Origin of the sequence: Nocardia sp. NPDC050630 (genome assembly GCF_044457245.1) — a bacterium.
GTDB lineage: Bacteria > Actinomycetota > Actinomycetes > Mycobacteriales > Mycobacteriaceae > Nocardia.
Map to the genome: position 1 here is coordinate 80194 of NZ_JBITGN010000003.1, position 57671 is coordinate 137864.

33 protein-coding genes (1 of these 33 running past the window's edge) are annotated in these 57671 nt (G+C 66.0%); 24 read left to right on the forward strand and 9 right to left on the reverse strand.

The annotated features are described in order from the left end of the window. Nucleotides 1-401: 401 nt before the first annotated feature. A complete protein-coding gene (locus ACIBG0_RS10675) occupies nucleotides 402-803 on the reverse strand; it encodes a DUF397 domain-containing protein (protein ID WP_397031365.1) in 402 nt (133 codons plus the stop codon). Nucleotides 804-892: 89 nt separating this feature from the next. On the opposite strand from ACIBG0_RS10675, the gene ACIBG0_RS10680 reads away from it, so the two are divergent. The 6 genes from ACIBG0_RS10680 to ACIBG0_RS10705 all read left to right on the forward strand — a co-directional run bounded on the left by ACIBG0_RS10680 (nucleotide 893) and on the right by ACIBG0_RS10705 (nucleotide 37785). After that, nucleotides 893-1054, forward strand: a complete 162-nt coding sequence (locus ACIBG0_RS10680; protein ID WP_397031367.1) for a hypothetical protein — start codon at nucleotides 893-895, stop codon at nucleotides 1052-1054. A gap of 234 nt (nucleotides 1055-1288) precedes the next feature. Further along, nucleotides 1289-8635 carry an amino acid adenylation domain-containing protein gene (locus ACIBG0_RS10685; RefSeq protein WP_397031369.1) on the forward strand — a complete coding sequence of 2449 codons (7347 nt, stop codon included), beginning with the start codon at nucleotides 1289-1291 and terminating at the stop codon, nucleotides 8633-8635. A 164-nt stretch (nucleotides 8636-8799) separates the two neighbouring features. After that, on the forward strand, nucleotides 8800-24375 hold the full coding sequence (locus ACIBG0_RS10690; protein ID WP_397031371.1) for an amino acid adenylation domain-containing protein: 15576 nt from the start codon (nucleotides 8800-8802) through the stop codon (nucleotides 24373-24375). A 211-nt stretch (nucleotides 24376-24586) separates the two neighbouring features. Further along, the gene (locus tag ACIBG0_RS10695; protein WP_397031373.1) at nucleotides 24587-35194 is read left to right on the forward strand and encodes an amino acid adenylation domain-containing protein; all 10608 of its coding nucleotides are present in this window, start codon (nucleotides 24587-24589) and stop codon (nucleotides 35192-35194) included. A gap of 230 nt (nucleotides 35195-35424) precedes the next feature. Next, nucleotides 35425-36414 (forward strand): alpha/beta hydrolase, encoded by a 990-nt coding sequence (locus ACIBG0_RS10700; RefSeq protein WP_397031975.1) that lies wholly within the window; start codon nucleotides 35425-35427, stop codon nucleotides 36412-36414. Nucleotides 36415-36459: 45 nt separating this feature from the next. Next, nucleotides 36460-37785 (forward strand): Nramp family divalent metal transporter, encoded by a 1326-nt coding sequence (locus tag ACIBG0_RS10705; protein ID WP_397031375.1) that lies wholly within the window; start codon nucleotides 36460-36462, stop codon nucleotides 37783-37785. On the opposite strand, the gene ACIBG0_RS10710 is transcribed toward ACIBG0_RS10705, so the two are convergent. Together ACIBG0_RS10710 and ACIBG0_RS10715 are read right to left on the reverse strand one after the other, a co-directional pair. Beyond that, a complete protein-coding gene (locus ACIBG0_RS10710; RefSeq protein ID WP_397031377.1) occupies nucleotides 37782-38189 on the reverse strand; it encodes a nuclear transport factor 2 family protein in 408 nt (135 codons plus the stop codon). The two genes, ACIBG0_RS10705 and ACIBG0_RS10710, sit on opposite strands and share 4 nt — an antisense overlap. Nucleotides 38190-38199: 10 nt before the next feature. Further along, on the reverse strand, nucleotides 38200-39129 hold the full coding sequence (locus ACIBG0_RS10715) for a zinc-binding dehydrogenase (RefSeq protein WP_397031379.1): 930 nt from the start codon (nucleotides 39127-39129) through the stop codon (nucleotides 38200-38202). A gap of 108 nt (nucleotides 39130-39237) precedes the next feature. Between ACIBG0_RS10715 and ACIBG0_RS10720 the strand changes: the two genes are divergently transcribed. Then, a complete protein-coding gene (locus ACIBG0_RS10720) occupies nucleotides 39238-39594 on the forward strand; it encodes a winged helix-turn-helix transcriptional regulator (protein ID WP_397031381.1) in 357 nt (118 codons plus the stop codon). Here ACIBG0_RS10720 and ACIBG0_RS10725 read toward each other — a convergent pair whose 3' ends face one another. Both ACIBG0_RS10725 and ACIBG0_RS10730 read right to left on the reverse strand, forming a co-directional pair. Continuing rightward, nucleotides 39595-40620 (reverse strand): SDR family oxidoreductase, encoded by a 1026-nt coding sequence (locus ACIBG0_RS10725; protein ID WP_397031383.1) that lies wholly within the window; start codon nucleotides 40618-40620, stop codon nucleotides 39595-39597. It abuts the gene before it with no gap. Between the two features lie 158 nt (nucleotides 40621-40778). Beyond that, entirely contained in the window at nucleotides 40779-41582 is an 804-nt protein-coding gene (locus tag ACIBG0_RS10730; protein WP_397031385.1) for an enoyl-CoA hydratase-related protein, read from the reverse strand. Nucleotides 41583-41712: 130 nt separating this feature from the next. Between ACIBG0_RS10730 and ACIBG0_RS10735 the strand changes: the two genes are divergently transcribed. After that, nucleotides 41713-42960 (forward strand): TetR/AcrR family transcriptional regulator, encoded by a 1248-nt coding sequence (locus tag ACIBG0_RS10735; RefSeq protein WP_397031386.1) that lies wholly within the window; start codon nucleotides 41713-41715, stop codon nucleotides 42958-42960. Nucleotides 42961-43272: 312 nt separating this feature from the next. Here the strand turns inward: ACIBG0_RS10735 and ACIBG0_RS10740 are convergent, their stop codons facing one another. Continuing rightward, nucleotides 43273-44793, reverse strand: a complete 1521-nt coding sequence (locus ACIBG0_RS10740; protein ID WP_397031977.1) for an aldehyde dehydrogenase family protein — start codon at nucleotides 44791-44793, stop codon at nucleotides 43273-43275. A 398-nt stretch (nucleotides 44794-45191) separates the two neighbouring features. Between ACIBG0_RS10740 and ACIBG0_RS10745 the strand changes: the two genes are divergently transcribed. From ACIBG0_RS10745 to ACIBG0_RS10760, 4 genes are all read left to right on the forward strand, one after another. Continuing rightward, nucleotides 45192-46196 carry an ATP-binding cassette domain-containing protein gene (locus tag ACIBG0_RS10745; protein ID WP_397031388.1) on the forward strand — a complete coding sequence of 335 codons (1005 nt, stop codon included), beginning with the start codon at nucleotides 45192-45194 and terminating at the stop codon, nucleotides 46194-46196. A 35-nt stretch (nucleotides 46197-46231) separates the two neighbouring features. Beyond that, the gene (locus ACIBG0_RS10750; RefSeq protein WP_397031978.1) at nucleotides 46232-47014 is read left to right on the forward strand and encodes an ABC transporter permease; all 783 of its coding nucleotides are present in this window, start codon (nucleotides 46232-46234) and stop codon (nucleotides 47012-47014) included. Then, nucleotides 47011-47865, forward strand: coding sequence for an ABC transporter permease (locus ACIBG0_RS10755; RefSeq protein WP_397031980.1), 855 nt, complete (start codon nucleotides 47011-47013; stop codon nucleotides 47863-47865). Before ACIBG0_RS10750 ends, ACIBG0_RS10755 begins: the two co-directional genes overlap by 4 nt. Nucleotides 47866-48002: 137 nt before the next feature. Next, nucleotides 48003-48209 (forward strand): hypothetical protein, encoded by a 207-nt coding sequence (locus ACIBG0_RS10760; RefSeq protein ID WP_397031389.1) that lies wholly within the window; start codon nucleotides 48003-48005, stop codon nucleotides 48207-48209. Between the two features lie 75 nt (nucleotides 48210-48284). Here ACIBG0_RS10760 and ACIBG0_RS10765 read toward each other — a convergent pair whose 3' ends face one another. Both ACIBG0_RS10765 and ACIBG0_RS10770 read right to left on the reverse strand, forming a co-directional pair. Next, entirely contained in the window at nucleotides 48285-49481 is a 1197-nt protein-coding gene (locus tag ACIBG0_RS10765; protein ID WP_397031391.1) for a lycopene cyclase family protein, read from the reverse strand. Between the two features lie 170 nt (nucleotides 49482-49651). Then, nucleotides 49652-50128 carry a hotdog fold domain-containing protein gene (locus tag ACIBG0_RS10770; RefSeq protein WP_397031393.1) on the reverse strand — a complete coding sequence of 159 codons (477 nt, stop codon included), beginning with the start codon at nucleotides 50126-50128 and terminating at the stop codon, nucleotides 49652-49654. A gap of 649 nt (nucleotides 50129-50777) precedes the next feature. On the opposite strand from ACIBG0_RS10770, the gene rpsJ reads away from it, so the two are divergent. From rpsJ to rpsQ, 11 genes are read left to right on the forward strand one after another with little or no spacing between them, the layout of a single operon-like run. Further along, nucleotides 50778-51083 (forward strand): 30S ribosomal protein S10, encoded by a 306-nt coding sequence (gene rpsJ, locus ACIBG0_RS10775; protein WP_003938093.1) that lies wholly within the window; start codon nucleotides 50778-50780, stop codon nucleotides 51081-51083. Nucleotides 51084-51097: 14 nt separating this feature from the next. After that, nucleotides 51098-51763, forward strand: coding sequence for a 50S ribosomal protein L3 (rplC, locus tag ACIBG0_RS10780; RefSeq protein WP_397031395.1), 666 nt, complete (start codon nucleotides 51098-51100; stop codon nucleotides 51761-51763). After that, a complete protein-coding gene (gene rplD / locus ACIBG0_RS10785) occupies nucleotides 51760-52434 on the forward strand; it encodes a 50S ribosomal protein L4 (RefSeq protein ID WP_397031397.1) in 675 nt (224 codons plus the stop codon). The genes rplC and rplD overlap by 4 nt, the downstream gene beginning before the upstream one ends. Continuing rightward, nucleotides 52431-52736 carry a 50S ribosomal protein L23 gene (rplW, locus tag ACIBG0_RS10790; protein ID WP_040686547.1) on the forward strand — a complete coding sequence of 102 codons (306 nt, stop codon included), beginning with the start codon at nucleotides 52431-52433 and terminating at the stop codon, nucleotides 52734-52736. Before rplD ends, rplW begins: the two co-directional genes overlap by 4 nt. Before the next feature lie 33 nt (nucleotides 52737-52769). Continuing rightward, nucleotides 52770-53606, forward strand: a complete 837-nt coding sequence (gene rplB / locus ACIBG0_RS10795; protein ID WP_397031399.1) for a 50S ribosomal protein L2 — start codon at nucleotides 52770-52772, stop codon at nucleotides 53604-53606. Between the two features lie 15 nt (nucleotides 53607-53621). After that, nucleotides 53622-53903, forward strand: a complete 282-nt coding sequence (gene rpsS, locus ACIBG0_RS10800; protein WP_040686549.1) for a 30S ribosomal protein S19 — start codon at nucleotides 53622-53624, stop codon at nucleotides 53901-53903. Continuing rightward, nucleotides 53900-54301: a 50S ribosomal protein L22 gene (rplV, locus tag ACIBG0_RS10805; RefSeq protein ID WP_364355561.1), complete on the forward strand. Its 402-nt coding sequence runs from the start codon at nucleotides 53900-53902 to the stop codon at nucleotides 54299-54301. Before rpsS ends, rplV begins: the two co-directional genes overlap by 4 nt. Beyond that, complete coding sequence (gene rpsC, locus ACIBG0_RS10810) at nucleotides 54302-55111, forward strand: 30S ribosomal protein S3 (RefSeq protein ID WP_040686551.1); 810 nt, start codon at nucleotides 54302-54304, stop codon at nucleotides 55109-55111. It begins immediately after the preceding gene. Nucleotides 55112-55114: 3 nt separating this feature from the next. After that, nucleotides 55115-55531 carry a 50S ribosomal protein L16 gene (rplP, locus tag ACIBG0_RS10815; RefSeq protein ID WP_014349059.1) on the forward strand — a complete coding sequence of 139 codons (417 nt, stop codon included), beginning with the start codon at nucleotides 55115-55117 and terminating at the stop codon, nucleotides 55529-55531. Further along, nucleotides 55531-55770 carry a 50S ribosomal protein L29 gene (gene rpmC / locus ACIBG0_RS10820; RefSeq protein ID WP_040686552.1) on the forward strand — a complete coding sequence of 80 codons (240 nt, stop codon included), beginning with the start codon at nucleotides 55531-55533 and terminating at the stop codon, nucleotides 55768-55770. The genes rplP and rpmC overlap by 1 nt, the downstream gene beginning before the upstream one ends. Then, nucleotides 55767-56048 (forward strand): 30S ribosomal protein S17, encoded by a 282-nt coding sequence (rpsQ, locus tag ACIBG0_RS10825; protein ID WP_040686553.1) that lies wholly within the window; start codon nucleotides 55767-55769, stop codon nucleotides 56046-56048. Before rpmC ends, rpsQ begins: the two co-directional genes overlap by 4 nt. An 84-nt stretch (nucleotides 56049-56132) precedes the next feature. On the opposite strand, the gene ACIBG0_RS10830 is transcribed toward rpsQ, so the two are convergent. After that, complete coding sequence (locus tag ACIBG0_RS10830) at nucleotides 56133-56648, reverse strand: hypothetical protein (protein WP_397031401.1); 516 nt, start codon at nucleotides 56646-56648, stop codon at nucleotides 56133-56135. An 87-nt stretch (nucleotides 56649-56735) separates the two neighbouring features. Here ACIBG0_RS10830 and ACIBG0_RS10835 point away from each other — a divergent pair, with 87 nt between their 5' ends. Beyond that, a protein-coding gene (locus ACIBG0_RS10835; protein WP_397031982.1) for a helix-turn-helix domain-containing protein crosses the window boundary here: on the forward strand, nucleotides 56736-57671 show its 5' portion. The gene runs 276 nt beyond the window's last position; only the first 936 of its 1212 coding nucleotides appear in the window; its start codon is at nucleotides 56736-56738; the stop codon falls past the right edge of the window.

The window sequence follows — 57671 nt, forward strand, 5'->3', positions numbered from 1 at the left end:
ATGGCCGCTGATGGGCTCGCCGAAATCGGCAATTGCTGACCGAGCTGTGGTGGAATCCGCGTCCGACTCATGACCGGAAGTCCCTGATGCACTGAACCCTGTACCGCGCAGGTGTTTTCACGCCACGCACGAAATCGTGGGCAAAAACGTGCGTGGCGTGCGAACTGATGCGCGGGAGACGGTAGTCGAGCGGGGGTGGGGGTGGTGTCGTGCAGGTTGGCGGTGAAGGTGTTCGATTCGGGGGAAGGTCAGTGGGGCCCGAGGGTTGGTTGGGCTGCGGTGGGTCCTGTTGTTCTGCAGTGACTTTCGGGGAGCGCCGGACCGAGAGGGTTTGGCGTTCGGTGGTTTTGCCGTTGCAGTGCTGGGCGCGTCGTGTGCCGTACCCGACTTACCTTCCGCAGTCAGATGGGCTCCTTCGGCTTCCAGCGGGGTCGACTGGCTGTGGTTGCGTGCTCGAGAAGGTATTGGTGGAGGGGATTCTCGGGGTTGCGTGCATGGATGCGTGGTGATCGGTTGTCCAGGAGGCTGTGAGGGCGGGTTGGATTCGCCAGCCTTTGTGTCAGGGATGAAGGTGTCCCATTCCGTGGGGACAGGTTGCGCGGACCTCGCCGTGAGGTTTCCGAGGGCGGCGGCGAGGAGCCCGCCACCGCATCGGCGCCGACGATGGGCGCCAGCGCGGCCTGGTGATGATTAGTACGGGGTGGTTGGGTTTTGGAGTCGCGGATTCCGACGTGGCCGGTTTCGAGCCAGGCGACTTCGACGCAGTCGTTGCCCGGACCCCGCTGCGCGAGGACTTGAACCACTGCGCGTCGGTCAGGTTGATGGTCACGAGTCGTATCTCCTTGCGTCGGCTAGGCGGAAACGACTATGCAGGCGGCTCGAACCCACGGCGGTGCGGATTCGGCAACTCACGGCCCGAGCGGCACGGGCGGGGTATCGGCTCGAACGCGCGTCGAGGGTGCCCTACGACTGGATGCTCCTCGACGCCGAAGACGGTACGAACATCTACTCGGGCGCGGACCTCGATCAGATCGAGCGGTGGCTCGACGAATGAGCTGGAATAGTCCGACCAGTATGTGATGTAGGTCACCCTGGTCTGATGGGTCCGCAACATCGGTCATCAGAGACCGATACACAGCTGTGCCGTCTGCGCCCTTCGGGCGGAGACATAACCGCGCGTGTTTCAGGCTTATATGATGACTCGGACTGGTTTGGCCCCCGGCGCACGACGCCCTGCAGCGGGGTCGGGGGCAGGTCTCAGCTCGACCCGAGAGGTGATTACACCCGAATGGAAACTGCTCGTCGTTCCGCCCGAGGTAGTCGCCGACGCAGGTCGGGCAGCCCGCTGTTCGCTCAGCTGCTCACGGCCGCGGTGGAGTCCGCGGCCACCTCGATCGCACTGCGTTTCAACCCGACCGGTGATCCCGCGGACCAGCGCGAACTCACCTATCGCGAACTCGATGCCCGCTCTTCACGGGTCGCGCGCGAGCTGATCGACCGCGGGATCGGCGCGGGCGATTACGTGGCGATGGGCATTACCCGTTCGGTCGAATCGATCGTCGCGCTGTGGGCGATCGCGAAGACGGGTGCGGCCTATGTGCCGGTCGATCCGAATTATCCGGCGGAGCGGATTCAGCACATCGTCACCGATTCGGGTGCCGCACACGGTCTGACCACCTCGGCGCATCGGGCCAAGCTCGGCACCTCGGCCTATTGGATCGAATTGGACGATCCGGTGGTGTCCGAGCGCATCGCCGCCCGGCCCGATCACCCGGTCTCCTATGCCGATCGGGTGCGGGCGGTCAATGAAAACCATCCGGCCTACGTCATCTATACCTCTGGTTCCACCGGTAAGCCGAAGGGCGTCGCGGTCACTCATACCGGTCTGGCGGGGCTGGCGGCGATCGGCGAACACTATCTGATCGACGCGGACTCCTGCGTCTCGCATCTGAGCTCGCCCAGTTTCGACTTCTCGATAATGGAGACGCTGTTCACCTTCTCGGTGGGCGCGACGCTGGTCATCGCGCCGCCGACGGTATTCGGCGGGGTCGAACTCGCGGATCTGCTGCGCCGCCAACAGGTCACCCATCTGCTGATCACCCCGGGTGCGCTGGAATCGCTGGATCCCGCCGGTCTCGATGACGTGCAGGTCGTGGTGGCGGGCGGGGACCGGCTGCCCGCGGAATTGGTGGCGCGCTGGGTGGATAGCGGGCGCGCGGTATTCAATGCGTACGGGCCGAGCGAGGCGACCGTCATGGTCACCACCACCGAGGCCATCGCGCCCGGAGAGCCCGTCACTATCGGCTCGGCCATCGCGGGCGTTGGCGCCTTCATCCTCGACGCGCGGTTGCGACCGGTGCCCGCGGGAGTCGTCGGTGAGCTCTACGTCTCGGGCGCGGTGCTCGCACAGGGTTATCTCGGTCGACCGGCGCTGACCGCGGAACGCTTCGTGGCCAGCCCGTTCGGCGCGGACGTCGATAACCCGGGTGCACGCCTGTACCGCACCGGAGATCTGGTGCGGCGCAACGAAACCGGCACTCTGGAGTACCTCGGCCGATCCGATTTCCAGGTCAAGATCCGCGGGCTGCGCATCGAACTCGGCGAGATCGATAACGCGCTCAGCACACATCCGGATGTCGACTTCGCGGCCACGCTCGGCAAGACGCTGCCCTCGGGTACGACCTCGCTGATCGCGTATGTGCTGCCGCGTGCGGGGGCCACCCTCGACACCGGCCAGCTGGTCGCGCATCTCGGAGAATCGTTGCCGGACTATATGATTCCGGCCGCCATCATGGTGTTGGACGAGATCCCGCTGACCCCGGTCGGCAAGTTGGACCGGGCGGCACTGCCAGAACCGGTCTTCGCCGCACGTCAGTTCCGTGCTCCGGCAACGCCGGTCGAGGAAATCATCGCCGATGTATTCGCGGCGCTGCTGCTCGGTCCCACGACGGATGCGCGCGTCGGCGTGGATGACGACTTCTTCGACCTTGGCGGCAACTCACTGCTGGCCACCCAAGCCGCCGCGCGCATCGGTTTCGCACTCGGTCTCCGGGTGCCGGTGCAGCTGCTCTTCGAGGCGTCGAAGGTTTCGGTACTGGCCCAACGTGTCGAGCAGCACGCGGGTTCGGCGGACGGCCGGGCGCTGACCGCGCAGACCCGACCCGATCGGATTCCGCTGTCGTATGCGCAGCAGCGGATGTGGTTCCTGAACCGTTTCGATACGGCGAGTGCGGTCAATAACATTCCGCTTGCGGTGCGACTGTCCGGGCGACTGGATGTCGATGCGCTGCTCGCGGCGACGCGCGATCTGATCGGGCGGCACGAGGTGCTGCGCACTATCTATCCGGATATCGATGGCGAGGGTTTCCAGGTCATTCTGCCCGTCACCGATGCCCGCGCGGTGCCCGAACTGCCGGTGACCGCCGCTGTAGCACAAGAACTTTCGGAACTGATCCGGGCCGAGGTGCTGGACGGATTCGATGTGACGGCCGCACCGCCGGTGCGGCTGCGGCTATTCCAGCTCGGCGAGTCAGAATATGTGCTGGTGTGCGTGGTGCACCACATCGCGGGTGACGGTTTCTCGCTCGGTCCGCTTGCCCGCGATCTGATGGCGGCATACAGCGAGCGCGTGCGCGGCGGACGGCCCGAATGGCCACCGCTGGCAGTGCAATACGCCGACTACACCCTTTGGCAGCGCGAAACCCTCGGCAGCGAATACGACCCGGAATCGGTCTTCGCGCAGCAGATCGAGTTCTGGCGCAACGAATTGGCCGCGCTGCCGGAACAATTGGATCTGCCCGCGGATCGGCCGCGTCCCGCCACCGCATCCAACAATGGTGCCGTCCTCGCCTTCGACATCGATGCCGACATTCACGGCCGTCTCGACCAGCTTGCGCGCGAACACAATTCGACCCTGTTCATGGTCGTGCACGCCGCGCTCGCGGTACTGCTCGCCCGACTGTCGGGCACCCGCGACATCGCGATCGGCACCCCGGTGGCCGGTCGCGGCGAGGCGGCGCTGGACGATCTGATCGGCATGTTCGTCAACACCCTGGTGCTGCGAACCGAGATCGATCCCGCCATGACCTTCGACGACCTGCTACGTACGGTGCGCAAGGTCGATGTCGCGGCCTTCGGACACGCCGACGTGCCGTTCGAGCGGTTGGTCGAACTGCTCGATCCGGTGCGCTCGGCCGCGCGGCATCCGCTGTTCCAAGTAATGCTGGTCTTCCAGAATCTGGCGCGCACCGAACTGGAGCTGCCGGGTCTGACGGTCGCGGGTGTGGAACACGGGGTGGCGCTGGCCAAGTTCGATCTGCAGCTCGAGATCGCGGAATCCGACACCGCGGCGCGAGGCATGTCGGCGACATTCACCTATGCCACCGACTTGTTCGATGCCGCCACGGTGCAGGACTTCGCCGATCGCTTCCTGCGGGTGCTGTCCGCAGTGGCCGCCGACTCCGATGCGGTGCTCGGCGATATCGATCTGCTCGCCCCCGGCGAGCGCGAGCTGGTTCTGCACGAATGGAATTCGGCCGGTGCTGCGGTGCCGGATGTGACACTGCTCGATCTCATCCAGGCGCAGGCACGGCGCCGTCCGGATGCGGTCGCGGTCCGATTCGGCAGTACCGCACTGAGTTTCGGTGAACTACAGCGGCGCGCGAATCAGGTGGCGCGGGCGTTGATGGCGCGCGGTGCGGGACCGGAAGCACTGGTCGCCGTTGCCGTCGCACGCTCCGAGCAGCTGCCCATCGCGCTGCTCGGTGTGCTCACCGCCGGTGCCGGATATCTGCCGATCGACATCACCTATCCGGCGCCGCGACTCGAGTTCATGCTCAGCGACGCGCGGCCGACCTGTGTGCTGACCACCTCGGATCTGCTGGGCGAGCTTCCGGCGACGGATGCCCCGGTGGTGCTGCTCGATGAAACCGCGGGCTTCGGCGAATCGCCGATCACCGATATCGAGCGCACGTCCCGGCTGCGGCCGGACAACCTGGCCTATGTCATCTACACCTCGGGCTCCACGGGTGTGCCGAAGGGCGTGAGCGTTTCACATCGCAATGTGGTGGAACTGTTCGCCAACACCCAGTTGATGTTCGAATTCGACGACACCGATGTGTGGACGCTGTTCCACTCCTTCGCCTTCGACTTCTCGGTGTGGGAACTGTGGTGCGCGCTCGCCAATGGCGGCACCGTGGTCGTGGTCGACTACCTGACCTCTCGCTCCCCGGAACAGCTGCGCGACTTGCTGATTCGCGAACAGGTCACGGTGCTGAACCAGACGCCGTCGGCCTTCTACCAGCTCGCCGAGGCCGATCGCGCCTCACATACCGGGGACCAGGGCAAATTCGCGCTGCGCTATGTCGTATTCGGTGGTGAGGCGCTGGATCTGCGTCAGCTGCGGCGCTGGTACGAGCGGCACGCCTTCGATACGCCGTGGCTGGTCAATATGTATGGCATCACCGAAACCACGGTGCACGTGTCGTTCCTGGCGCTGGATGAGCAGCTCGCCGAGAATCCGGCCAGTGCCATCGGTCGTGCGCTGCCCGGCCTGGAGAGCTATGTGCTCGATGATCGGCTGCATCCGGCTCCGGTCGGAGTGGCGGGCGAAATCTATATCAGCGGTGCGCAGTTGTCCCGCGGCTACCTCGGGCGGCCCGGATTGGCCGCGACCCGTTTCGTAGCGAATCCGTTCGGGGCGGCGGGATCTCGCATGTACCGCACCGGCGACCTCGGTCGCTGGGCCGGTTTCGCGGGCCACGCGAACCTCGAATACGCCGGGCGCACTGACCAGCAGGTGCAGCTGCGCGGCTTCCGCATCGAACTCGGTGAGATCGAATCGGCGCTGCTCGCCCAGCCGTCGATCAGCCAGGCAATGGTGCTGGTGCGCTCCGACGAACACACCGGTGACCGTCTGGTCGGATATGTGGTGGCCAAGGCGGATTCGCAGGTGCAGGGCACGCAGCTGCGCAGCATGATCGCCGAATTCCTGCCCAGCTATATGGTTCCGGACGCGATCGTCGTACTCGACGCGCTGCCGCTGACCCCGAACGGCAAGCTGGACCGAAAGGCGCTGCCCGCACCGGAATTCGTCAGCAGCGCCACCTACCGCGCCCCGCAGACCCCGATCGAGCAGGCCGTCGCCGGGGTATTCGCCGGACTGCTCGGTGTCCGCGATGTCGGTCTGGACGACGATTTCTTCGTCCTCGGCGGTAATTCATTGCTGGCCACCAGGGCGGTGAGCCGGATCAACGAGGCGTTGGACGCCAATGTCTCGGTGCGCGAGCTATTCGAGGCATCGACGGTTTCGGCGCTGGCCGCACGAATCGTGCCCGGCTCCTCGACCGGAACCCGTACCCCGCTGGTTGTGACGGCGCGCCCGGAACGGGTGCCGTTATCGCTGGCGCAGCAGCGCATGTGGGTGCTCAATCAGTTCGATACCCGCTCGGCGGCCTACAACATCCCGCTCGGCATCGGCCTGACCGGTGCCCTCGATGTGCAGGCGCTGCGCGATGCCATCGCCGATGTGCTCGAGCGGCACGAGGCGCTGCGCACCCGCTACCCGTCGACGGGGCCGGGCGGGCTGCCGTACCAGGAGATCCTGCCGGTCGCCGAGGCCTGGCCGGGCGGGCTCGCGGTCGAATCGAGCACCGATCCGATCGTCCGCATCACCGAGCTGATGTCGACCGGATTCGATGTGACCCGAGAGGTTCCGGTGCGCGGCGTGCTGCTGCGTGGGACCCCGGAGCGTCATCTGCTCGCCATGGTGGTGCACCACATTTCGGCCGACGGCGCCTCGATGGCACCGCTGGCCCGTGACCTGATGCTCGCCTACGCCGCGCGCTGTGCCGGTGATGTCCCGACCTGGACGCCGCTCGAGGTGCAGTACGCCGACTTCGCGATCTGGCAGCGTGCGGCTATCGGTACCGACGACGACGAGAATTCCGTCGCCGCACAGCAATTGGCCTACTGGCGCGAGCAATTGGCAGGACTGTCCGGCGCACTCGAGCTGCCGCTGGACCGGCCGCGTCCCGCGGTACCGTCCATGCGCGGCGCGTCGACGGCCTGCACGCTTTCACCCGAGGTGCATGCCGGACTGATTCGCATTGCCCGGGAACATAATTCGTCACTGTTCATGGTCGTGCACGCGGTGCTCGCGGTGCTGCTGGCGCGACTGTCCGGCAGTTCCGATATCACGATCGGCACCCCCATCGCGGGCCGCGGTGAGCGCGCGCTCGACGATCTGGTCGGCATGTTCGTCAATACCTTGGCACTGCGCACCACGACAGAATCGGGAACCACCTTCGACGCGCTCGTCGAACACGTGCGCGAGACCGACCTTTCGGCCTTCGGCAATGCCGATATTCCGTTCGAGCGAGTGGTCGAGGTGGTGCTGCCCAACCGGGCGACCTCGCACAACCCGCTGTTCCAAGTGGTGCTTTCCTTCGACAATCTGGAGCCGCCGAAGCTGGAATTGCCCGGTCTGACGGTCGCGGCGCTGGATACCGGTGCGGTCGCGGCGAAGTTCGATCTGCAGTTGACCGTCGAGCCGCGGCACGGCGCGGACGGCGCTCCGGGCGAGCTGGTCGCGGTATTCAATTACGCCACCGACCTTTTCGACGCATCGACGGTGCAGGCATTCGGCCGCAGGCTGACTCGGATCTGCACCGCCGTCGTGGCGGACCCGCAGATCAGCGTGGGCGACATCGATATCCTCGATGCCGCCGAACGCGATCGCGCACTGGCCGCGCCGGAAACCGTGCCGCAGCCCGTCGATGATGGTGTGCCGGTCACCAGTGGTGCGGCGCTGACTCAGGCGCTGGCCGCCGCGGTGGAGGAGGATCCGGACGGGCCCGCGGTGGTCTTCGGCGAGGACGCGGTGTCCTTCCAGGATCTCGACGCGCGGTCCTCGCGGTTGGCTCGGGTGCTGATCGGCCGCGGCTGCGGTCCGCGCACCGGTGTCGTGATCCGGCTGGATCGTGGGGTGGACGCGGTAGTCGCCACTTGGGCGGTGCTCAAGGCCGGTGCCGCATTGATCCCGGTGAGCGGTCTCGAGCGGCCTTTGCCGGTTGGCCTCGAGGTCAAGGTCGGGCTTACCACCGGTGCATGGCCCGCTGATAGCAGTATCGACTGGCTGGCCCTGGACGATCCGGACGTGCTCGCCGAGATCGCCGCCGAATCGCCGCGACCGGTGACCTACGCGAACCGGACCCAGGCGCTGCGCGGCGAGGATCTTGCCTTCGTCGCCGGAGTTGCGTTGTCCTACAACGACATTTCCGTCGCGACCAAGCGGCTGCGGGCGCGCACCGAACTCACCTTCGAGTCCCGGCTGTTCCGGCACGGCCGCGCGGATTCGGCGGCGGCGCTGTTGGAAGTGGTCGCGGCCGGTGAGAACGGCGCGTCGGTGGTGGTGACCGCCGGTGACCTGGATGCCGTAACGCTTTCGGCGCTATTGGCCGACGAATGGGTGACGCATCTGTTCATCGATCGGGCCGGACTCGGGCCCGTTGAGGTGGCAGGGCTGGAAGATCTGTACGCGGTGGTGCTGGATGACGGCGCGCCCGCGCCGGAATTCGGGGCCGTCCCGGTTGTGGTCGACCTCGGTGCGCTCTTGGGCGTCCAGGACCCGAGTTGATCTTCCACCCGGAAGATCGGCGGCCGGTGCTCGCACGGGCCGTTACCGGTGGTGACCGGTCCGGGTAGTGACGAGCGGGAGGGGAGGAAAGTTCCTATGCCGGGATATCGGTCGATGGGAGAGGTTCGGGTGCGGCCGCGCGATATCGGAGGGGGGTCGTTCGCGTGACCCGGCCAGCGCGTCGCCGCCCGGTCCGGACGCGTCAGTCGCGGGTCACCACGCTGCCGCAGCTGATGGCGGCTGCTGTCGAGGCGAATCCGGACGGTATCGCCGTGGTCTGCGCCGATGCGAGCGCGACCAAGGGGCAGCTCAGCTACGCCGAACTCGACGATCGGTCGACCCGGTTGGCGCGGTTACTCATCGAGCGCGGTGTTGGTCCGGAAGATCTTGTCGCCGTTGGTATCCCGCGGTCGCTGGAATCGGTGGTCGCGGTGTGGGCGGTGGCCAAGACCGGCGCCGGATTCGTGCCGGTCGACCCGAATTATCCGGCCGAGCGCGTCGCGCACATGGTGACCGATTCCGGTGCCGTGCTCGGGCTCGCGGTCGCCGAGGTGGCGGCGGAGTTGCCGGATCGGGCGGAGTGGCTGGTCATCGATACGCCGGAATTCGCATTGCGCCTCGAGGAATACTCGGGCGAGGCGATCACCTATGCGGACCGGGTCCGCGCGGTGCGCGCGGAGAACCCGGCCTACGTCATCTACACCTCCGGCTCCACCGGTAAACCGAAGGGCGTCGTCGTCACGCAGGCCGGACTGTCCAGCTTCTGCGACGAGCAGCGCGAGCGATACCGCGTGACAAATCAATCGCGCACACTGCATTTCGCGTCGCCGTCCTTTGACGCATCGGTGCTCGAGCTGCTGCTCGCACTCGGTGGCGCGGCGACCATGGTGGTGGTCGCGCCGAATATCTACGGCGGCGACGAGTTGGCGATGCTGCTGCGCCGGGAGCGGGTGACACACGCGTTCATCACCCCGGCCGCGCTCGCCTCGGTCGATCCGGCGGGCCTCGACGATTTTCGGGTTGTCGTCGCCGGTGGCGAGGCCTGCCCGCCGGATCTGGTGCGGCGCTGGGTGTTACCGCTCGCCGACGGTCGCACTCGTGAGTTCTTCAATGGCTACGGGCCGACCGAGACCACGATCATGACCAATATCAGCCCGCCGATGACACCCGGTGCGGTAGTGACCATCGGCGGTCCGATCCGCGCCATTACCGAATATGTGCTCGACGATCGGCTGAATAAGGTGCCTCGCGGCGTGGTCGGCGAACTGTACATCTCGGGTTCGCAGGTGGCGCGTGGTTATCACGATCGACCCGCGCTGACCGCATCGCGTTTCGTAGCGAACCCGTTCGATCCCAGCGGTTCGCGGCTCTACGCCACCGGTGATCTCGTGCGTTGGACCACAGCCGGTGAGATCGAATATGTGGGCCGCAACGACTTCCAGGTCAAGATCCGCGGTTTCCGCATCGAACTCGGTGAGATCGATGCGGTGCTCGGTGCGCACGACAGTGTGGACTTCGTCGTCACCGTCGGGCACAAACTCGACACCGGCGCAACGATTCTCGCGTCCTATGTGCACGCGGCGGCCGACGCGGTCGTGCAGACCGATGAGCTGACGGCCTTCGCCGAACGCTCGCTACCCGCGCATATGGTGCCGACCGTCATTACCATGCTCGATACGATTCCGCTGACCCCCGTCGGGAAGCTGGATCGTCGCGCACTGCCCGCACCGGTGCTGGAGACCAAGAAGTACCGGGCACCGGAGACCGAAATCGAACAGATCATCGCCGAGGTGCTCGGCGAGGTGCTCGGTATCGAGCGCATCGGTCTCGACGACGACTTCTTCGCACTCGGTGGCGACAGCATCACCTCGATCCAGGTGGTGTCGCGGGCCAGGGCGCGCGGGGTGATCTTCACGCCTCGAGACGTATTCGAATCGCGTACGGTCGCGGTCCTCGCCCCGCTCGCCACTCAGGGAGCCTCGGTCGAGACCGGTGTGCGGGGTCCGCTGGTCGAGCTGTCACAGGCCGATCATGACCGGCTGGCACGGGAATACCCAACGCTGGTCGAGGTGTGGCCGCTGACCCCATTGCAGTCGGGCATGCTGTTCCACGCGCAGTTGGCCGAGCAGTCGGTCGATGCGTATATGACCCAGTTCATGGTCGATCTCGGCGGTGACGTCGATGTCGAGCGACTACGTGCGGCGGCGGTGGCCGTGGTGGGTCGGCATGTGAACCTGCGGGTCGCGTTTGCCGAGGATGCCGCGGGCAATCCCGTGCAGGTCGTGCTCGACGAGGTCGAAGTGCCATGGCGTGCGGTCGATCTCACCGATCATGCGGATGCCATCGGCGAGTTGCAGGTCATCATGGCCGCGGAGCTCGCCGACCATTTCGATATGCGCAGGGCGCCGCTGCTGCGGTTCACCCTGATCCGTACGAGGGCAGCGGCCTATCACCTGCTGGTCACCAGTCATCACATCCTCATCGATGGTTGGTCGATGCCGCTGCTGACCCAGGATCTACTCACGCTGTACGTGCTCGGTGGTGATGCGAGCCAGTTGCCGCAGGCCCGCTCCTACCGTGACTATCTGGCCTGGCTCGGCGCGCAGGACCACAGTGCCGCGCGCAAGGCCTGGCGTGAGGTGCTGGACGGTATTACCGAGCCGACACCGCTGGCTTCCGTCGATCCGGCCCGCGAGATCTCCGCGGGCGCAGGCGAAGTCGCCTTCGAGTTGTCCGAGGCGGATACCAAGGCGCTGAGCCGCTCGGCCGCCGATGCCGGAGTGACCGTCAATACCGTCATCCAGGCGGCTTGGGGCTTGTTGATCGGCCGCAGTGTAGACCGCGACGATGTCGTGTTCGGCGCTACCGTTTCCGGACGGCCGCCGCAGCTCGATGGCATCGAGACGATGGTCGGCTTGTTCCTCAATGCGATTCCGGTCCGAGTGCGTCTGGATGCGAACGACACGCTCGCCGGATTGCTGCGGCAGTTGCAGGCCGAACAGGCGGCGTTGCTGGACCACCACTACCTCGGCTTGAGCGAAATTCAGGAAATCGTCGGCGTGGACGGGCTTTTCGACACTCTGGTGGTGTTCGAATCGTTTCCCGTCGACGAGCAGGCGCTGACAGCGGCGGCTGGTGCCCTCGATGGAATGAGCATCGACGGCGCGGTCGCGGTGAACGGCACGCACTACCCGGTCACTGTGGTGATCGTCCCTGGCGCGCGCATGCACTTCACCCTGAAGTACCTGCGCGATGTCCTCGACGAGACGGCGGCCCAGGGACTGGCACAACGCTTCTCGGTACTGATCGGACGGTTCCTCAGTGATCCGTTCGCCAAGATCGCCCAGGTCGATGCGCTGACCGATGCCGATCGCGCCGCACTCGACGCCGTCAATGCCACCGACTTGATTGAGCTGCTGGATGGTTCGACTCTGCTGACGCTGTTCGACGCGCAGGTCGCCCGCACTCCGGACGCACCCGCGATTCTTTGTGGCGATACCACGCTGAGCTATCGCGAACTCGATGCGCGTTCGCGGGAGCTGGCACATGTCTTGGTCTGTCGCGGTGTCGGCCCGGAATCGCTGGTGGCGGTGGCGATGCGGCGCAGCATCGAAATGTTCGTCGCGATCTACGGTGTGTTGCGGGCCGGGGGTGCGTATGTGCCGATCGATCCCGATCATCCGGCCGAGCGCAGTGCATATGTTTTGTCCAGCGCGGCTCCGGCATGTGTGCTGACCACGACCGGGACCGGCTTCGAAACCGAGATCGCGGCACCGCTCGTTTATGTGGACCTTTTCCCCCGACCTGATGACGTCTCGATACTCGGTGGCTTGCCGACCGACTCCCTCGCGGCACCACTTCCCGACAACACCGCTTACGTCATCTACACCTCCGGCTCGACCGGTCGACCGAAGGGCGTGGCGATCACGCATCGGCAGATGGCCAATCAATTCCGGTGGGCGCAGCTGACCTATCCGCACGGTCCCGGCGATGTGGTGCTGCACAAGACGCCGATCACCTTCGATATCTCCACATGGGAGCTGTTCTGGCCCTTGCAGACCGGTGCGGCGGTAGTCATCGCCGAACCGGACGGTCATCGCGATCCCGCGTACCTGGCGCGCCTGATCCGCGAATACTCCGTTAGCACGGCGCATTTCGTGCCGTCGATGCTCGACGCATTCCTCGACGGTGTGGGAAAGGCGGCCTACCCATCGTTGCGGCGGGTATTCGCGGCCGGTGAGGCATTGTCCGCGGGCACCGTCGCACGCTTCACCGCGTCCCTGCCGAATGCGGAACTGTTCAACTGGTACGGCCCCGCCGAGGCTACCGTGGTCACCGCTCGGCGCGCCGAAGCCGGTGGGCGGTTCGCGATTCCGATCGGTACCGCGGTCGCCAATACCCGAGTGCATGTGCTCGACCGGCATTTGCGGTCGGTTCCGGTCGGTGCGATCGGCGAATTGTATGTCGCTGGTGTGCAACTGGCGCGTAGCTATGTGCACGCCCCGGCGCTGACCGCCGAACGGTTTGTCGCGCATGCCGACGGTGCGCGGTTGTATCGCACCGGCGATGTGGTGCGCTGGGTGCCTGTCGATGGCGGATACGCTCTGGAATATCTGGGGCGCAGTGACTTCCAGGTCAAACTGCGCGGTCAGCGCGTCGAACTCGGCGAGATCGAGTCGGTGCTGCTCGGTCTGGATGCCGTGCAGCGTGCGGCCGTGGCGCTGATCAAGGGGAGCGCCGGTGATCGGTTGGTCGCCTATGTGGTGGCCGCGTCCGATGCGCGGATCGATGATGATGCGCTGCTCGGCCACGCACGCGCGGCGCTGCCGTCGTATATGGTTCCGTCCGCGATCGTGCATCTGGATGCCCTACCGCTCAATGCGAGCGGCAAACTCGACCGCAAGGCGCTGCCCACACCGGAGTTCATCGGACGGACCTACCGGGAGCCTTCGACACCGCTGGAACGCACCGTCGCGGAGGTATTCGCCGATCTGCTCGGCATCGAGCGCGTGGGTGCCGACGATGACTTCTTCGACTTGGGCGGCAATTCGCTGGTCGCCACCCGCGTAGTCGCCCGACTGGGTTCGGCCATCGGTAGCCGCGTCGCGGTGCGGGCTGTTTTCGAGGCACCGACGGTCACCGCTCTGGCCGCAGCGGTCACACCCGCTGCGGGTCAGCGCCGCGATGTGCCGCTGGTGGCCGGCTCACGGCCGGAACAGATCCCACTGTCGCTGGCACAGCAGCGGATGTGGTTCCTCAACCAGTTCGATATCGGATCGGCGGTGAACAATCTGCCGGTGGCGGTTCGGCTGACGGGTGCGCTGGATAGCGCCGCATTGCAACAGGCCGTCGGCGATCTGATCGAGCGGCACGAATCCCTGCGCACCGTTTACCCGGCCGACCGCGACGGCGTGCCACATCAGGTGATCCTGCCCGCGGCACAGGCGGTTCCGGATCTGACCCCGCAGCGCGTCGCGCCGGATGCGGTGCACGCGAAGGTCGTCGAGATCATCGCCGCCGGATTCGATGTCACCGATCAGGTACCGGTGCGCGGTGCGCTGCTCCAGGTGGGGTCAGCGGATGAGTACGTGCTCGTTTTCGTGGCCCACCACATCAGCGCGGATGGCTGGTCGATGGGGCCGATGACCCGCGACCTCATGCTCGCCTACGCAGCGCGCGCGGCCGGTACACCGCCCGCATGGCGGCCGCTGCCGGTTCAGTACGCGGATTTCAGTCTCTGGCAACGGAAAGTGCTTGGTTCCGAAGAAGATCCGGAGAGCCTGATCACCGCGCAGGCCGACTTCTGGCGCGCGGCACTGGTCGGTCTGCCCGATGAGCTGAACCTGCCCGCCGATCGGCCGCGTCCAACGGCACAGTCGTTCGCCGGTGGCACAGTCGGTTTCCGGGTGGACCCGCGGGTGCACCGAGGGCTGCGGGAGATCGGCCGCGAACAGAACGCGACGATCTTCATGGTGGTGCATACCGCGCTCGCGGTTTTCCTGGCCCGCCTGTCGGGCACCGAGGACATCGCGGTGGGCACGCCGGTGGCCGGTCGTGGTGCGGCCGAATTGGACGATGTCATCGGCATGTTCGTCAATACGCTGGTGCTGCGAACCCCGGTGCGCGGCAGTGCGACCTTCGCGGAATTGCTTTCGGTGGTGAAGGACGTCGATTTACAGGCCTTCGCGCATGCCGATATCCCCTTCGAGCGCCTGGTCGATCTGCTGAATCCGGAGCGGTCCACAGCGCGGCATCCACTGTTCCAGGTCGCGCTGTCGTTCCAGAATCTGCCGGACAATTCGTTCGAGTTGCCCGAACTGCGGGTCAGTGCAGTCGATCTCGAGATCGATACCGCGAAATTCGATCTATCGCTGGCGATTACCGAGCTGGCGGGCGGTGCCGAGGGCATGTACGCGGTGTTCTCCTACGCGCGTGACCTGTTCGATGAGTCCACGGTTCGGGTGTTCGCCGATCGGTTCGTGCGGCTGCTCGAGGCGATCACGACCAGGCCGGAGCTGCCGGTGGGTGATCTGTCGCTGCTCGCCGAATCCGAGGCGAAATTCCTGACTCGGGTGCAGCCGGATCATTTGACGGCCGGTGGGCTGCTACCCGATCTGCTGGTGCGTGGGCTGCGTCGCGGTGCGGATCGTACGGCCATTCGCTACCAGAACCGGTCGATCAGCTATCGCGAACTCGATGAGTACTCCTCGCGGTTGGCCAGGGTGCTGATCGATCGCGGTGTCGGTCCGGAAAGCCTGGTGGCGCTGGCTCTGCCGCGCTCCTACCAGATGGTGGCCGCCGTATTGGCGGTGTCGAAGGCCGGTGGCGCACATGTGCCGGTCGACCCGAATTATCCGGTGGACCGGGTGCGGCACATGCTGACCGATTCGGGTGCGCTTATCGGCCTCACCGCTTCGGAATTCCTGGGTGATCTGCCCCATGACGTGCAATGGCTCGCGCTCGACGATGCCGAGACGGAGACGTTGTGCGCGAACCGATCCGCGGCGCCGGTCACCGACGTCGACCGGATCATGCCCTTGCGACCGCACCACGTGGCCTACGTGATCTACACCTCGGGCTCGACCGGCATGCCTAAGGGTGTCGCCGTGACCCACACCGGACTCGGCGGACTGGTCGATCATTCAGTCGGCCTGTACCGACTGGAGCCCCGGCACCGGCTCCTGCATATCTGTTCGCCGAGTTTCGACGTATCGGTGCTGGAATGGCTTGTCGCGCTTTCGGTCGGCGCAACCCTGGTGATCGTGCCCGCGGCCATTATCGGCGGTCCGGAACTGGGTGATCTGCTGCGCAGCGAGCACGTCACGCATTCGATCATCACCCCGGCGGTGCTCAGCTCGGTGGATCCAGTCGGACTCGATCAGCTCGAAATGCTCATGGTCTGCGGCGATGCCACCACACCGGAGCTGCTCGGCAAGTGGCAGCCGGGCCGCAGGTACTACAACGGCTACGGTCCGACCGAGGCCACGGTGATCGCTTCCTACGCGGCGTTGCGGGCGGGTGCGCCGATCACGATCGGCACACCGGTATACGGCATGTCGGCGCTGGTGCTGGATGCCCGGCTGAACCCGGTGCCGCCGGGCGTCGCGGGAGAGCTGTATCTGTCCGGCGGAGCATTGGCACGCGGGTACCACAACCGCCCGGGGCTTTCCGCGCACCGTCTCGTGGCAAATCCGTGGGGCGAGCCGGGGGCGCGGATGTACCGCACCGGTGACGTGGTGCGCTGGTTCGCCGCACCCGACGTGCGGGCGGGCAATGCGGCGCTGCCGTCGATACCGTGGGCACTGGAATACGTCGGCCGCTCGGACTTCCAGGTGAAGATCCGCGGCTATCGCATCGAACTCGGTGAGATCGATGCCGTGCTCGGTGGACATACCGATGTGGAGTTCGCGACCACCATGGGCAGGCAGAGCGACGCGGGTGTGACGATCCTGGTGTCCTACGTGCTGCCGGCGCCCGGTCGGGTCATCGAGCCCAGCGTGCTCGTCGAGCATGCCGCGCGGCGCCTGCCGCCGCATATGGTGCCGTCGGTGATTGTCGTGCTCGACGCGATCCCGCTGACCCCGGTGGGCAAGTTGGATCGCAAGGCGCTGCCGGAACCGGTGTTCGAACAGGCGGCCTTCCGTGCGCCGAAGACCCATACCGAACAGATCGTGGCGAGCACCTTCGCCGCGGTGCTGCGCATCGGCACAGACGACAGTCGTTACCTCGGCCTGGACGACGATTTCTTCGCACTCGGTGGAAATTCGCTGCTGGCAACGCAATTGGTGGCGCGTCTCGGTGCAGCGCTGGATACCCGGGTACCCGTGCGGCTGCTCTTCGAGGCATCCACGGTCGCCGAACTCGCGGCCGAACTGGAACAGCTCACCGGTACCGGCAACCGCAAGGCACTGGTGGCAGTCGAACGACCGCAACACATTCCGCTATCGCTGGCCCAGCAGCGGATGTGGTTCCTCAACCGGTTCGACACCGAGTCCACGGCCTACAACATCCCGATTGCCGTGCGACTCACCGGCACACTCGATGTAGCGGCGCTGCGCCAGGCGGTCGCCGATGTGGTCGAGCGACACGAGATCCTGCGCACTGTCTATCCGCAGACCGACGCCGGTCCGGCCCAACTGATCCTGCCCTCGGATGCGGGCGGCCCTGAACTAGCGATCCGCGAGGTCGTGCCGCATGAACTCGAATCCGCCATCGTCGAGCTGACCGCGACGATCTTCGACGTCACCAGCGAGGTGCCGGTCCGGGTCGTGCTTTTCGATGTCGCCGGTGCAGCGGATCCGGCGGCAGTACCTGGCGTGGCTGCGCAGGGCTCCGCGGACGCCGCCATCGAACACGAATATGTGCTCGCCCTGGTCGTACACCACATCGCCGGTGACGGTTCGTCGGTCGCACCGCTGACCCGCGATCTGATGCTGGCGTATGCGGCCCGCGCCGCGGATACCGCTCCAGGCTGGGCACCGCTGACCGTGCAGTACGCGGACTACAGCATCTGGCAGCGCGAACTGCTCGGCAGCGAGGACGATCCGGAATCACTGGCGGCCGAACAGATTGCGTACTGGCGCGACGCACTGGCCGATCTGCCCGAACAACTGGATTTGCCGTCGGACCGCCCCCGCCCCGCAGCGCAGTCCTTCGCGGGCGGTACCGCCGAGGTGCGCATCGATCCCGAAACCCACCGTGCCCTCATCGAATTGGCCCGCGCCGAGGGCGCGACGCTGTTCATGGTCGTGCACACCGCGCTGGCCGTACTGCTTGCCCGGCTCTCGGGTACCGATGACCTTGCCATCGGTACCCCGGTGTCGGGTCGCGGTGAGGCCGCGCTGGACAATCTGATCGGCATGTTCGTCAATACCCTGGTGTTCCGCACCCGGGTGGACGCCGGTGCCACCTTCACCGAGCTCACCGCACGTCAGCGGGAGACCGATATCCGGGCATTCGCGCATGCGGATATCCCGTTCGAGCGGCTGGTAGAGGTGCTCAACCCGGTCCGCTCGACCGCGCGGCATCCGCTGTTCCAGGTCGGGCTGTCGTTCCAGAATCTGGAGCGGTCCAGCCTCGAACTGCCCGGCCTCACCGTTTCCGGTGTCGGTATCGACATCCACGTGGCGCAGTTCGATCTGAACCTCATCGTGAGCGATGCCTACGATGCGGACGGCGTGCCCGCCGGTATGGTCGGTCAATTCGTCTATGCCGAGGATCTTTTCGACCAGGCGACGGTCGAGGGCTTCGCGAAGCGCTTCACCCGCCTGCTCGACCAGATCATCGCCGCGCCGCGCATCCCGGTCGGCGACCTCGACCTGCTGGCCCCGGCCGAGCGGGAGCGAATCCTGATCGACTGGAACCAGACCGCCGATCCGGTGGCACCGGAACTGCTGCTCGACAGCTATCGCCGAGCGGTGGCTGACTATCCCGATGCGATCGCGGTGGTCTACGAAGGCACCGACCACCACCCCCCATCGAGTCGCTCCGCGACGCTGGCCCACCCGTCGCCCGACCACCACCCCCCATCGAGTCGCTTCGCGACGCTGACTTATCGCGAATTCGACCAGCGGGTCAACCGTTTGGCGCGGCTGCTGATCGAGCGGGGTGTCGGCACGGAATCCCTGGTGGGCCTGGCGATTCGGCGTTCGCTGGACCTGGTCGTCGGCATGTACGCGATCGTGACGGCCGGTGGCGCGTATGTGCCGCTGGATCCGGATCATCCGGCGGAGCGGATCGCGCACATTCTGGATACCGCCCGGCCCATAGTCGTGCTGACCACCACTGCGGATGCGGTTGCGGTGCCCGGTGATACGCCGTTGCTGCATGTGGATGCGTTGGAGCTGGACGAATTCGATGCGAATCCGGTGCGCGGTGATGAACTGCTGCGTCCGGTGCGTCCGGAGAACCCGGCCTACGTCATCTTCACCTCGGGCTCCACCGGTCGCCCCAAGGGCGTGGCGATTTCGCATGCGGCCATCCACAACCAGACGACCTGGATGTCGGCGCAATATCAGCTCCGCGTCGGCGATGTGTACCTGCAGAAGACGGCGACCACCTTCGACGTCTCGCTGTGGGGCTATTTCATGCCACTGCGCGCGGGCGCGAAACTGGTCGTCGCCACCCATGACGGCCACCGCGACCCGAGCTATATCGCGGAAACCATTGCCGCACATGGCGTGACTGTCACCGACTTCGTTCCGTCGATGTTGACGCTCTTCGCCGCGCACACTCCGGCGGGCTCCTGCCCGACGCTGCGGGACATCTTCGTGATCGGCGAGGCGCTGCCGCCGGAAACCGTCGACGCCGTGCGCGCCATATCGAATGCCCGCGTGCACAATCTCTACGGCCCCACCGAGGCCGCGGTCTCGGTGACCTACTGGGAGGCGCGCGGCAATGACCGCCCCACCGTCCCGATCGGCGTTCCGCAGTGGAACACCCAGGTATACGTGCTGGATTCGCGACTGCACCCGGTGCCAGCGGGCGTCGCCGGTGAGCTGTACCTGGCCGGTGACCAGCTGGCCCGCGGCTATGTGCGGCGACCCGATCTGACCTCGGACCGGTTCGTTGCCAACCCATTCGGCGACGGCGCCCGCATGTACCGCACCGGTGACCTGGTCGTCTGGCGTGCGAGCGGTGTGCTCGACTACCTCGGCCGCACCGATTTCCAGGTCAAATTCCGCGGCCAGCGCATCGAACTCGGCGAGATCGAAACCGCGCTGCTGGCCGAGGCTTCGGTGAGCCAGGCCGTTGCGGCGGTGCTGCCATCTACCTTGGGCGACCAGCTGGTCGCGTATGCCGTGCCAACCCCTGGTCACCAGATCGATCAGACTGAACTACTGACCGCGATCGCGGGATCTCTTCCGGCATATATGATTCCGGCCGCCATCGTGGCACTCGACTCGTTCCCGTTGAATACCAGCGGCAAACTGGATCGCAAAGCCCTGCCGGAACCCGCTTTCGCCAGTCGCGAATTCCGTGCTCCGGCAACACCGGTCGAGGAGATCGTGGCGGGTGTCTTCGGCGATGTGCTCGGCTCGGCGCGGGTCGGCGTCGACGACGACTTCTTCGCCCTCGGCGGCAATTCGCTGATCGCCACCCAGGTGGTGGCCCGGCTCGGTGCCGCCATCGGCGGTCGGGTGCCGGTGCGCACCTTGTTCGAGGCGTCGACGGTAGGTGGGCTCGCGGTCAAGATCGAACAGCACGCTGGAACCGGTGGTTATCGCCCGCTGAGCGCCCGTCCGCGTCCGGAACGGATTCCACTGTCGCTGGCACAGCAACGGATGTGGTTCCTCAACCAGCTCGATCCGTCCTCGGCGGTGAACAATATCCCGGCCGCCGTGCGCCTGACCGGTGCGTTGGATCTGGTCGCGCTGCGGCTGGCCGTCGCGGATCTGATCGAGCGGCACGAGGTACTGCGCACTGTTTATCCACAGACCGATGACGGTCCAGTGCAAGTGATCGTGCCCGCCCGACAGGCGGTGCCGGATATGACGCCGGTGCCAGTTGGCGCGGCTGATCTGTCCATGCACGTCATCGCGACGGCCTCGGCCGGATTCGATGTGACGGTGGAAGTTCCGGTGCGGGCCAAGCTCTTCCAGGTCGAGACCGACGAGCATGTGCTCGTGCTGGTTGCCCATCACATCAGTGCGGACGGCTGGTCCATGGGCCCGCTGACCCGTGATTTGATGATCGCCTACGCATCCCGATCGGCCGGTGCGGCACCGGCCTGGGCGCCACTTGCGGTGCAGTACGCCGATTTCAGCCTCTGGCAGCGCGAAGTGCTGGGTTCGGAAGCCGATCCAGACAGCGTCATCACGGCGCAGGCGAACTACTGGCGCAACACACTCGCCGGATTGCCGGACCAGCTGAATCTGCCTACGGACAGGCCGCGGCCGACGACGCAGTCCTTCCGCGGCGGTCGGGTGACCTTCACGATCGGCACCGAATTGCACCGCGAGCTGCGGGAACTCGCCCGCGCCGAGAACGCTACCATGTTCATGGTCGTGCACACCGCGCTGGCGGTTCTGCTCGCGCGGTTGTCCGGTACCGATGACATCGCGATCGGCACCCCGGTCGCGGGTCGCGGTGGGGCCGAACTCGACCATGTGATCGGCATGTTCGTCAACACCCTGGTGCTGCGCAGCGAGGTACCAGGCGCCCTTGGTTTCACCGCGCTGCTGGCGCAGACGAAGGATGCCGATCTACGGGCTTTCGCCCACGCCGACATTCCGTTCGAGCGACTGGTCGACCTACTGAACCCGGTGCGCTCGACCGCCCGGCATCCGCTGTTCCAAGTCTTGCTTTCGTTCCAGAATCTGCCCGAGAACTCGTTCGAACTGCCTGGCTTGCGCATCGGCGCGGTCGATCTGGAGATCGATGCCGCGAAGTTCGATCTCTCGCTGACCATTCAGGAATCCGCCGGGATGGTCGCCGAATTGACCTTCGCGAGGGATCTTTTCGATGACATCACTGTCCAGGGATTCGCGGACCGGTTCGTCTGCCTGCTCGAGCGGATCGTCGCGCACCCGGACGCCCCGGTCGGCGATATGGATCTGCTCAGCGATGCCGAACGGGCGGTGGTGCTGTGGCGGTGGAACGACACCAGCCATGAGCTGGGCGTGGTGGGGACGCTTGTGGATGAATTCGCGAGGCAGGCAGCGCGCACGCCATCCGCGGTCGCGATCATCGAGCCAGCGACCAGCACCTCGTTGGACCATCCGTCGCCCGACCACTCCCCATCGAGTCGATCCGCCACCCTGACATATGCCGAATTCGGTGCGCGTGTGCACCGGTTGGCGCGACGGTTGATCGAGTCCGGTGTCGGTCCGGAAAAGCTTGTCGCCCTCGGCTTGCGGCGTTCGGTCGACTTTGTGATCGCGGCGTACGCGGTGCAGGAGGCGGGTGGCGGTTATGTACCGCTCGATCTCGATCAGCCCGCGGACCGGCTCGGGTATGTGCTCGAGTCGGCCGCGCCGGTGTGCGTGCTGACCACCTCGCGCGACGCCTTCGCGACCGGGCTGCCGACGTTGATGATCGACGAGCTGGACCTGTCCGGCTACTCGGGCGAGCCGGTCACCGATCGGATCGCGCCACTGCGGCCGAGCAACACCGCATACGTCATCTTCACCTCCGGTTCGACCGGTCGTCCGAAGGGCGTGACGGTACCGCATTCAGCGGTCGTGAACCAGATCCGTTGGATCACCGGCGAATACGGCATCGGTGCCGATGACGTCGTCTTGTTCAAGACCCCTGCCACGTTCGACGTGTCGGTGTGGGAACTGTTCGGCCCGCTGTCCACCGGTGGTCGAATCGTCGTGGCCGGCCCGGACGGCCATCGTGACCCGCAGTACCTCGCGGAAGTCATTGCGGCCGAACAGGTCACCATGACCTCGTTCGTGCCTTCGATGCTGACCGTCTTCGCGGGCGCAGTCGACGCCGCAGCCTTGGCGTCGCTGCGCACCCTACTGATCGCAGGTGAGGCCCTGACCGCCGACGCGGTACAGGCCATCCGCATGGTCAGCTCGGCCGAGCTCTACAACCTCTACGGCCCGACCGAATTCGCCGTCCACGCGACCCATTGTCCGGTGGCCGCCGATATCGATAGCGCGGTGCCGATCGGCCTGCCGGTCTGGAATGCCCAAGCGTACGTACTGGATTCCCGGCTGCACCCGGTCCCCTCGGGTGTCGCGGGCGAGTTGTACTTGGCCGGTGCACAGTTGGCGCGCGGCTACGCCGGTCGCACCGACCTGACCGCGGAACGCTTCGTCGCCAACCCGTTCGGTGCCCCAGGCTCCCGGATGTATCGCACCGGCGACCTGGTCACCCGCGAGGCCGACGGTTCGATCGGCTACCTCGGTCGCACCGACTTCCAGGTCAAGCTGCGCGGTCTGCGTATCGAGCTCGGCGAGGTCGAAACCGTACTCATCGGACATGATTCGGTGGCACAGGCGGTGGCAGTGGTGCGTTCAGATCAGCTCGTCGCCTACGTCGTACCCGCGACCACCGTCGATGCCGAGGCACTGCGGACCCATGTCGCCGAACACCTTCCGTCCTATATGGTTCCCGCCGCCATCGTCGAACTCGATGCCATGCCGTTGAACCCCAACGGCAAGCTCGATCGCCGAGCGCTGCCCGCCCCCGTCTTCGCGGCCAGGGAGTTCCGCGCGCCGACCACGCCACTCGAATCGACCGTCGCCGATGTCTTCGCCGAGGTGATCGGCGTCGAGCGGGTCGGCCTGGACGACGACTTCTTCGGCCTCGGCGGAAATTCGCTACTGGCCGCCCAGGTCGTCAGCCGACTGCGCAAGGTGACCGGCGCGCAGATCAAGGTCGCCTGGTTCTTCACCGAGCCGACAGTGCTCGGCATCTCGAAGCAGATCATCGCGGCACTCGAGCACGGACACGATGTCGAATTCGGCGCCGCGGCCGCACTCGGCGTGCTCCTGCCGATCCGCGCCGCGGGCACCAGGCCACCGCTGTTCTGCGTGCACCCGCTGGCCGGACTGTCGTGGTCCTATGTCGGACTTGCCCGGGTCCTCCCGGCCGACCAACCGATCTACGGCATCCAGACGCCCGCGCTCACCGAGGACGACTACCACCCGGGCTCGGTGGCCGAGATCGTTCGCCGCTATGTCGCCGAGATTCGGGCGGTGCAGCCCCAGGGTCCGTACCGGATACTCGGGTGGTCGCTCGGCGGCAAACTCGCCCACGCGGTGGCGACCGAACTGCAGGCCGACGGCGCGCAGGTCGAGTTGCTCGCGATCCTGGACGCCTACCCGGGCGGCGACTTCACCGATTTCCGGAACCAGATCCGTCAGGCCTTCACAGAATTGGGTCTGGACGCCACGGCCCTGCCCGCGGCGGAAAACCTGCAGGAAATCGGTGACGAGGCCGTGGCAGCGCTGCACGCGATGGCCGTCGGCCAAGGCGTCGACGTGCTCACACCCGAACGACTACGGCTGATCTACCGCACGGCCATGCGCACGGTCGAGCTGGACTCGCAGTACCGGCCGGGGGTGTTCGAGGGGACGCTCGAGTTCTTCAGCGCGTCGGTAGCTGCCGAGGCTCGAGGCGATCGCACCCCCGCCGACTGGCAGCCTTTCGTCTCCGATGAGATCATCGATCGCCCGATCGGGTCGACGCACGAGTTGATGACCTCTGCCGAAGCGTTGGCCGAGATCGGTCCCCGGCTCGCTGAGCTGCTCGAACCCCCTGAGCGTCGGCGATCGGCGGGGTAGCGCGGGTAGATCGTCGGCGTGCGCAAGCGGCCAATGCGGTTACGATCGGCGTCTGACCATGCGATGCTTCTGAGCAAACGCTGGGAGGGGAGCACTTTTTAGGGATTACAGGGTAGGTGAGCTCCTTCATGTTTCGGGTGGTTGCGCAACGTCGGCATGAGGAAGCTGCGTTGTTTCCTGCGACCTGCGAGCAGTCGCAAGCGGTGAGCCGGTGACGCGCCAGGCTCGGGTGCGGCCGGCTCGGACACGGACACAGCGGACGCGCGTCATCACCCTGCCGCAGCTGATGGCGGCCGCCGTCGAGGCGAATCCCGGCGGCCTCGCCGTCGTATTCGCCGATGCCGATGCCACTTCCGGCGGGCTGAGCTACGCCGAGTTGGATGAGCGTTCGACCCGGCTGGCCCGGCTGCTCATCGATCGTGGTGTCGGTCCGGAGGATTTGGTCGCGGTGGCCGTTCCGCGATCGGTGGATTCGGTGCTCGCGGTGTGGGCGGTGGCCAAGACCGGCGCCGGATTCGTGCCGGTGGACCCGCACTATCCGGCGGATCGGGTCGCGCACATGCTCACCGATTCCGCCGTGAGCTTCGGCCTGACCGTCGGCGCGGTTCGTCGCGGCCTGCCCGATGACGCCGAATGGCTCGTGCTCGACGACCCGAGCACCGCGGAACTGCTGCAGCGGTATCCGGTGGACCGGGTGACCAATCAGGATCGGGTGCGGCCCCTGCACGGCGCACATCCGGCCTATGTCATCTACACCTCCGGCTCGACCGGCGTCCCCAAGGGCGTGGTGGTCACCCATCAGGGGTTATCCGGTTTCTGCGATGAGCAGCGGACCCGCTACCGGGTGACGAGTTCGGCCAGGACACTGCATTTCGCCTCCCCCTCCTTCGACGCGTCGGTGCTGGAACTGCTGTTGGCATTGGGTGCGGCGGCCACCATGGTGGTTGTCTCGCCGACCGTCTACGGCGGCGCGGAACTGGCCGCGGTACTGCGGCGCGAGCGGGTGACCCATGCCTTCGTGACGCCCGCGGCGCTGGCCTCAGTGGCGCCCGACGGCCTCGACGAACTGCGGGTCGTGGTGACCGGCGGTGAGGCCTGTCCGCCGCAGTTGGTGCGGCGCTGGGTATTGCCGATCGCGGGCGGGCTGCTGCGCGAATTCTTCGATGCCTACGGCCCGACCGAGGCCACCATCGCCACCAATATCACCGCGCCGATGGTGCCGTGGGAGCCGGTGACCCTCGGCCCGCCGATCCACGGCATCGCCGCCTATGTGCTCAACGATCGGCTGGCGCCGGTGCCGAACCGGGTGGTCGGCGAACTGTATGTCGCCGGTGCGCAACTGGCGCGCGGTTATCTCGGCCAACAAGCTCTGACCGCGGCCCGATTCGTGGCCAATCCGTTCGAACCCGGCACCAGGCTCTACCGCACCGGTGATCTGGTGCGCTGGACCGCGACCGGTGACCTCGAGTATCTCGGCCGCAACGACTCCCAGCTGAAGATCCGCGGCTTCCGCATCGAACTCACCGAAATCGACGCGGTACTCGGCTCATACGACCACGTGGATTTCGCGGTCACCGTCGGGCACGAACTCGATAGCGGGACCACCGTTCTGGCGTCCTATGTGCATCCCATCGACGGGCTGACCGTCGATATGGCGGAGCTGAAAGCGCTGGTAGAGCGCAAATTGCCAGCGCACATGGTGCCCGCGTCCATTACGGTGCTCGACAGGGTGCCGCTGACGCCGATGGGCAAATTGGACCGCAGGGCGCTGCCCGCACCGGTATTCGAGGCAAAGGTATTCCGCGCACCAACGACGCCGGTCGAGGAGATCGTCGCGGGCACCTTCGGCGATGTGCTCGGTGTCACGCGGGTCGGCCTGGACGACGACTTCTTCGAACTCGGCGGCAATTCGCTGCTGGCCACCCAGGTCACCGCACGGCTGGACGCCGCGCTCGACACGCAGTTGGCGGTCCGGGATCTGTTCCACGCCTCGACGGTCGCCGCCTTTACCGCCGTGGTCGAACGCACCGCCGGATCCGGTCGGAGTCGGCCGCGGCTGGTCGCGGGGGAGCGGCCCGAGTTGATTCCGCTGTCGCTGGCGCAGCAGCGGTACTGGTTCCTGAACCAATTCGATACCGAGACCTCGGCGGTGGACAATATTCCGCTGGCCGTGCGGCTCACCGGTGAGCTGGATGCGGCGGCGCTCGGACTGGCCATCGGCGATGTGCTGTCCCGGCACGAGGTGCTGCGGACCACCTATCCGAGCATCGGCGGGCGGCCGCATCAGGTCATCCATCCGGTGCCGGATACCCGGTTCGCCATGGTGCCCGAAGATGTGGCCGAGGACGAACTGGTGCGCCGCCTCATCGACTTCGCCGTGCTGACCTTCGATGTGACCGTTGAGGTTCCGGTCGCGGTCACGCTGTTCCGTCTGGCGCCGCAAGAGCATGTGATCGCCTTGACCGTGCACCATGTCGCGGCCGACGGTGCGTCGATGGGTCCGCTCGCGCGCGATCTCATGGTCGCCTATGCCGCGCGGATGCACGGGCAGGCGCCGCAGTGGCAGCCGCTGCCGGTGCAGTACGCCGACTACGCGCTGTGGGAGCGCGAGGCGCTGGGCGACGAGGACGATCCGCAATCGCCTGCCGCACAGCAGATCGCCTATTGGCGGCGGACCTTGGCGCAGTTGCCGGACCAGTTGGAGCTGCCGACCGACCGCCCGCGCCCACCGGCCCAGTCGTTCCAGGGTAAATCGGTGCGGTTCGAGATCTCGGCGGATCGGCATGCCCGACTGCATGCGCTGGCACGGGCCAATCACGCCTCGCTGTTCATGGTCGTGCATGCGGCGCTCGCGGTGCTGCTGGCACGGCTGTCGGGCACCGACGACATCGCGGTCGGTACGCCCATCGCCGGTCGTGGCGAGCGCGAACTCGATGATCTGATCGGCATGTTCGTCAACACGCTGGTGTTCCGGACGCGGGTGCGTCCCGGTGATACTTTCGCGGCGCTGCTCGCCGACGTGCGCGAGCGTGATCTCGAGGCCTTCGCCAATGCCGATGTGCCCTTCGAGCGAATCGTCGAGGCGCTGAATCCGGTTCGCTCGATCGCCCGCAATCCGCTGTTCCAGGTGGGTCTTTCCTTCCAGAACCTGGCCGAAACCACCCTGGAACTGCCCGGACTTTCGGTCGCCACGGTCGATTTCGATCTGCAGCTGGCCAAGACGGATCTGCACATCTCACTGGCCGACCGCTACACCGACGACGGAGCGCCCGCTGGAATGGTGGCCGATTTCGGATATGCCACCGATCTGTTCGACGAGACGACGGTGCGCGGCTTCGCCGACCGCTTCGTCCGGGTGCTCGATGCCGTACTCGCCGATGTGTCGGTGCGGGTCGGCGAGATCGAACTGCTCGCCGGTGACGAGAGTTCGCGGATTCTGGCGGGTTGGAACCACACCGCGCATCCGATCGATACGACGGCGACGCTGGTGTCACTCCTGGATGCGACGGTGGCCGCCGACCCGGATGCGGTGGCGGTGGTATCCGATCAGCCCGGACGCAAACTCAGCTACGGCGAACTCGATGCCAGGGTGAATCGGTTGGCGCGGTATCTGATCGAACGCGGCGTGCGCCCGGAGGATCGGGTGGCATTGGGCATGCGTCGGTCGGTCGATCTGATCGTCGCCATGTACGCGGTGGCGAAATCCGGTGCGGCGTATGTGCCCATCGATCCGGATCAACCCGCCGAACGCATCGAGTACATCCTGCGGACCGCGGGACCGGTCTGCCTGCTGAGCTCCGTACACGGCGGTTTCCACACCGATGCCGTCGATTCCGTGACGATCGATGAGCTCGACCTGTCGCACTACTCGGACGCGCCGCTCGCCGCGGGCGAACGCCGCGGTGCGTTGCTGCCGGGACACACCGCGTACGTGATCTACACATCGGGTTCGACCGGGCAGCCGAAGGGCGTCGCGGTCACGCACGGCGCGATCGTCAACCAATTGCTCTGGGAGACAACCGAATTCGGCCTCGGAGCCGACGATGTGATGCTGCTCAAGACGGTCGCCACCTTCGATCTGTCGGTCTGGGAGTTCTGGACGGCGGCGGTATGCGGTGGCACGGTGGTCATCGCCGCGCCGGATGGTCATCGGGATCCGGCCTATCTGAACGAATTGATGGCGCGCGAGTCGGTGACGACACTGCATGTCGTGCCGTCGATGCTGGACTCGCTGTCGACGGGCCACCTGGCCCGATCGCTGCGCCGGGTACTGGCCATCGGTGAGACGCTACCGGCCGCCACCGCACAGCGATTCCGCCAAAACAATGCGGCGGACCTGTTCAACCTGTACGGACCGACCGAGGCCGCGGTCTCGATCACCAACCATCGGGTTACCGACGCCGACTCGGTGACGGTTCCGATCGGTAGGCCGCAGTGGAACAGCCATGTCTACGTCCTGGATTCGCGTCTGCGGCCGGTCCCGGTCGGCGTATCCGGCGAGTTGTACCTGGCCGGTGCGCAACTGGCGCGCGGCTACTTCGGGCGGTCCGATCTCACCGCGGAACGGTTCATAGCGAACCCGTTCGAATCCGGCGCACGCATGTACCGCACCGGCGACCTGGTGTCCTGGAACCAGCACGGCGAACTGGAGTACCACGCCCGCACCGATTTCCAGGTGAAGATCCGCGGTTTCCGCATCGAACTCGGCGAGATCGAGTCCGCGCTGCTGGCCCGGCCCGAGATCGCGCAAGCCGCGGCGGCGGTCAAATCCGATGCGCGGATCGGTGATTGGCTGGTCGCCTACGTCGTACCGGCCGACGAGTCGACCCCGGTCGAGACCGCCGAACTGAAGGCCGCGCTGGCCGCGGTGCTGCCGTCGTACATGCTGCCCAATGCGTTCGTCACGCTGACGGACTTGCCGCGCAATGCGAATGGCAAGCTGGATCGCGCCGCACTGCCCGATCCGGAGTTCGAGACCCAGGCCTTCCGCGCACCCGCGACACCGGTCGAGGAGATCGTGGCCGGTGTGTACGGCGATGTGCTCGGCGTGGATCGCGTCGGCCGCGATGATGATTTCTTTGCCGTGGGCGGCAATTCGCTGCTGGCCACACAGGTGGCGGCCCGCGTCGGCGATGCGCTGGATACCAAGGTGCTCGTGCGCTCGATCTTCGAGACGCCCACGGTGGCCGGACTCGCCGCCAAGGTCGAAACCCATGCCGGTTCCGGCCGGCGACAGCCCCTGCTGGCCGGACTGCGCCCGGAGCACGTCCCGCTATCGCTTGCGCAGTTGCGGATGTGGTTCATCAACCAGTTCGATCCCAGCTCGGCGGCCTATCACATACCGGTGGCGATCCGGCTGTCCGGCGAACTCGATATCACCGCACTGGGTTCGGCGGTCGAGGATATGGTGGCGCGGCACGAGGTGCTGCGCACCGTCTACCCGCAGACCGCCGACGGGCCGGTGCAAGAAGTGCTCGCACCGAACGCGGTGCCGATCGATCTGGTCCCGATTCCGATCGCGGAATCCGAAGCGGTGCGGCAGGTGCGGGAGATCGTCGCGGCGGGCTTCGATGTCACCGTCGAGGTGCCGTTCCGCGCCACCTTGTTGCGGCTCGACACCGATGATCACATCCTGGTGTTCGTCGCCCATCACATCGGCGCCGACGGCTGGTCGATGTCGCCGCTGGTGCGTGACGTCATGCTGGCTTACTCGGCACGCAGGGCGGGCGAGGTTCCCTCATGGTCGCCGCTGGCGGTGCAGTATGCGGATTTCAGTATCTGGCAACGTGCGGTACTCGGCTCCGAGGACGATCCGGACAGCCTCATCTCGGCCCAAGCCGAATACTGGCGGACCGCACTGGCCGACCTGCCCGACGAACTGAACCTGCCCGCGGACCGGCCACGCCCGGCGCTGCGGACCTTCGCCGGCGGGCGCACCGAATTCGAGATCGACCCACTGGTGCACGCCGGTCTGGTGCGCCTGGCGCGGCGACACAACGCCACCATGTTCATGGTGGTGCACGCCGCGCTATCGGTATTCCTGGCGCGCATGTCCGGCACCGCCGATATCGCCATCGGCACCCCGGTGGCCGGTCGCGGCGCGGCCGAACTCGACGACATGATCGGCATGTTCGTCAATACACTGGTGCTGCGACTACAGGTGCCCGACGACCGTACCTTCGGTGATCTGCTCGCCAACGCCAAAGACACCGACCTGCAGGCCTTTTCGCATGCCGACCTCCCGTTCGAGCGACTGGTCGAATTGCTGAACCCGCCGCGCTCCACGGCTCGCCACCCGCTATTCCAGGTGTCGATGTCGTATCTGAACCTGCCGACCAGCACCTTCGAACTCCCCGGACTCCGTGCGCAGACTTTCGATTTCGCCGTCGATACCGCCAAGTTCGATCTTTCGTTGACCATGTGGGCACCGGGTACCGCCACGGAAAGCCTGCGCGGTGAGTTCAATTTCGCGCGAGATCTATTCGACGACAAGACGATCGAGATGTTCGCCGCCCGGTTCGCCCGGCTGCTCACCGAGATCGTCGCCCGTCCGGACGCCCCGATCGGTGACCTGCGGCTGCTCGGCGCGGCCGAAGAGCAGGCGCTGACACCAGTGCGGCGCGGCGAGACGCCCGCCGTCCGGCTGCTGCCGGACCTGCTGACCAGCGCGGTCAGCGCCGACCCCGAACATGTCGCGGTGCGCACCGCCGGTCGCTCGATCTCCTACCGCGAACTGGACGAATACTCCTCGCGACTGGCTCGGGTATTGATCGATCGCGGTGTCGGTCCGGAGCGCCTCGTCGCACTTGCCTTCCCGCGTTCGCTGGAGATGGTCGCGGCCTTCTGGGCCGTAGCCAAGGCCGGTGGGGCGCACGTGCCGATCGACCCGACCTATCCGACGGACCGGATCCGGCACATGGTGACCGATTCCGGTGCCGTCCTCGGCATCACCACCTCCACCTACAGTGAGCGGCTGCCCGACGAGTCGTCCGAAACCCACTGGCTACAGCTCGACGATCCCGCGATCCATGCGGCCGTCGCCAGTAAGTCGCCATCGCCGATCACCGATGACGAGCGGCTGGCGACCTTGCTGCCGCAGCATCCGGCGTACGTCATCTACACCTCCGGTTCGACGGGCACACCGAAGGGTGTCACCGTCACCCAGGTCGGCATCGGCGGGGCAGTCGAGAATGCCAGCGCGGTATTCCAACTCGGTCCGCGGCATCGGTTCGCGCATCTGTGCTCGCCGAGCTTCGATCCGTCGATTCTGGAGTGGCTGTGCACCTTCCACAACGGCGCGACATTGGTCATCGTGCCGTCCACCATCCTCGGCGGAGCGGATCTGGCCGCGCTGCTGCGCACCGAGCGGGTCACCCACGCGATCTTCACCCCCGCCGTGCTCGGCACCGTCGATCCGGCCGGTCTGGACGAGTTCCGATACCTGTGCTGCGGTGGCGATTCAACCTCGCCCGAGCTGGTCGCCAAATGGCAACCGGGACGGCACTTCATCAACGGCTACGGCCCTACCGAGGCCACGGTGGCCGCGTCCTGGAGCGAGCTGATCGCCGGAGGGCGCATCACCATCGGCGCCCCGGTGCCGGGAACGCTGATGGTGGTGCTGGATTCGCGGCTGCGTCCGGTGCCGCCCGGCGCCGTCGGCGAGCTGTATCTCGGTGGCACCGCGCTGGCGCGCGGCTATCACGCTCGTCCGATGCTGACCGCGGAACGCTTCGTCGCCGATCCGTGGGGTCCACCCGGTGCGCGGATGTATCGCACCGGTGATCTGGTGCGCTGGGTCGGCGCGGCGGGGGAGTGGGAACTCGAATACATCGGTCGCACGGACTTCCAACTCAAGATCCGCGGTCTACGTATCGAACTCGGTGAGATCGACGCGGTGTTCGGCGGTCACGACGATGTCGAGTTCGCCGTCACGATCGGTCGGGAAAGCCCGACGGGCGAGAAGATCCTCGTCGTTTATGTGCTTCCGGTAGCGGGACGGGCCATCGATACCGGTGCGCTCACCGAATACGCCGCGCGCAGCCTGCCTCGGCATATGGTGCCCTCGGCGGTGGTGGTACTCGATATGGTGCCGCTGACGCCGGTCGGCAAGCTCGATCGCGCGGCGCTGCCCGCACCCGAGCTCGCTCCGCGCCCCTACCTCGCGCCGTCGACCGCGCAGGAACAGGCCGTCGCCGACGTATACGCCGACGTACTCGGCATCGATCGGGTCGGCTCCGATGACGATTTCTTCGCACTCGGCGGCAGTTCGCTGGCCGCCATGCGCGCGGTGCACAAGCTGCGCGAGCTGACCGGCATCGCGGTCCAGGTGCAATGGTTCTTCACCGATCCGACCGTCGCCGCACTGACCAAGCGCATCATGGATGCCGATGACACCGAGGCCTACCAATACGGGTTGAATGCCGAGGCCGCGCTCGATGTGCTGCTGCCGATCCGGTACGGCACCGGCGAAGCCCTGTTCTGCATCCATCCGATGGCCGGATTGTCCTGGTGCTATACCGGTCTCGCGCAGTACTTGCCCGCCGACCGTCCGATCTTCGGTGTGCAATCACCCGCGCTGTCCGAATCGGATTTCCGGCCGGATTCGCTGGACGCCATGGCCCGGCGCTATGTCGAGGAGATCTGCGCGGTGCAGCCCGAGGGGCCGTATCGGTTGCTCGGCTGGTCGCTCGGTGGTGCGCTTGCCCATGCGGTCGCGGTCCAATTGCAGTCCGAGGGTGCCGAGGTCGCATTGCTCGCGATGTTGGACAGCCGCACCGGCGGCAATATCGCCGACTTCTGGGCGGAGTTGCGCTCGGCCTTCGCCGAACTCGGCATCGGCCCGGACATGCTCGGTGACAGCAATATCCGCAACCTCACCGAAGAGGCGCTCGCGGTGCTGTATGCCAACATCCCACCGGAACTGGCGCTGCTGACCCCGGACCGCCTGCGCCAGAGCTACCGTGGCGCGGTGCGCTCGGTGGAGCTCGGAATCAACCATCAACACAAGGTTTTCCACGGCACACTCGAGTTCTTCAGCGCCACCGGCCACACCGCCGAATCCCGAGCCTGGCGGCCCTATGTCGACGGAACGATCAACGAGCATCCGATCGGGGCGACCCACGAGCTGATGACGTCACCGGCGGCCTTCGCCGAAATCGGTCCGGTCCTGGCCACCTTGCTCGCGGAGCCCGAGCCCGAGCCCGTCGAGAATGCCACCGAAGCCGAGGCATCCGGGCCGGTCGAATACGCCGCCGCACCGGAGGGATACGAGTACGCGGCACCGCTCGCCGATCCGGCCGCTTTCGACCACGACTACCCCACATCGGTCCTGGCCCCGATACCGATCGATGCCCCGGAACCGACCGAGGACACGGCCGCGACCGATGACCTGCCCCCGACGGTGGAGGCCCCGGCACTGGACTTCGACGACGAGCCCGCGATTGCCGCCGAACCCGAGCGCAAGCCCTTCGCGGTCATCCACGACGACGACCCGATCGAATACGCCGTCCCGCACCGTGCCGACGCGCCCGACGACGCCCCCATCCCGCTATCGCTGACCCCGAATGCCGTGCGGCTGTTGGACTCCGGTGTCGAACTGCGCGTCCTCACTCTGGAGATCCCACCCAACTACTCACCGGAGGCGGTGCAATTCGCCGTCGATACGGTGCTCGAACAGCATCCGATGCTGTGGGTCCGTCTGCACCGCGACGCTGCGGGTACTGCACCGGTCTTCGAGATCCCGGCCGAGGCGCAGCGTCTCGACGAGGCTTTCCTCGGGCTGGAGTACGGCATCGATCAGACCCCGCCGCCGGTCGACGATGTGGTGCGCGCGGTCGCCTCCGAACTGGATCCGGCACAGGGCCGCAATATCCGCTTCGTACTGGTCGGTGGCCGCGAGGTGCCAACGACCATGGTCATCGTCGCCAATGGCCTCGTCGTGGACGACACCTCCTGGCGCACCATCATCGACAAGCTGTCACTGGCCTGGTCGCGCGGCAGGCACCGCACGCCCGCCGTCCCCGAGTCCGGCCTGTCCGACTTGCTGAGCGTGCTGTCCGAGGGCGCGAGCGGCCCGGCGGCAATCGAGGAAATGGCATGGTGGCACCACGCGCTGAGCGTGGTCCCCGCCGCCAAGGCCGGTGCCACGAACAAGAACCTGCGCTCGCGGCGCCGGGTCTCGCTGACCATCACCACCGAGGGCACCGCCGCCGTCGTCGCCGCGGCCGCCGCGCATGGTGTCAGCGTCGATGAGGTCCTACTCACCGCCCTCGCGCTCGCGCAGATCACCTCCGCGGGCGAAACCGTCACCGATGCCATCGGCCCGGTGGTTCGGCTGCACGCCGACAGCCGGGCGATGGCCGAGACCGACACCCTCGTCGGCGCGTTCACCACCGATTACCCGCTCCCGCTGCAGTTGGCGGGGGTCAACGTCGAGGAGGCGCTGGTCGGTGGTCACGCGGCGGGCGTCGCGATCGAGCAGGTCAAACGGCTCACCGGTGCAGTGCCGTCCTATGGCGTCGGCTACGGCCTGCTGCGCTATCTCAATCCGGATACCGCCGCCGCCTTGAGCGCGCTCCCCACCGGCCGGTGCGCGTTGCGCTATAGAGATCTGCGCCCGGCGCGCGTGCACACCGATGCACCGGCCACCGATCTGCTGCTCGATATCACCGCCGACGCCACCGCCGACGGTCTGCTCGTGCGCTTCGACTACGCGGCCGAGGTGTTCGGCGGTGATGAGGTCAAGACCTTCGCCGAACACTGGATCCGAGCGCTGGGCGGACTGGCCGAATACGGGCAGCGATATCCGGGGCGACCCTGATCACATTCCGGCCGTTCAGGCATGATGGAGCAACATTGCGGTAACGACGTCCACTATCGTCACGATTGAATAGGCCGTATGGTCGGCCGCGGTGCATGCCCGCGGCATGGGGAAGCCCTCCCGTAATCACGATACGAAGTGAAGGTGTGAAATTGATGCGTAGTCTGATCCGGCGTCGCGGCACACGTGCGGCGGCGGTGATCGCGGCAACCGCGGTATTCGCGGGAGTCATGTCCGGCTTCGGCGCATCTACCGCGACAGCTGATCCGATCATCGATTCCAAGACGCTGCTGGCCAACCCGGTCGCGCCGGACGGCTCGAAGATCACCAAGGCCGAGTACAAGGACGACCGCAGCATCCGCCTGTACGTCTACTCCGCGGCCATGGACCGGACCTTCCCGGTCGACGTGCAGCGCCCCGCCGATGCCTCGGTGCCGCGTCCGGTGCTGTACCTGCTCAACGGTGCGGGCGGCGGCGAGGACAGCGCGTCCTGGGTGGCCAAGACCGATGCGCTGAAGTTCCTCGGCGACAAGAACGTCAATGTGGTCCAGCCAATCGGCGGCAAGTGGAGCTACTACACCGACTGGATCAAGGACGATCCGGTACTCGGCCGCAACAAGTGGAAGACCTTCTTCACCGAGGAGCTGCCGCCGCTGGTCGATGGCGCGCTCGGCACCAACGGCACCAACGCGATCGCGGGCCTGTCCACCTCGGGTACCACGGTGCTCGCGCTGCCGATCGCCAAGCCCGGCCTGTACAAGGCCGCCGCGGCCTACAGCGGCTGCGCCCAGACCAGTGATCCGGTCGGCTCGGAGTTCGTCAAGCTGACCGTCGAGACCTGGGGCGGCGGCAATGTCGACAACATGTGGGGACCGGTCGGTGGGCCGGACTGGGTGGCGAACGACCCCTATGTCAACGCCGAGGGTCTGCGCGGCACCGATCTCTACATCTCGACCGGCAACGGTCTGCCCGGCCCGTATGACACCCTCAACGGTGAGTACACACTGCCCGGCCCGGGCGGTCTGGCCAACCAGATCCTGATCGGCGGTGTCATCGAGGCTGGCACCAACTACTGCACCCACAACATGCAGACGAAGCTGGACCAGCTGGGCATCCCGGCCACCTTCAACTTCCGCCCCAACGGCACCCACTCCTGGGGCTACTGGAACGACGAACTGCACGCCTCCTGGCCGACGCTGGCCAAGGGTCTCGGCATCTGACCCGATCCGCCGCGATTCCCAACCGACCGCCCCGATTGTGACCTTATGCACAATCGGGGCGGTCTGTTTTATATAGATAGTGCTAAACAAAAAGTTCGGGAAGCCGTAAAATTCTGTTCCATGAGTACAACCTTGGCTGAGTCGGCGCGGAACGCGACGAGCCGGGCAAGATCGGTCAGCGTCTTGCTCGGACCTGCCTTCGTGGCCGCCATCGCCTATGTCGATCCCGGCAATGTGGCGTCGAATATCAGCGCGGGCGCTCAGTTCGGCTACCTACTCGTATGGGTCATCGTGATGGCCAATGTGATGGCCGGACTGGTGCAGTTCCTCTCCGCGAAGCTGGGGTTGGTCACCGGTATGTCGCTCCCGGAGGCGGTGCGGTCCAAGTCGAGTCGTCCGATGCGCCTCGCCTATTGGATGCAGGCGGAGACCGTCGCGATGGCCACCGACCTGGCCGAGGTAGTCGGCGGCGCGATCGCGCTGCAACTGCTGTTCGATCTGCCGCTACTGGTCGGTGGCCTCATCACCGGTGTGGTCTCGATGGGGCTGCTGCTGGTGCAGAATCAGCGCGGGCAGAAGCCGTTCGAGCGGGTCATCACCGGCCTGCTCGCCGTGGTCGCCATCGGTTTTCTGGCCAGCGTGGTGATTGCGCCGCCGTCGGCCTCCGGCACCGTCGGTGGTCTGCTGCCGCGGTTCGATGGCACCGAAAGTGTGCTGCTCGCGGCGGCCATGATCGGCGCGACTGTCATGCCGCACGCGGTGTACCTGCACTCCGGCCTGGCCCGTGATCGGCACGGTCAGCCCGAAGTCGGTCCGCTGCGGACCCGGTTGCTGCGGATCACCAGATACGATGTCGGACTGGCCATGGTGCTCGCGGGCACGGTCAATATGGCCATGCTGCTGATGGCCGCCAATACCCTGCGCGGCCGCGAGAATGTCGACACCCTCGAAGGGGCGCACGCCGCCGTCGGCGATGCGCTCGGCCCCGTCGCCGCACTGCTGCTCGCGGTCGGCCTGCTGGCCTCCGGCCTGGCATCCACCTCGGTCGGCGCATATGCCGGAGCGATGATCATGGAGGGGTTGCTCAACCGCAAGTTTCCGCTTCTGGTCCGGCGCATGGTCACCCTGATCCCGGCCATCCTCATCCTCGCGGTCGGCATCGATCCCACTCGCGCACTGATCATTTCGCAGGTGGTGCTGTCGTTCGGCATCCCCTTCGCGCTGATCCCCCTGGTCCGCTTCACCAGCGACCGCATCCTGATGGGCGTCGACGTCAACCACCGCGTGACCACGAGCCTGGCCTGGCTCGTCGCCGTCATCATCAGTCTGCTCAATGTGGCCCTGATCTACCTGACCGTCACGGGCGACTAGGCGAACAGCGTGCGCTGGGCATAGCCCGTATCGAAATACTCACGGGCCTCGGCGATCTTGCCGTTCTCGACGCGAAAGACGATCGCCACATTGTTGACGTACGGTTCACCCGCCTTGGTGGTGGCGCGGGTGGTCCATTCCGCGGCCGCCTGCGCACCGTCGGCCAGCACGGTCCGCACCTCCTGGCCGATCGGCTGCGACGCATCCATCCGCTCGATCATCCGCGCGACGAATTGCCCGAAGATCTCCTCGGGTCCGGTCCAGGTGCGCGCGGTCGGCAAGTCGCCGAAAAGGGTCCAGGTCGAATCCGGTGTGAAGAACCCGGCGGCGCGTTCGGCATCACCGGATCCGAGTGCCTCGATATAGGCCAGGATGGTGGCGCGGGTCTGCTCGGTGGTCGACATGATCGCTCCTTCAGGCGGCGATGGTGAGGATCGCGTTGCCGCGGATCCGGCGGTTGTTCAGATCGGTGAGCACGCTTGCCGTTTCGGCCCAGTCGGCGACCCTACCGAGCTCCGGATGCAGGCGGCCGGTGGCCGTTAGCTCGACCAGCATGCGCAGATCCTCGGCATCGGTGGTGTTGGCGACCCAGTGCGGGAAATGCCGCAGCGTGAACGGCGTGACCGTCAGGTATTCGAAGAAGCTGAGCCGGATCGGTTGCAGACTGGCCTGACCGAACCACAGCACAGTGCCGCCGGGCGCGATCCGGGCAAGCGCGGCGGCGAAGACGTCGCCGCCGACCGATTCGAAGATGACATCGAAGGGACCGTCGGCGTCCGCGACATCATGGACGACGGCCGCGCCGAGTTCGGCCAGCCGGGCGCCCCGCTCGGGCGAGGCCGCCACCGCCGTCACCGAAATGTCTGCGGCCGTGGCCAATTCCACCAGGTAGTGACCGACGCCGCCCGATGCGCCCGTGATCAGGGCCTTCTTGCCCGCCGGTACCTCGACGTGGCGGAGCAGACGCAATGCGGTCAACCCCGCGAGCGGCAAGGCGGCCGCGGTGGTGGCGGTGAGGGTGTCGGGCAACTCGGCCAATGCGGCGGTCGGGATGGCCACCCGCTCGGCCCACCCGCCGCCCTCGGCATGGCCGACCACACGGGTTCCGATGGCAGGGCCCGACCCGTCGGCAGCGGCTGCGACGACTCGGCCGACCACATCCTGTCCCATGACAGTCCCCGGTGCGGTCGGCGTGCCGTAGGCGCCGGTCATGGCGAGAATCTCGCCGCGGTTCACCGAGAACGCCTCGACCCGGATGACCGCCGCATCGGCGGCGGCCGTGGGTTCGGGGACCTCGGCGAACCGCACCAAGGTCGGATCACCGGTTGCTGCAAGGGCTTTCATCGATTTCCTCCTGGTCGTTGCTACGCAAACGACACTATGAGGGCTGGTTTCCAGATGAAAGAAGGCAGTAATTAGTGGTATAGGTACCTGGTGGATACCAACGATCCCATGGCATACGACGTCTTCGATCTGAACTGTCCGTCCCGCGCGGTTTTCGATCGGCTCGGTGAACGCTGGACCGGGCTCGTGCTGCTGGCCCTGAAGCCCGGCACGCTGCGCTTCTCGGAGCTGCGCAGACAGGTGCAGGGCATCACGCAGAAGATGCTCACCCAGACGCTGCGCGGTCTGGAACGTGACGGCATGGTGTCGCGCACGGTGTATCCGACCGTGCCGGTCACTGTCGAATACACGCTGACACCGCTCGGTCACAGCCTCGGTGCCGCCGTCGATGTGCTGCGGGCCTGGGCCATCGAACACATCGATGAAATCGACGCGGCTAGAGCCGACTACGAGCGGGCGAGCTGATCACACCCAGTTTTCGATCCAGTATTTCCAGATCAACGGGGCGTACGCGGCCAGCGGCGGCACCTTGATATCGGTGCCCGCCAGTGCGGCGGTGGCGTTGCGGCAGTCGAACCAACAGCTGAATTCGCTGTGCTCCAACACATCCTGGGGAACGCCGACGCGGGGGAGCAGCCAGCTCGTGCCGGGGACACGAAGCATCATCTCGAGGGTGCGCTTGGGCATCACCTCCACCAGATGCGGCGCACCGGCCTCGTCGGCGAACAGATTCAGCGCCTCGGCCGCGCTCTGCCGGCGCGGATCGGCCAAATGGTAGGTCAGGTGGTTCGAGTCGGGCCGGTGCGCGATGTGGGCCAGGGCGCGAGCCACGAAATCGACCGGAACCATATTGGTTTCACCTAGCTTCGGCACGAGTACCGGCAGAATCCTCGGCAGTTGCGCGGCCATCCGCAGCAGCCGGAAGAAATAGTAGGGCCCTTCGATTCGATCGATTTCGCCGGTTCGCGAATGGCCGATCACGATCGAGGGTCGATAGATCCGCCAGCCCAACCCGGATTCGCGCACAATCTTCTCGGCCTCGAATTTCGCCCGCTGCATGGGCGAACTCAGCACCTGACCCTCGTCGAACATATCCTCGGTGAACACACCGTCGAACCCGCCCGCCACATCCACCGTCGAGACATGATGCAGCAGAGTGGCTTTCAACTCCCGCGTGACATCGATGACATGTCTGGTGCCGCCGCCGCGTTCGGCGAGGTCATAGCTCGACGCCAGATGGAAGACATGCTCGATCGAGCCCCGATGCTCGCTGATCCAGGCCGGATCGATGCCGAGCCCGGGCGCGCCCATATCCCCGCGCACCGCCCGCACCCGCTCGCCTCCCATCCACTCGCGAGCGCAGCAGGCATACCGGTCCGCCGAATCAACCCCCGGCCGGACCAGCACATGAATATCCCCATCCCGGTTCAGCAGTTCGGGAATGAGAAATCGACCGATAAACCCAGTTGCTCCGGTAACCAGGTAAGCCATAGCCGATCAACATAGTCGCTCGTGCGGGCGCGCCTGTGTCCGGGATCACGCTCCCGCGCTTGTGTCGGTCGCCGCGGCTGCGGGCCACGCGCATTACCGGCCAGCCGTGGGGCGCCGAGGATTCCCGGTTTCGGTTCGATGCTCGCTCGTCGCCGCGATCAGTCGGCGAAAACCGGCTTGCGCTTGGTGAGCATGGCGGTCGCGCCCTCGAAGAAGTCGGGGGACTGGAGCAGTTCGCTCTGGCCGGACTTTTCGGCGGCGAGCGCGGCGTCCAAGGCGGGCAAGGTTGCGGCGTTGAGCGCCTTCTTGGTGAGTTCGAGAGCGCGGCGCGGGCCAGCGGCGATCTTGGCGGCGGCGGCCTCGACCTTGGCATCGAGTTCGTCCTGCGGGACCACGGCGGTGAACAGTCCGGCCGCCTTGGCCGCGGGTGCGGGGAGTCGCTCGCCGAGCAGGGCCATTTCCGCGGCCAGCGGGCGACCGGCCGCGGCGGCGATCATGGCGGCCGCACCGCCGTCGGGCATCAGGCCGATATTGATGAAGGCGAGCAGCAGGTAGGAATCCTCGGCGGCATAGACCAGATCGGCGGCCAGCGCGATGCCGACACCGACGCCCGCGGCGGCGCCCGCAACCCGCGCGATGACCGGAATCGGCGCGTCCACAATGGCTTTCACCAGCCGATTGGCCGCGTCCATCACCATATCCGAAGTGATCCCGCGCTGCGCCTCGGCGGCCGATGCGGCAAGATCGGCGCCGGTGCAGAAGTCGCCGCCCTCGCCGGTCAGTACGATCACCCGCACCGAGCGGTCCTCGGCGGCGGCGAGAAAGGTGTCACCCAGGGCGACCATCGTGTCGTAGTCGATGGCGTTCTTGCGCTTGGGTTTGGTGATTGTGACCCGGAGCACCTTGCCGTCGTTGACGGCGCTGAAACCCGCGGATGTGGTCGCGGAATCGGGGTTGCTCATTTGGTGCTCCTGGTCTGGAATCCGGCGCGGCATTCCCATGAATGGTGGTTAACTTTGCGAATTGTGGTTAACTTAGGTTGATTTGTCCGGCGCTGTCAACCAGCGGCGCCGCACCGGAACGGAGAGCTAGATGGTCGCGGATCGCAGCGAGGTCGGTCTCGCTTCCGCGCGGCCTGACACGGGTGCGAACAGGCCGGGAGCGGAGCCCGCCCAGACGGTGCGGCGGCGCCCGAAGGATCGCAAGGTCCAGATCATCCGGGCCGCCGCGCGCGCGTTCAGCGAACGTGGGTACTACCCGGTCGGCGTCGACGAGATCGCCGCAGAGGTCGGCATCTCGGGGCCCGCGCTGTATCGGCACTTCGCGAACAAGTACGCGCTGCTGGTCGCGGCCGCCGAAGAAGGCGCCTCGCACCTGCTGAAGATCGCGCGCGCAGCCGACGATCCGAATCTGGAACCGGGACCCAGGCTCGACGCCCTGATCAAGGCGATCAGCGAACACACCATCGATATTCGTCGCGAGGCCGGACTGTATCGCTGGGAGCGGCGCTACCTCGAGGCCGAGGACCGGGCCCGGATCAGGAAGGTCTACGACGCGCTCAACGCGACACTCGCCGAACCGATCGGACAGCTGCGTCCCACCGCACCCCCCGCCGACGTGGCAATGCTCGCCGCCGGGGTGCTCAGCGCGATCGCCAGCATCTCCTCACATCGCACCACGCTCGCCACCGCCCGGCTGATGCCGCTGCTGCGCGAGATGAGCTGGTCGATCCTGCGCGCGGAACTGCCGCCCGCCCCGACCGAGCCCGCACCCGGACCGGCCACCCGCGGCCTGCCGGTCACCTCGAAACGCGAACAGCTGCTCACCGAGGCGATCCGGATCTTCGGTCGCCAGGGGTATCACGAGGCCAGCATCGAGGAAATCGGCGCGGCCGTCGGCATCAACGCCTCCAGCGTCTACCGGTACTTCACCAGCAAGGCCGACCTGCTCGCCGCCGCCTTCCACCGCACCGGCGACCGGGTGGCCATCGCGATCACCGAGGCGCTGGCCGAGGCCACCAGCCGTCCGGACGCGGTCCGGCGCATCGCCTACCGCCAGGCCCGACTGACCTTCTCGATGCCGGAGATCATGCCGGTCTATTACGCCGAATTCAGTAATCTGCCGCAGGCCGAACAGCACAAGCTGCGCGCCATCCAGCGACAGAACGTGCTGGAGTGGGCCAACCTGCTCGACGGCGACTCGGTGGAGGCGCGCTTTCGCGTGCACGCCGCCATCGCCCAGGTGATCGACGTCGGCCGGTTGACCAAATTCGACCCACGCCCCGAACAACTGGCCCGAGTCTGCGCCCTGATGGAGGCCGTCCTTCTAGGCTGTGTCTAATGGCAGCGCCGTCGGCGCTGCGTGTTCGCGGCCCCCTGGTGTCTCGCGTCCGACCCGTCGAGACTCGCGACTTCGTCGCATGCGCTTCGACGGCTCGGACGCGAGACGGGCCGCGAACTCCTCGCTCGTAAGACTCGCTCCGTGGTGGTTGCGGAGGTGGGGCTGTCGGCACTCGATGCGCGCGGGGTCTCGTGTTTGCGGCGTATGCACTTTGACGGCTGGGACGTGAGATGGACCGCGAACTCCTCGCTCGTAAGGCTCGCTTCGCGGTGGCTCCGGATGGAGCGATCCGGCGCGGCTTCGGGATCGGCTTCAGCGGCTGTGGCGCAGTCGGAAGAGCGCTTTGGCCGTGCGCAGATGCCGAGAATGCCGGTCGAAGGTGGATAGATTCACCGGCGCTCGATACCGCTTGCGTGCGATCGCCAGTGTCCGGCTGAACTCGCGCAGTCCCTGGTCGCCGTGATGGTGTCCCTGCCCGTATTCGCCGACCCCGCCGAAGGGCAGCGCCGGAATTCCGGCGTATGTGGTCGAAGAATTGATGGTCACAACGCCGACCCGCAGTTGTTCGGCGAAGGATTCGATGCCGTGTACATCGCGGGTGAACACCGACACCGCGACGCCATTGCCGACGGCGTTGATCCGCTGCGCCGCCTCGTCCATATTCGCGACCCGGTTGACGATCAGCACCGGCCCGATGCCCTCGCCGGTGATCGCGACGCTCTCCTCCGGCACCTCGGCCAGGACGATCGGTTCGATATAGGGGTCGCGAATCGAATCCAGCCCGCCGACCACCGCGCGCCCACCCCTGGCCACCGCGTCGCGCACTTGCTTGCGCACCACGTCGACTTGCGATTCCAGAATCATCGGACCGTAGGACGCGCGCTTATCCGCACCGGGCCGCAGCCGCCGCGCCTGTTCGACCACCAGGTCCAGGAATCGGTCGTAGACGGAGTTGGCGACATAGGCCCGCTGGATGCCGGTGGAGTTCTGGCCCGCATTGGCCATCGCGCCGAATACCGCGGCCTCGGCGGCCTCGTCGAGTTTGGCGTCGACGTGAACCACCATGGTGCCCTTGCCGTTCCGCTCGACCACCACCGGCGTCAAGGTCTGCGCGCACAGCGTGATCACCTCGCGCGAACCCGCATCCGAACCGGCATAGGCGATCTTGTCCACCTTGGCCCGACACAGCGCCGCGGTGGTGCTGTGATCCCCGGTAACGACCTGTAGCACAGGCTGATTCGGCGCGAGTTTGTTCCAGCTGTCGGCCAGCCAGACCCCGACCCCGGTGGTGAGCTCATCGGGTTTGAACACCACGGCATTGCCCGCGGCCATCGCGTAGGCGATCGAACCCATCGGTGTGAAGACGGGGTTGTTCCACGGCCCGAGTACGCCGACCACGCCGAGCGGCAGATAGCCGACCGAGGCGTGCTGATTGCGGGTCAGCCAGGTGGAGCCGAGCTTGCGCCGATCCAGGACGCGCGCGGCATTGCGGGCCGCCCAATCCAGATTCTCGACGGCGAGCATCACCTCGATTGCCGCGTCCGCCTCCGGTTTTCCGGTTTCCTCGCACAGGATTTCCACCAACTCGCCTGCGCGCCTGGCGATACTGCGTTTCCAATCCAGTAGCCAGCGTTTGCGGGCGCTGAATCCCAGCTCGGCCCACCATTTTTCGGCGGAGCGGGCGGCGCGCACGGTGCGGTTGATTTCGCCCGCACCCATCACGGCATAGTTGCCGACGATTTCGCCGGTGCGCGGGTCATAGGACGTCAGCACGTTCGGTCGGCCCGATCCTCCCGTATGCGCTGCCAGCCTCGGCTGCGCGGTCTCGGCCATGGTCACCTCTTGCAGGGTCGATCCGCCGCAGGCCGCCGAACGATTGACGAAACGGCGCTGCCGCAAACGAGTGAGTGCGTTTCCCCCGTCTAGCAGACTATGGGCGCCGCGACAGCCGGACAAGGTGTCGCTACCGCCCCTACGCTGCCCCTGAAGGGCCGCCACCAGCGACGTTCTCCGGTCGGGTGGATCGGCGGAGGGAAATGTGAGTAAGGACACACTTAGGTCGCAGTTTGCTGGGTATGGCGCGGTCTGCCCTGTGCGGATGGCTCTGCCGGTAACATCACGCTTGGCGGCAGGGATCACCAACCGGGACGAATTCATGCCCACACTCTTGGCGACCCGCGGTCGCCGCCCAGGCCCCGCGAACGCCGCCGATCAGACACAGTGGAGAGTTGATGCCGAGCTTGAACCAAGCGGATTCGCATACCGGCGAGCCACCACCCATCGAGGGTGGTGACGCCGCGGTCGCGGTTGCGGATGTCCGGAAGTCATTCGGCGATGTGCACGCGCTGCAGGGCATCAGCTTCACTGCCGCGCGGGCGAGCGTGCTCGGCATCCTCGGGCCCAACGGTGCGGGCAAGACCACCATGGTCAAAGTGCTGTCGACCCTGCTGCGCCCGGACTCGGGCACCGCCGTGGTGGCGGGCCACGATGTGCTGAAGGACCCGGCGGGTGTGCGCCGCTCGATCATGATGACCGGCCAGTACGCCGCGCTGGACGAAAACCTCTCCGGCCGGGAGAACCTGGAATTGTTCGGCCGACTGATGGGCCTGGGCAAATCGGCGGCCCGCAAGCGCGCCGACACCCTGCTCGAGGAATTCGACCTGGTACACGCGGGCCGTCGCGCGGTGCGCCACTACTCCGGCGGTATGCGTCGTCGGGTCGATATCGCCTGCGGCCTTGTGGTGCGGCCGGAGGTGGTCTTCCTCGACGAGCCGACCACCGGTCTGGATCCGCGCAGCCGCCAAGGCGTGTGGGATCTGGTGACCGCGCTGAAGAACCAGGGCATCACGGTGCTGCTCACCACGCAGTACCTCGAGGAAGCCGATGTGCTCAGCGACAACATCATCGTCATCGATAAGGGCACGGTGATCGCCGAAGGCACCGCCGACGAACTCAAGGAGAAGACCGGCGGCAGCTATTGCGAGGTGGTGCCACTGGTTCCGGGTCAGCTCGGCAAAGCCGCCAGCGCACTCGGCGATCTGGTGCCGGCCGCCGTACTCGCCGACCTCGATGGCGGCGATCGGATTTCGATTCCCGCCCCCGACGGCGCGGCCACGCTGTCGGAGGCATTGCGCAGGCTCGACACCGCCGGGATCCAATTGGCCGATATCGCGCTGCGCAGGCCCTCGCTCGACGATGTCTTCCTCTCCATCACCGGTCATTCGGGCGGCCACTAGTGAGTTCCACTACCGTCGAGCGGGCCGATTCGGCACTGCTCTTCGCTGAGCTGCCCGTGGCCAGAATCTCTTACTTCGCGCAGTGGCGGGCGCTGGCCGGACGCATTGTGCGAACGATGGCCGTCAAGGGCGAGTTGATCGTCGCGATGATCACCCCACTGGTATTCACCCTTGGCTTCTACCTGCCGCTGCGATTCGTCATGAAGTTCCAGGGCATCGACTACGCCCAGTTCGTCATGCCGATCATTGTGCTGCAGACCATGGCGTTCACGATGATGTCGAATGCGCAGTTGTCCGCATACGAGGCGCTGACCGGTCTGAGTACGCGACTGCAGACGATGCCGATCGGCACGCTGGTGCCGTTGAGCGCGCGCATCGGCGCGGGCCTGGTGCGCTCGCTGACGGCGCTGACCGCGGCGATCATCTTCGGCTACATGATCGGCTTCCGTTTCATCGCCGGACTCGGTCAGGCCGTACTGTTCTGTGTGTTCTCGCTCGCGGTCGGTACCGTGCTCGCCCTCGGCGCGGATGCGCTCGGCAGTCTGACCAAGAGTCCGGAATCGCTGAGTCAGGCATTGACGCTGCCCACCTTGATCTTCGGCATGCTGTCCTGCGGGTTCGTCCCGGAACGCAGTTTTCCGATGTGGATCCGGCCGTTCGTGCGCAATCAGCCGATCTCCCAGTTCTCCTTCGCGCTGCGCGATATGGCCCATGACGGGGTGAGCTGGGATGTGCTGTGGGTGCCGCTGACCTGGCTGGGCGGTATGGCGATCGTCTTCATCCCGTTGGCGATCTGGGCGAGTGTGAGGCGGTCATGAGTTCGGTCGAGACCTTGGAGCGCACCGAGGTGGACGGATTCGACCCGCTGCCGCGGGTGGCCACGCCATCCGAGCGCGCGCTGTCGACCTGGATCGCGCACAGCCTGATCCAGTGCAAGCGGCTGCTGCTGGTGTGGGCGCGCGATCCCGCGACGACCATTCAGACGCTGATCTATCCGGCGTTGACGCTGGTGATGTTCTGGATCGTCTTGGACAGTCCGATCTCCAGTGCCACCGGCCGCCCTGCCGTCTATGGCACCGTCCCGATGATCACCTTGGTGGCGGCGATGTCTGGTGCGGTGGTCAGCGCACTCGGCTTCAAGGCCGAGAAGTACACCGGGCTTCTCAGCCGCTTCTGGACTATGCCTACACACCGGGCGGCGGGATTGACCGGCAGGCTGATGGCCGAGGCAATCCGGGTATTGGTCACGACGCTGCTGGTAATCATGGTCGGCTTTGTCCTAGGGTTTCGATTCGACCAGGGCCCGCTCGCTGCCCTCGCGTTGATCGGAATTCCCGTGCTGTTCGGAGTCGGTTTCGCGGTCTTTGTCACCGCCCTCGCGACGATGTCGGAAGGTGTGATGCTCGTGAGCAGCATCGGCCTGATCAACACGTTGCTGATGTTCTTCAACACCGGCTTTGTCCCTGTGTTTGCCTATCCCCCATGGTTGCAGTCCACAGTCGAGAACCAACCGATGAGTTGTGCCATCGATGCCATGCACGGCCTGTCATACGGTGGCCCAGTGGCCGAGCCACTGCTGAAGACCGTCGCGTGGATATTCGGCATCGTCGCAGCCTTCGCGTACCCCGCCATCCGTGGCTACCGCCGTGCTGCAGAAACTGGGGCTTGACTCTGAACATCTATTATCGCTAAGGCGTTGCGGCACAGATATTTTCGTCTGCGCCAAGATCGACAGTGTGTCTCCATGCGATATGTTGGTGAGGGTTCGCCACTGTAGGTGGCAGATTGTTATGGGAGGGAATCGTCATGACCAAGCTAATTGCCACACTCGGGATTGCGGCAGCTATTACCGCCGGTGCGGCGGGCGCCGCGAACGCCCGCCCGTACACCGTGTTCTACGGTCAGGATGAAGCCGGGTGCAAGGCTAGGGCTCAGGCGGAGCCGAACGGTAACTGCTTCTGGTCCGAGGGCAATGGCAGCTGGGTGGTGACATATGAGGGCCCGGAGAACTGAACCGCGGCCTGTGATCCACAACCGAGCGGGTCAGCCCGAGCAGGGCTGACCCGCTCGGTCGTATCCGCGGTGTAGTTACCTGATCGGGCGTTCCGCATGCTCAGATGACCCGGCAAAGTCGAAACCGACCCATCGGTTTCGATTCGTCCAGCCGACCAGGTCGTAGCGCCAGCGGAACGGCCAGGTGCGGGCGACCGTATTGAACAGGACCGCGCCGAGAACGGTGTAATCGTCGTGGGCGGAGAGCAGGGCGCGCTGGCCGCGGGGCGAGGCGCTGAAGAAGGCGTCGAACATGGAAATGGACTGGTCGGTGGTCAGGCGGCCCATGCCCCATAGGCCGCGCAAGCGCATCCAGTACACCAGCCGGGCCTGCCATGGCCAGAGTTCGGCAATGGGGTCGCGGCCTTGTCGCAGGGCTGCGACGGCGGTGTCGACCAGGGCCAACGAATCGGCGACGCTGTAGCCGGTGCAGGGATGCATCATGCCGCCGCGGGAGCCGAACGGAATCGCCTGGGCGGTGCCCTTTTTCGGCGGTGGCTGATCCAGTGGGTAGTGCGCGGCCTCGGTCGGTTCGGCACCGGTGAGTCGAATACCATGTGCCGCAAGGCGGTTCAGCGTGCGTCTACGTAACTCGTGCTGCGGCATGCCGCCGCGCAGGCCGAGGCTGGTCTCCTCGAAGATCACTGTGCCGTCACCGAGCGGAACGGAATAGAGGAACGACGGCGGCTCGTCGGGTCCGGCGCCGTTCTCCGGACGCCAATCGAGTAGCAGTCCCTCACTCTCGGTCACCATGGGCGCGGCGGTTTCGGCATCGACAAAGATGCCGTGTGCGCTGGCCGCGCGGCGCTGTCCCGGCGCCGGGAGCCCGCGGGTATCGAAAACCGTTGCGGCCCTGAGGATGGTGCCATCCGCGAGCTCCACCTCGTTGGCCTCGACGCGAGTGGCCCGCCCGGCGACGACGGTGGCATCGTCGAGCGCTAGTGCAGCGCGCAGCCCCGTCTTCGAGAGCACGCAGTAGGGGCGGTCGATTCGATGCTCGGACTTCGTCCAGACCGTCGGCTTCGGAATGCGTGTGGCAATAACGCTCGACGGCAACCATTGCGGCAGCTCATCGATCCAGCAGGAGAAGGTGGGCGTCCAGAGCCGCTCCGGCCGCGGATCGACGGCGGCGACGCGGAACCCGGCCAGCATCGCCCGATGCGCCAGCGCCCGACCGGTCGGTCCGAGGCCGACCACGCAGAGGTCGAATTCCTGGACCGCCCCGTCACTCATGTTCCGCATTCAATCCGCTCCGTCCTTGCGCGCGCAACACTGCTCCCCGCCGGTGCGGCCAACCGCACACTCCGCATGTGACCTGCACAACCGCTATAAAGGGTCGCGTTGGGTCTGTGCACGTCACTGCGCAGAGGCTGTCGCCTGCCTCGGGACTCTGGCGCGCTCACCTACTTGGGGGTGATCCAGGTGGTGATGTCGGCGTGCACGACCTCGACACCGTGCTTGTCGTAGATGGAGACCGGCACAGTCAGCTCCTGCCCCTCGGTGATCCGGGTGAAGTCGGGCACCTCGGACAGCTCGGCCACCGCGCGCAGACCGGTCTCGGCCTTGGCCAGGTACTGCACATTCATGGCCTTGGGAATCCAGCGATGGGTATCGGGCACCGTTGCCTCGCTCAACATGCCCATTGCCACCTCGGCCAGATTGCAGGCCGCGATCGCGTGAAAGGTGCCCAGGTGGTTGTGGATGCCGAACCACTTGGGGGAGGTCACCTCGCACAATCCGGGCTCCAACCGCACGACGCTCGGCAGCACCGTGCCGAAGTAGGGCACCCGGGCCACCATGCCCAGCGAGAACAGGGTGTGCCCCAGCCGGTTGTCCGGCAGCTTGTTCCAGATCCGATGAGTCGCGGTCGGTTTCGTCATGGCTCTATCTTACTCAGAAGTAAGTTCGCCAGCGGCCGTCGCGGATCGCCAATGGGGAAATCCGTTGATGCCGGTCTCATGGCATTCGTCGTCCTGAGCGCGCTCGGTCGCCGGTGGCGGCGTCCGGTGTCGCCGGCGACTGGCATGGGCGCGCCCGGGATTCATGTCCTGACCTGCTAAGGAATTGTTGGCAGGGGGCGGATTTGAAGTCGCCAACGCGGTCGGGCATACTGTTCGGGTTGCCTTGCACCGGGTCATGCCGTTCGGCGGTTGTGGCGGGTGGTGAGGCGAGCAACACCCAATCGTGTACCTCGCTGGACATCCAGCGTGGGTGCGTCCGGGACAACGTTCCAGGCCAGGTGAAGTTACGAACCGGGGCCGAGGAATGAGCGGAGGGGCGACACGCCCGACCGCGTGGACCGGAGAACCATGACAGATGAACAGCGGCGAGGATCGGGCGGCGCCCGGTCGCGGTCTCACTGTGTTGGATCTTGCCCGAGCGGGGGCCCTGCGTAATCGCGCAGGCTGCCACCTCCGGGCCTGACTGACCGGGCTGGGACGTCTTCGTGTGTTCGGGCTGTGCAATTGAAGGTGGTTCGGAAGCCGGCTTCCGGACCACGAACGATAAGCGGAGAAAAGGACACTTAGCGTGGCGGGACAGAAGATCCGCATCAGGCTCAAGGCCTATGACCATGAAGCGATCGACGCGTCCGCGCGCAAGATCGTGGAGACGGTGACCCGCACCGGGGCCCGTGTGGTCGGGCCGGTGCCGTTGCCGACCGAAAAGAACGTGTACTGCGTCATCCGTTCGCCGCACAAGTACAAGGACTCGCGCGAGCACTTCGAGATGCGGACGCACAAGCGGCTGATCGACATCCTCGACCCGACGCCGAAGACGGTTGATGCCCTCATGCGCATCGACCTGCCGGCCAGCGTCGACGTCAACATTCAGTGACGGGGACTCGAGATATGACTGACAACAAGAACAGGCCAGCGGCCGGCATCCTGGGCACCAAGCTCGGCATGACCCAGGTGTTCGACGACAACAACCGCGTCGTCCCCGTGACCGTCATCAAGGCCGGACCGAACGTCGTTACCCAGATCCGCACCGTGGAGCGCGACGGCTACAGCGCCGTCCAGGTCGCTTTCGGCGCCATCGACCCGCGCAAGGTGAACAAGCCGGTCTCCGGTCAGTTCGCCAAGGCCGGTGTCACCCCGCGCCGCCACGTCGCCGAGATCCGGGTCGCGGACGCCTCCACCTTCGAGGTCGGCCAGGAGATCAACGCCGATGTCTTCGAAGAAGGCGCCTACGTCGACGTCACCGGCACCAGCAAGGGCAAGGGCTTCGCAGGCACCATGAAGCGCCACGGCTTCCGTGGTCAGGGCGCCTCGCACGGTGCGCAGGCAGTGCACCGTCGCCCGGGTTCCATCGGTGGTTGCGCCACCCCCGGCCGTGTGTTCAAGGGCATGCGCATGTCGGGTCGTATGGGTAACGACCGCGTCACCACGCAGAACCTCTCGGTTCACAAGGTGGACGCCGAGAACGGCCTGCTGCTCATCAAGGGCGCGATCCCCGGTCGCAAGGGCAGCGTCGTGACCGTCAAGAGCGCAGTGAAGGGTGGTGCGCACGCATGACCAGCGTCGAGAAGAAGACGAACCTGACCCTCCCGGTCAAGGAACTCGGCGGCAAGACCAACGGCACCGTCGAGCTCCCCGCGGAGATCTTCGATGCCACCGCGAACATCTCGCTGATGCACCAGGTCGTCGTCGCGCAGCTCGCTGCCGCACGCCAGGGCACGCACGCGACGAAGACGCGCGGCGAGGTCTCCGGTGGTGGCAAGAAGCCGTACCGCCAGAAGGGCACCGGTCGCGCCCGTCAGGGTTCTACCCGCGCGCCGCAGTTCGCCGGTGGTGGCACCGTGCACGGTCCGCAGCCGCGCGACTACAGCCAGCGCACCCCCAAGAAGATGATCCGCGCCGCGCTGCGTGGAGCTCTCTCGGATCGTGCGCGCAACGAGCGCATCCACGTGATCACCGAACTGGTCTCGGGTCAGAACCCGTCGACCAAGACCGCGAAGTCGTTCCTGGCCGAGCTCTCGGACCGGAAGAAGTTCCTGCTCGTCCTCGGACGTGAGGACGTCGCGGGCTGGAAGAGCGTGCAGAACCTGGAGTTCGTGCACCCGATCGCGCCGGATCAGCTCAACACCTACGACGTGCTCGAGAGCGACGAAGTGGTGTTCAGCGTCGAGGCCTTGAACGCCTTCGTGCACGGCCCCGCCGAATCCGCACAGGAGGAGAGCAAGTGACCACGATCGCCGACCCCCGCGACATTCTGCTGGCGCCGGTCATCTCGGAGAAGTCCTACGGACTGATCGAGGAAGGTACCTACACCTTCATCGTGCACCCGGATTCCAACAAGACGCAGATCAAGATCGCCGTCGAGAAGGTCTTCGGTGTGAAGGTGACCAGCGTCAACACCGCCAACCGTCAGGGCAAGCGCAAGCGGACCCGCTTCGGTTACGGCAAGCGCAAGGACACCAAGCGCGCGCTCGTGACCATCTCGGCCGACAGCAAGCCCATCGAGATCTTCGGAGGCCCGGTCGCGTAAGCGCCTGGGAATCCAGAAAGCAGAGAAGAACTCATGGCAATCCGTAAGTACAAGCCGACTACGCCGGGCCGTCGTGGCTCCAGCGTCTCGGACTTCGCTGAGATCACTCGGTCGACCCCCGAGAAGTCGCTGATCCGCCCGCTGCACAGCAAGGGTGGCCGCAACGCTCACGGTCGCATCACCACCCGCCACCGCGGTGGCGGCCACAAGCGTGCCTACCGTCTGATCGACTTCCGTCGCCTGGACAAGGACGGCATCCCGGCCAAGGTCGCCCACATCGAGTACGACCCGAACCGCACCGCCAACATCGCGCTGCTGCACTACGTGGACGGCGAGAAGCGCTACATCCTGGCGCCGAAGGGTATCCAGCAGGGCACCCCGATCGAGTCCGGCCCGACCGCCGACATCAAGCCGGGCAACAACCTGCCGCTGCGCAACATCCCGACCGGTACCACGGTCCACAACGTGGAGCTGCGTCCGGGTGGTGGCGCCAAGATGGCCCGTGCCGCCGGCATGAGCATCCAGCTGCTCGGTAAGGAAGGCCCCTACGCCACGCTGCGTATGCCCTCCGGTGAGATCCGTCGCGTCGACGTGCGCTGCCGCGCCACCGTCGGCGAGGTCGGCAATGCCGAACAGTCGAACATCAACTGGGGTAAGGCCGGCCGCATGCGCTGGAAGGGTCGCCGCCCCACGGTCCGTGGTGTCGTGATGAACCCGGTCGACCACCCGCATGGTGGTGGTGAAGGCAAAACCTCCGGTGGTCGCCATCCGGTCTCGCCGTGGGGTCAGCCGGAAGGCCGCACCCGCAAGCCCAACCGTCCGAGCGACAAGCTCATCGTCCGCCGTCGCAAGACCGGCAAGAAGCGCTGAAGGAGGAGGTAAGAAATGCCACGCAGCCTCAAGAAGGGCCCGTTCGTCGACGACCACCTCCTCGCGAAGGTGGACGTACAGAACGAAAAGGGCAGCAAGCAGGTCATCAAGACCTGGTCCCGTCGTTCGACCATCATCCCCGATTTCATCGGTCACACCTTCGCCGTCCACGACGGCCGCAAGCATGTGCCGGTGTTCGTCTCGGAGTCCATGGTCGGCCACAAGCTGGGTGAGTTCGCGCCCACCCGGACGTTCAAGAGCCACGTCAAGGAAGATCGGAAGAGCAAGCGGCGATGACCACTGAGACTCAGAATCCGACTGCGCGCGCGACCGCCAAGCACGTTCGCGTCACACCGATGAAGGCTCGCCGTGTCGTGGACCTGGTCCGCGGCAAGCGGGTCGAGGACGCCCTCGCGATCCTGAAGTTCGCGCCCCAGGCCGCGAGCGAGCCGGTCGCCAAGGTCGTGGCCAGCGCCGCGGCGAATGCCGAGAACAACCTCGGCCTGAATCCGTCGACCCTGGTGATCTCGACCGCCTACGTCGACGAGGGCGCGACCATGAAGCGTTTCCAGCCGCGGGCCCAGGGCCGCGCGTTCCGGATCCGCAAGCGCACCAGCCACATCACCATCGAGGTCGAGAGCGTGCCCACCGCCGGTGGATCCACTCGTAACCGCCGGAAGGGAGGGGCAAAGTAAATGGGACAGAAAATCAACCCCCATGGCTTCCGCCTCGGTATCACCACCGACTGGAAGTCGCGTTGGTACGCGGACAAGCAGTACGCGGACTACGTGAAGGAAGACGTCGCCATCCGCAAGCTCCTGGCCACTGGCATGGAGCGGGCGGGCATCTCCAAGGTGGAGATCGAGCGCACCCGTGACCGGGTTCGCGTCGACATCCACACCGCGCGTCCTGGCATCGTCATCGGTCGCCGCGGCGCCGAGGCCGATCGCATTCGCGCCGAGCTGGAGAAGCTCACCAAGAAGCAGGTGCAGCTGAACATCCTCGAGGTCAAGAACCCCGAGTCGGATGCGCAGCTCGTCGCCCAGGGCGTGGCCGAGCAGCTGTCCAACCGTGTGGCGTTCCGTCGCGCGATGCGCAAGGCGATCCAGTCGGCCATGCGTTCGCCGAACGTCAAGGGCATCCGTGTGCAGTGCTCGGGCCGCCTCGGCGGCGCTGAAATGTCGCGCTCGGAGTTCTACCGTGAGGGTCGCGTCCCGCTGCACACGCTGCGCGCGGACATCGACTACGGCCTCTACGAGGCCAAGACCACCTTCGGTCGCATCGGCGTGAAGGTCTGGATCTACAAGGGCGACATCGTCGGTGGCAAGCGTGAGGTCACGGCCGCGGCCGCGCCCGCCGCTGGTGACCGCCGCGAGCGTCGGGAGCGGCCGAGCCGCCCGCGTCGGTCCGGTTCCGCAGGCACCACCGCGACCAGCACCGAGGCCGGTCGTGCCGGCGCTGCTACCGCGGTTGCCGACGCCCCGGCAGAAACACAGGAGGGCTGACGCATGTTGATGCCACGGAAGGTCAAGCACCGGAAGCAGCATCACCCGAGCCGCAGCGGCATGGCCAAGGGCGGCACTTCGGTCGCGTTCGGTGAATTCGGCATCCAGGCTCTCGAGCCCGCCTACGTCACCAACCGGCAGATCGAGTCCGCGCGTATCGCGATGACCCGCCACATCAAGCGTGGCGGCAAGATCTGGATCAACATCTACCCGGATCGCCCGCTCACCAAGAAGCCGGCCGAAACCCGCATGGGTTCCGGTAAGGGCTCGCCGGAGTGGTGGGTCGCGAACGTCAAGCCCGGACGCGTGATGTTCGAAATGAGTTACCCCAACGAGGAGATCGCTCGTGAGGCCCTGCGCCGCGCGATGCACAAGCTCCCCATGAAGTGCAGGATCGTGACCAGGGAGGAGCAGTTCTGATGGCTACCGGTACACCGGCCGCAGAGCTCCGCGAGCTCAACGAAGAGGAGCTCGTCGCCCGCCTGCGCGAGTCGAAGGAAGAGCTGTTCAATCTGCGCTTCCAGATGGCGACGGGTCAGTTGGACAACAACCGTCGCCTGCGCGTCGTGCGTCACGAGATCGCGCGCATCTACACGGTCATGCGCGAGCGTGAGCTCGGCCTGGCCTCGGCACCCGCTGGCAAGGGAGATGCGGCATGAGTGAAGAGAAAGTGACCCCCGAGGTCAAGCGCGGCACCCGCAAGGTCCGCATCGGCTACGTGGTCTCGGACAAGATGAACAAGACCATCGTGGTCGAGCTGGAAGACCGCACGCGGCACAAGCTCTACGGCAAGATCATTCGCTCCACCACCAAGGTGAAGGCGCATGACGAGAACGAGATCGCCGGTGTCGGCGACCGCGTCCAGCTGATGGAGACCCGCCCGCTGTCGGCCACCAAGCACTGGCGGTTGGTCGAGGTCCTGGAGAAGGCCAAGTAAGTCTTTCCGGCGGAAAAGCAAAGGCCCGCTTCCCATTTATTGGGAAGCGGGCCTTTTTCATATCTCCTCAGCGGTTCGGATTATTCACCCGGTCCACGATGAAGCCGGTCGGTCGCTTCGATCCGAAATTGCTGCCAGCGTAGTGCTGATGACGGTCGAAAGCATCGGCATCGATTGGTCGCGGGCCGGTGGATTGATCCAGTGCGCGCCCTCACGGGTCCAGCGTCCGAGGCTGGTCGGGATCATCAGCGCGCTGCCGACCACGGGCACACAAATGTTTTTGCGCGCCAGCAGTTCCAGGACTTGACGGCCAGGGGCGTAGTCCACGGCCGCCACGAAAGTCCAGCGAATCTGCCGCGCGAGCAGTGGGCCGAGAGTGCCCTGCCGTAGCAATGAAATCCGGACTTTTTCGGCCAATAGCTTGGGTATGTGGACGATACCCAAATGGTTCGTCACCGGGAGCATGACGTAACCGCCACGTTCCTCGGCGGGGAGATGAAACTGTTGGCGGTAGTAGTCCGCCCAATCGACGACGTTCTCGAGTCCCTCGGTGTCCACGGTGGCCTTGTCCCGTTCAGCACTGATGTCGTTGGTTTGCAAGTAGCCTGAGGCCAGATCAGATGTATGCCCGGAATATCTTTCCGGGATCGTTGCCCAGCCGAGTCGGAAGATTGTGTTGTGCGCGGAATGTCCCAGAACCTCACCATCGGTGAGCGGGTGTGTTGGTACCGACGGCGTCGCGGTATGTCCCAAGACGTGCTAGCCGGACTTGTCGGGCGGACAGACGATTGGATGAGCAAGGTCGAAAACAATCGGATTCCACTGGACCGTTTGTCGGTAATCCGCCTACTCGCAGACGCATTGGATGTTTCGCTGGGCGACCTGATCGGTGATCCGAGCCTGTTGGAGTGGACCATCGACAGTGGGACCTCGACCATTCCCGCACTCCGGGCCGCGTTGATGGACTACAGCCATTTGATGCCCGAACTGATGCCGCCCGATCGTGATCCGGACGCATTGCAGCTGCCGACCCTGGAACGAGAGCTTTGCGGTGTCTTCGATGCGTACCAGGATGCCAAGTTCGCATTCGTCGCGGGTCGATTGCCCAGCCTGTTGTCTGCTGCTCTGACCGTCGCCCGGCGAGATGAGAAAGCACAGGGGTTTCGGCTGTTGGCGCTGTGCTATCAGGTCGCGGCCGCTGTTTTGACCAAACTCGGTGAAACGGATTTGGCTTGGAATGCCGCCGAACGGGGTCTCGTGGCGGCGCAGCGGACCGATGATCTCGCCATCGTCGGTTCCCTGATGCGATCTGTCGCCTTCACGGTCATGTCGACGGGCCGGGTAGAACCCGCTGTCGATCTGGTCGAAGCAGGAGCGGAGTACTTGCGGCCGTATCTCGGTGCGGGCCGCGACGACATGTTGTCGGTATACGGAACATTGCTTCTTGTCGGCTCGATGGCAGCCGCGCGTAGCAATCGTCGCGACACAGTGCAGGTGTTTCTGGCCGAGGCGGATGAGGCTGCGAGGAAATTGGGTGGTGATCGGAACTGCCTGTGGACGGCATTCGGACCCACCAATGTCGCGATCCATCGAGTCAATACCGCGATGGAACTCGGCGATGTG

What these genes read in the sequence shown, in the direction of transcription:
- ACIBG0_RS10685 (WP_397031369.1), top strand. Translation starts at nt 1,289, where the DNA reads ATGGAAACTGCTCGTCGTTCCGCCCGAGGTAGTCGCCGACGCAGGTCG.
- ACIBG0_RS10700 (WP_397031975.1), top strand. Translation starts at nt 35,425, where the DNA reads ATGTCCGGCTTCGGCGCATCTACCGCGACAGCTGATCCGATCATCGAT.
- ACIBG0_RS10705 (WP_397031375.1), top strand. Translation starts at nt 36,460, where the DNA reads ATGCACAATCGGGGCGGTCTGTTTTATATAGATAGTGCTAAACAAAAA.
- ACIBG0_RS10710 (WP_397031377.1), bottom strand. Translation starts at nt 38,189, where the DNA reads ATGTCGACCACCGAGCAGACCCGCGCCACCATCCTGGCCTATATCGAG.
- ACIBG0_RS10715 (WP_397031379.1), bottom strand. Translation starts at nt 39,129, where the DNA reads ATGAAAGCCCTTGCAGCAACCGGTGATCCGACCTTGGTGCGGTTCGCC.
- ACIBG0_RS10720 (WP_397031381.1), top strand. Translation starts at nt 39,238, where the DNA reads ATGGCATACGACGTCTTCGATCTGAACTGTCCGTCCCGCGCGGTTTTC.
- ACIBG0_RS10725 (WP_397031383.1), bottom strand. Translation starts at nt 40,620, where the DNA reads ATGGCTTACCTGGTTACCGGAGCAACTGGGTTTATCGGTCGATTTCTC.
- ACIBG0_RS10730 (WP_397031385.1), bottom strand. Translation starts at nt 41,582, where the DNA reads ATGAGCAACCCCGATTCCGCGACCACATCCGCGGGTTTCAGCGCCGTC.
- ACIBG0_RS10735 (WP_397031386.1), top strand. Translation starts at nt 41,713, where the DNA reads ATGGTCGCGGATCGCAGCGAGGTCGGTCTCGCTTCCGCGCGGCCTGAC.
- ACIBG0_RS10740 (WP_397031977.1), bottom strand. Translation starts at nt 44,793, where the DNA reads ATGGCCGAGACCGCGCAGCCGAGGCTGGCAGCGCATACGGGAGGATCG.
- ACIBG0_RS10745 (WP_397031388.1), top strand. Translation starts at nt 45,192, where the DNA reads ATGCCGAGCTTGAACCAAGCGGATTCGCATACCGGCGAGCCACCACCC.
- ACIBG0_RS10755 (WP_397031980.1), top strand. Translation starts at nt 47,011, where the DNA reads ATGAGTTCGGTCGAGACCTTGGAGCGCACCGAGGTGGACGGATTCGAC.
- ACIBG0_RS10760 (WP_397031389.1), top strand. Translation starts at nt 48,003, where the DNA reads ATGACCAAGCTAATTGCCACACTCGGGATTGCGGCAGCTATTACCGCC.
- ACIBG0_RS10765 (WP_397031391.1), bottom strand. Translation starts at nt 49,481, where the DNA reads ATGAGTGACGGGGCGGTCCAGGAATTCGACCTCTGCGTGGTCGGCCTC.
- ACIBG0_RS10770 (WP_397031393.1), bottom strand. Translation starts at nt 50,128, where the DNA reads ATGACGAAACCGACCGCGACTCATCGGATCTGGAACAAGCTGCCGGAC.
- rplC (WP_397031395.1), top strand. Translation starts at nt 51,098, where the DNA reads ATGACTGACAACAAGAACAGGCCAGCGGCCGGCATCCTGGGCACCAAG.
- rplD (WP_397031397.1), top strand. Translation starts at nt 51,760, where the DNA reads ATGACCAGCGTCGAGAAGAAGACGAACCTGACCCTCCCGGTCAAGGAA.
- rplB (WP_397031399.1), top strand. Translation starts at nt 52,770, where the DNA reads ATGGCAATCCGTAAGTACAAGCCGACTACGCCGGGCCGTCGTGGCTCC.
- rpsS (WP_040686549.1), top strand. Translation starts at nt 53,622, where the DNA reads ATGCCACGCAGCCTCAAGAAGGGCCCGTTCGTCGACGACCACCTCCTC.
- rplV (WP_364355561.1), top strand. Translation starts at nt 53,900, where the DNA reads ATGACCACTGAGACTCAGAATCCGACTGCGCGCGCGACCGCCAAGCAC.
- rpsC (WP_040686551.1), top strand. Translation starts at nt 54,302, where the DNA reads ATGGGACAGAAAATCAACCCCCATGGCTTCCGCCTCGGTATCACCACC.
- rplP (WP_014349059.1), top strand. Translation starts at nt 55,115, where the DNA reads ATGTTGATGCCACGGAAGGTCAAGCACCGGAAGCAGCATCACCCGAGC.
- rpmC (WP_040686552.1), top strand. Translation starts at nt 55,531, where the DNA reads ATGGCTACCGGTACACCGGCCGCAGAGCTCCGCGAGCTCAACGAAGAG.
- rpsQ (WP_040686553.1), top strand. Translation starts at nt 55,767, where the DNA reads ATGAGTGAAGAGAAAGTGACCCCCGAGGTCAAGCGCGGCACCCGCAAG.